This is a genomic window from Nonomuraea lactucae, assembly GCF_003313395.1.
Classification (GTDB): domain Bacteria; phylum Actinomycetota; class Actinomycetes; order Streptosporangiales; family Streptosporangiaceae; genus Nonomuraea; species Nonomuraea lactucae.
This window is the reverse complement of record NZ_QNFZ01000286.1, coordinates 1-42,079: the sequence shown is the minus strand read 5'-3', so window position 1 is coordinate 42,079 and position 42,079 is coordinate 1. Positions and strand designations below refer to the sequence as shown.

Annotated in this window: 50 protein-coding genes and 2 pseudogenes; 24 read left to right on the top strand and 28 right to left on the bottom strand. The window is 67.5% G+C overall.

The window, feature by feature from the left end:
• Positions 1–259: 259 nt before the first annotated feature.
• The 3 genes and pseudogenes from DQW85_RS47670 to DQW85_RS46945 all read left to right on the top strand — a co-directional run.
• Positions 260–406: pseudogene (locus DQW85_RS47670) on the top strand (recombinase family protein); the annotation flags it as partial.
• 58 nt (positions 407–464) lie between these two features.
• Positions 465–704 (top strand): recombinase family protein, encoded by a 240-nt coding sequence (locus tag DQW85_RS47665; RefSeq protein ID WP_275888214.1) that lies wholly within the window; start codon positions 465–467, stop codon positions 702–704.
• A pseudogene (locus DQW85_RS46945) lies at positions 620–817 on the top strand (helix-turn-helix domain-containing protein); the annotation flags it as partial. The gene DQW85_RS47665 and the pseudogene DQW85_RS46945, both read left to right, overlap by 85 nt.
• A gap of 77 nt (positions 818–894) precedes the next feature.
• Here DQW85_RS46945 and DQW85_RS19680 read toward each other — a convergent pair.
• From DQW85_RS19680 to DQW85_RS44625, 3 genes are all read right to left on the bottom strand, one after another.
• Positions 895–1,152, bottom strand: coding sequence for a VOC family protein (locus DQW85_RS19680; RefSeq protein ID WP_338043399.1), 258 nt, complete (start codon positions 1,150–1,152; stop codon positions 895–897).
• Between the two features lie 104 nt (positions 1,153–1,256).
• On the bottom strand, positions 1,257–1,406 hold the full coding sequence (locus tag DQW85_RS44630; RefSeq protein WP_162795137.1) for a hypothetical protein: 150 nt from the start codon (positions 1,404–1,406) through the stop codon (positions 1,257–1,259).
• A 120-nt stretch (positions 1,407–1,526) separates the two neighbouring features.
• The gene (locus tag DQW85_RS44625; protein WP_162795136.1) at positions 1,527–1,703 is read right to left on the bottom strand and encodes a hypothetical protein; all 177 of its coding nucleotides are present in this window, start codon (positions 1,701–1,703) and stop codon (positions 1,527–1,529) included.
• On the opposite strand from DQW85_RS44625, the gene DQW85_RS19675 reads away from it, so the two are divergent.
• A complete protein-coding gene (locus DQW85_RS19675; RefSeq protein ID WP_162795122.1) occupies positions 1,693–1,992 on the top strand; it encodes a hypothetical protein in 300 nt (99 codons plus the stop codon). The two genes, DQW85_RS44625 and DQW85_RS19675, sit on opposite strands and share 11 nt — an antisense overlap.
• Positions 1,993–2,220: 228 nt before the next feature.
• Positions 2,221–4,578, top strand: a complete 2,358-nt coding sequence (locus DQW85_RS19670; RefSeq protein ID WP_205315244.1) for an ATP-binding protein — start codon at positions 2,221–2,223, stop codon at positions 4,576–4,578.
• Between the two features lie 109 nt (positions 4,579–4,687).
• Here DQW85_RS19670 and DQW85_RS19665 read toward each other — a convergent pair whose 3' ends face one another.
• Entirely contained in the window at positions 4,688–4,969 is a 282-nt protein-coding gene (locus DQW85_RS19665; protein ID WP_162795135.1) for a putative quinol monooxygenase, read from the bottom strand.
• 5 nt (positions 4,970–4,974) lie between these two features.
• A complete protein-coding gene (locus tag DQW85_RS19660; protein ID WP_113701754.1) occupies positions 4,975–5,910 on the bottom strand; it encodes an HpcH/HpaI aldolase family protein in 936 nt (311 codons plus the stop codon).
• Between the two features lie 179 nt (positions 5,911–6,089).
• Here DQW85_RS19660 and DQW85_RS19655 point away from each other — a divergent pair, with 179 nt between their 5' ends.
• A complete protein-coding gene (locus DQW85_RS19655; protein WP_162795134.1) occupies positions 6,090–7,247 on the top strand; it encodes a PucR family transcriptional regulator in 1,158 nt (385 codons plus the stop codon).
• 147 nt (positions 7,248–7,394) lie between these two features.
• Here DQW85_RS19655 and DQW85_RS19650 read toward each other — a convergent pair whose 3' ends face one another.
• Positions 7,395–8,138, bottom strand: a complete 744-nt coding sequence (locus DQW85_RS19650; protein ID WP_205315243.1) for a helix-turn-helix transcriptional regulator — start codon at positions 8,136–8,138, stop codon at positions 7,395–7,397.
• A 119-nt stretch (positions 8,139–8,257) separates the two neighbouring features.
• On the opposite strand from DQW85_RS19650, the gene DQW85_RS19645 reads away from it, so the two are divergent.
• Positions 8,258–8,791, top strand: a complete 534-nt coding sequence (locus DQW85_RS19645) for a DUF2231 domain-containing protein (protein ID WP_113701752.1) — start codon at positions 8,258–8,260, stop codon at positions 8,789–8,791.
• A gap of 119 nt (positions 8,792–8,910) precedes the next feature.
• The gene (locus DQW85_RS19640; RefSeq protein ID WP_113701751.1) at positions 8,911–9,267 is read left to right on the top strand and encodes an arsenate reductase family protein; all 357 of its coding nucleotides are present in this window, start codon (positions 8,911–8,913) and stop codon (positions 9,265–9,267) included.
• 81 nt (positions 9,268–9,348) lie between these two features.
• On the opposite strand, the gene DQW85_RS19635 is transcribed toward DQW85_RS19640, so the two are convergent.
• The gene (locus DQW85_RS19635) at positions 9,349–9,699 is read right to left on the bottom strand and encodes a Tn3 family transposase (protein WP_162795133.1); all 351 of its coding nucleotides are present in this window, start codon (positions 9,697–9,699) and stop codon (positions 9,349–9,351) included.
• 519 nt (positions 9,700–10,218) lie between these two features.
• Here DQW85_RS19635 and DQW85_RS19630 point away from each other — a divergent pair.
• A complete protein-coding gene (locus DQW85_RS19630; protein ID WP_113701749.1) occupies positions 10,219–11,604 on the top strand; it encodes an MFS transporter in 1,386 nt (461 codons plus the stop codon).
• Between the two features lie 156 nt (positions 11,605–11,760).
• Entirely contained in the window at positions 11,761–12,642 is an 882-nt protein-coding gene (locus DQW85_RS19625; protein WP_162795132.1) for a beta-keto acid cleavage family enzyme, read from the top strand.
• 416 nt (positions 12,643–13,058) lie between these two features.
• On the opposite strand, the gene DQW85_RS44620 is transcribed toward DQW85_RS19625, so the two are convergent.
• Positions 13,059–13,289, bottom strand: coding sequence for a hypothetical protein (locus DQW85_RS44620; RefSeq protein WP_162795121.1), 231 nt, complete (start codon positions 13,287–13,289; stop codon positions 13,059–13,061).
• A gap of 190 nt (positions 13,290–13,479) precedes the next feature.
• Here DQW85_RS44620 and DQW85_RS19615 point away from each other — a divergent pair, with 190 nt between their 5' ends.
• Positions 13,480–13,962 carry a VOC family protein gene (locus DQW85_RS19615; RefSeq protein ID WP_113701746.1) on the top strand — a complete coding sequence of 161 codons (483 nt, stop codon included), beginning with the start codon at positions 13,480–13,482 and terminating at the stop codon, positions 13,960–13,962.
• Between the two features lie 224 nt (positions 13,963–14,186).
• Here DQW85_RS19615 and DQW85_RS19610 read toward each other — a convergent pair whose 3' ends face one another.
• Positions 14,187–16,433, bottom strand: a complete 2,247-nt coding sequence (locus DQW85_RS19610) for an ATP-binding protein (RefSeq protein WP_113701745.1) — start codon at positions 16,431–16,433, stop codon at positions 14,187–14,189.
• A gap of 172 nt (positions 16,434–16,605) precedes the next feature.
• Between DQW85_RS19610 and DQW85_RS19605 the strand changes: the two genes are divergently transcribed.
• Positions 16,606–17,283, top strand: a complete 678-nt coding sequence (locus DQW85_RS19605; protein ID WP_113701744.1) for a TetR/AcrR family transcriptional regulator — start codon at positions 16,606–16,608, stop codon at positions 17,281–17,283.
• A 92-nt stretch (positions 17,284–17,375) separates the two neighbouring features.
• Here DQW85_RS19605 and DQW85_RS19600 read toward each other — a convergent pair whose 3' ends face one another.
• Together DQW85_RS19600 and DQW85_RS19595 are read right to left on the bottom strand one after the other, a co-directional pair.
• A complete protein-coding gene (locus DQW85_RS19600) occupies positions 17,376–17,600 on the bottom strand; it encodes a hypothetical protein (protein WP_113701743.1) in 225 nt (74 codons plus the stop codon).
• 1 nt (position 17,601) lies between these two features.
• Positions 17,602–17,922: a hypothetical protein gene (locus DQW85_RS19595; protein WP_113701742.1), complete on the bottom strand. Its 321-nt coding sequence runs from the start codon at positions 17,920–17,922 to the stop codon at positions 17,602–17,604.
• Between the two features lie 59 nt (positions 17,923–17,981).
• On the opposite strand from DQW85_RS19595, the gene DQW85_RS44615 reads away from it, so the two are divergent.
• On the top strand, positions 17,982–18,266 hold the full coding sequence (locus DQW85_RS44615) for a hypothetical protein (RefSeq protein WP_162795131.1): 285 nt from the start codon (positions 17,982–17,984) through the stop codon (positions 18,264–18,266).
• 35 nt (positions 18,267–18,301) lie between these two features.
• Here DQW85_RS44615 and DQW85_RS19590 read toward each other — a convergent pair whose 3' ends face one another.
• From DQW85_RS19590 to DQW85_RS19570, 5 genes are all read right to left on the bottom strand, one after another.
• Positions 18,302–18,667, bottom strand: a complete 366-nt coding sequence (locus DQW85_RS19590; RefSeq protein ID WP_113701741.1) for an AtuA-related protein — start codon at positions 18,665–18,667, stop codon at positions 18,302–18,304.
• 2 nt (positions 18,668–18,669) lie between these two features.
• Complete coding sequence (locus tag DQW85_RS19585; protein WP_113701740.1) at positions 18,670–19,356, bottom strand: acyclic terpene utilization AtuA family protein; 687 nt, start codon at positions 19,354–19,356, stop codon at positions 18,670–18,672.
• A gap of 487 nt (positions 19,357–19,843) precedes the next feature.
• Positions 19,844–20,170 carry a protease inhibitor I9 family protein gene (locus DQW85_RS44610; protein ID WP_162795129.1) on the bottom strand — a complete coding sequence of 109 codons (327 nt, stop codon included), beginning with the start codon at positions 20,168–20,170 and terminating at the stop codon, positions 19,844–19,846.
• Positions 20,171–20,605: 435 nt separating this feature from the next.
• A complete protein-coding gene (locus DQW85_RS19575; RefSeq protein WP_205315242.1) occupies positions 20,606–22,201 on the bottom strand; it encodes an FAD-binding oxidoreductase in 1,596 nt (531 codons plus the stop codon).
• 303 nt (positions 22,202–22,504) lie between these two features.
• Entirely contained in the window at positions 22,505–24,142 is a 1,638-nt protein-coding gene (locus tag DQW85_RS19570) for an AMP-binding protein (protein ID WP_113701738.1), read from the bottom strand.
• Positions 24,143–24,370: 228 nt separating this feature from the next.
• On the opposite strand from DQW85_RS19570, the gene DQW85_RS19565 reads away from it, so the two are divergent.
• Together DQW85_RS19565 and DQW85_RS48225 are read left to right on the top strand one after the other, a co-directional pair.
• Entirely contained in the window at positions 24,371–24,601 is a 231-nt protein-coding gene (locus DQW85_RS19565; protein ID WP_113701737.1) for a transposase, read from the top strand.
• Complete coding sequence (locus DQW85_RS48225; RefSeq protein WP_113701760.1) at positions 24,598–24,831, top strand: IS3 family transposase; 234 nt, start codon at positions 24,598–24,600, stop codon at positions 24,829–24,831. Before DQW85_RS19565 ends, DQW85_RS48225 begins: the two co-directional genes overlap by 4 nt.
• 507 nt (positions 24,832–25,338) lie before the next feature.
• Here the strand turns inward: DQW85_RS48225 and DQW85_RS44605 are convergent.
• The 6 genes from DQW85_RS44605 to DQW85_RS19530 all read right to left on the bottom strand — a co-directional run bounded on the left by DQW85_RS44605 (position 25,339) and on the right by DQW85_RS19530 (position 29,681).
• Positions 25,339–25,974, bottom strand: a complete 636-nt coding sequence (locus DQW85_RS44605) for a hypothetical protein (RefSeq protein ID WP_162795128.1) — start codon at positions 25,972–25,974, stop codon at positions 25,339–25,341.
• 24 nt (positions 25,975–25,998) lie between these two features.
• Complete coding sequence (locus tag DQW85_RS45940) at positions 25,999–26,508, bottom strand: hypothetical protein (RefSeq protein WP_205315241.1); 510 nt, start codon at positions 26,506–26,508, stop codon at positions 25,999–26,001.
• Positions 26,509–26,676: 168 nt separating this feature from the next.
• Entirely contained in the window at positions 26,677–27,612 is a 936-nt protein-coding gene (locus tag DQW85_RS19545) for an NADP-dependent oxidoreductase (RefSeq protein WP_113701736.1), read from the bottom strand.
• Positions 27,613–27,709: 97 nt separating this feature from the next.
• Positions 27,710–28,309, bottom strand: coding sequence for a TetR/AcrR family transcriptional regulator (locus DQW85_RS19540; RefSeq protein ID WP_113701735.1), 600 nt, complete (start codon positions 28,307–28,309; stop codon positions 27,710–27,712).
• Positions 28,309–29,319 (bottom strand): aldo/keto reductase, encoded by a 1,011-nt coding sequence (locus DQW85_RS19535; RefSeq protein WP_113701734.1) that lies wholly within the window; start codon positions 29,317–29,319, stop codon positions 28,309–28,311. The genes DQW85_RS19540 and DQW85_RS19535 overlap by 1 nt, the downstream gene beginning before the upstream one ends.
• Before the next feature lie 140 nt (positions 29,320–29,459).
• Entirely contained in the window at positions 29,460–29,681 is a 222-nt protein-coding gene (locus DQW85_RS19530) for a phage integrase family protein (RefSeq protein WP_162795127.1), read from the bottom strand.
• Positions 29,682–30,429: 748 nt separating this feature from the next.
• Here DQW85_RS19530 and DQW85_RS19515 point away from each other — a divergent pair.
• The 4 genes from DQW85_RS19515 (at position 30,430) to DQW85_RS19500 (ending at position 33,914) form a co-directional block, all read left to right on the top strand.
• Complete coding sequence (locus tag DQW85_RS19515; RefSeq protein ID WP_113701731.1) at positions 30,430–30,849, top strand: hypothetical protein; 420 nt, start codon at positions 30,430–30,432, stop codon at positions 30,847–30,849.
• A complete protein-coding gene (locus DQW85_RS19510) occupies positions 30,846–31,040 on the top strand; it encodes a helix-turn-helix transcriptional regulator (protein WP_103961967.1) in 195 nt (64 codons plus the stop codon). The genes DQW85_RS19515 and DQW85_RS19510 overlap by 4 nt, the downstream gene beginning before the upstream one ends.
• A 273-nt stretch (positions 31,041–31,313) precedes the next feature.
• Complete coding sequence (locus DQW85_RS19505; protein ID WP_162795126.1) at positions 31,314–32,972, top strand: alpha/beta hydrolase; 1,659 nt, start codon at positions 31,314–31,316, stop codon at positions 32,970–32,972.
• 522 nt (positions 32,973–33,494) lie between these two features.
• Entirely contained in the window at positions 33,495–33,914 is a 420-nt protein-coding gene (locus tag DQW85_RS19500) for a hypothetical protein (protein WP_162795125.1), read from the top strand.
• Here DQW85_RS19500 and DQW85_RS46940 read toward each other — a convergent pair.
• Positions 33,883–34,122 carry a recombinase family protein gene (locus DQW85_RS46940; RefSeq protein ID WP_240197294.1) on the bottom strand — a complete coding sequence of 80 codons (240 nt, stop codon included), beginning with the start codon at positions 34,120–34,122 and terminating at the stop codon, positions 33,883–33,885. The genes DQW85_RS19500 and DQW85_RS46940 overlap by 32 nt on opposite strands.
• 370 nt (positions 34,123–34,492) lie before the next feature.
• A complete protein-coding gene (locus DQW85_RS19490; protein ID WP_205315239.1) occupies positions 34,493–35,158 on the bottom strand; it encodes a TetR/AcrR family transcriptional regulator in 666 nt (221 codons plus the stop codon).
• Between the two features lie 81 nt (positions 35,159–35,239).
• On the opposite strand from DQW85_RS19490, the gene DQW85_RS19485 reads away from it, so the two are divergent.
• The gene (locus tag DQW85_RS19485) at positions 35,240–36,397 is read left to right on the top strand and encodes an FAD-dependent oxidoreductase (RefSeq protein WP_240197293.1); all 1,158 of its coding nucleotides are present in this window, start codon (positions 35,240–35,242) and stop codon (positions 36,395–36,397) included.
• 26 nt (positions 36,398–36,423) lie between these two features.
• Complete coding sequence (locus DQW85_RS19480; RefSeq protein ID WP_205315238.1) at positions 36,424–37,257, top strand: ISAs1 family transposase; 834 nt, start codon at positions 36,424–36,426, stop codon at positions 37,255–37,257.
• 363 nt (positions 37,258–37,620) lie between these two features.
• Here DQW85_RS19480 and DQW85_RS19470 read toward each other — a convergent pair whose 3' ends face one another.
• Positions 37,621–37,938 carry a putative quinol monooxygenase gene (locus DQW85_RS19470; protein ID WP_113701726.1) on the bottom strand — a complete coding sequence of 106 codons (318 nt, stop codon included), beginning with the start codon at positions 37,936–37,938 and terminating at the stop codon, positions 37,621–37,623.
• 83 nt (positions 37,939–38,021) lie between these two features.
• On the opposite strand from DQW85_RS19470, the gene DQW85_RS19465 reads away from it, so the two are divergent.
• A complete protein-coding gene (locus DQW85_RS19465; RefSeq protein WP_113701757.1) occupies positions 38,022–38,711 on the top strand; it encodes a TetR/AcrR family transcriptional regulator in 690 nt (229 codons plus the stop codon).
• Here DQW85_RS19465 and DQW85_RS47660 read toward each other — a convergent pair.
• From DQW85_RS47660 to DQW85_RS19450, 3 genes are all read right to left on the bottom strand, one after another.
• A complete protein-coding gene (locus tag DQW85_RS47660) occupies positions 38,692–38,934 on the bottom strand; it encodes a transposase (RefSeq protein ID WP_275888213.1) in 243 nt (80 codons plus the stop codon). The genes DQW85_RS19465 and DQW85_RS47660 overlap by 20 nt on opposite strands.
• The gene (locus DQW85_RS19455; RefSeq protein ID WP_113701724.1) at positions 38,888–39,712 is read right to left on the bottom strand and encodes an acyl-CoA thioesterase; all 825 of its coding nucleotides are present in this window, start codon (positions 39,710–39,712) and stop codon (positions 38,888–38,890) included. Before DQW85_RS19455 ends, DQW85_RS47660 begins: the two co-directional genes overlap by 47 nt.
• Before the next feature lie 568 nt (positions 39,713–40,280).
• Complete coding sequence (locus DQW85_RS19450) at positions 40,281–40,889, bottom strand: TetR/AcrR family transcriptional regulator (RefSeq protein ID WP_113701723.1); 609 nt, start codon at positions 40,887–40,889, stop codon at positions 40,281–40,283.
• Between the two features lie 158 nt (positions 40,890–41,047).
• Between DQW85_RS19450 and DQW85_RS19445 the strand changes: the two genes are divergently transcribed.
• Both DQW85_RS19445 and DQW85_RS19440 read left to right on the top strand, forming a co-directional pair.
• The gene (locus DQW85_RS19445) at positions 41,048–41,791 is read left to right on the top strand and encodes an SDR family oxidoreductase (RefSeq protein WP_338043398.1); all 744 of its coding nucleotides are present in this window, start codon (positions 41,048–41,050) and stop codon (positions 41,789–41,791) included.
• Positions 41,778–42,079, top strand: a 302-nt coding sequence (locus DQW85_RS19440) for an ester cyclase (protein ID WP_113701722.1), incomplete at its 3' end; no start/stop codon positions are given. The genes DQW85_RS19445 and DQW85_RS19440, both read left to right, overlap by 14 nt.

Here is a 42,079-nt window from a genome sequence, read left to right as displayed (position 1 = left end):
ATCCACCAGGCAGAATTCGAGGCCTCACCAGGGCTTGCTCAACGTCGAGGTCGCCCTTCGGGCGGCTCAAGATAACGAACGATTCTCAACACCGGGAAACGCATTGAGAAGTCGGAGTATTCATCAACTCTCACAAAGGACGTTTTCTCTACACTCTCGAGGTGTGACGACGCTCCCCGGCGGTTCGCTCCCCAACAGTCCGGCCCCGCCTCGGTGATCCGCCAGACCTCCGACGACATCCTTCGCGCTCGAAGCCGCCGGCTGCATCCGGATCTTCGCCGACAAGCTGAGCGGCAAGAACACCGACCGCGAAGAGCTCACCAACGCTCTGGACTACCTGCGCCCCGGCGACACCCTCGTCGTCCCCTCGCTCGACCGGCTCGCCCGCTCCCTGCAGGACCTCATTACGATCGTCGCCTTACGATCGTCGCCAAGTTGCGCGCCGCGGCGTCGGCTTCCGGTCCCTGAAGGAAGCCCTCGACACCACCACCCCCGGCGGCCGCCTCTTCTTCCACATCTTCGCCGCCCTCGCCGAGTTCATTCGGGAGCTGATCGTGGAAGGCACCCAGGAGGGCCTGGCCCCGCCAAGGCTCGCGGCGTTCGTCTCGGGCGTCCGCCTGCGACGACGCCCGAACAGGTCCGGCACGCCCGCGCCCTGCTCGCCCAACCCGACGCCACCGTGTCCTCGATCGCCCGGCTGCTGAACGTCAGCCGCTCCACGATCTACAAGTATGTTCCCCAGCTTGCCACGGGCCGCCCCGTCGCCGTTAGGACCCTTTCCCTAGGTCAGGGGATGATGATCTCTTCTTTCACGTAGGCCAAGTTGACCGAACGCAGCCCGTGACGGCCATGAGCGGGTCGAGCCGAGATCAGCGCTTCCGCCAGTGCTTCCGCTCAGCTCTTCCGCTCACTCAGGACGCAGAACTCGTTGCCCTCCGGGTCGAGGAGGGTCACCCAGTGCTGCTCGTCCTGCACGGTGTCGACGCGCCGGGCACCGAGGGAGAGCAGCCGGGCGACCTCGGCCTCCTGGTCGTCGGGGTGGAAGTCGGGGTGGAGCCGGTTCTTCGACGTCTTGCCCTCGGCGACAGGCACGAAGAGCAGCCCCGGCATCCGGTTGAGCGGCGCCGGCGGGGGCCGCGTCCGGGCGGTCACGGGTGATTACGGGCGATCATCGGTCAGAAGCCCGAGCGTCTCGGGCGCTTCCCAGGCGGTCAGCTGCCGGTCAGAATCGGTCTCCTCCTGCGAGAACCGGTTGATCACATCGCGGACAGATCGTCCAGGATGGCGATCACCGGCTCGATCACCTGCATCGTGCCTTCGGGCGTGATGGCGTTGTTGTCGCTGAGGTCCAGCCTGATGACGACCTCGGTGAGGGCCTTGGCGAGGGTGCGTTCGAGCGGGGTCACGATGGGCTCCTGACTGGTCGTCGGATTGCGAGGCGTGTCCGGGGCGGCTGAGGAGGACACGGGGAGGCGGCCCTGGTCAGCCTGCTGCCGACTCGGTGAGCCGGGCTTCCATCTCGGCGATCATCTGGGCGAGCAGGCCGGTGTTCTCCTTCTTGACCACCTGGGGGCAACCGTGTCGAGACCGGCGAGCTTGGTGATGCACTCGTCGACGGCCATGGCCATCGTGCCGAACTCCGTGCGGGCGATGGACTTGTCGTTGCCAGCCTCGAAGGTGGTGGCGCGGTGCATGTCCTTCATCGCGGTCATCGCGGTCATCGCGGTGCGAGCGGCGGACATCGCGTCGCGGGCGCCGAACTCATCGCCCAGGCCCGACGCCGGCGGCGATGTCGGCGTAGCTGAGCTCGCGGCCGTGGTTGCTGCGCAGCCAGATCATCACTTCTGCGACGTCGGTCTCGGCGCGGGTCCAGCCCGTCTCATCACGGCGTCGGCTCACAGGAACGAGGTGCTGCGCCGGATCAAGTGCGACATTCCGCTGCGCTGTCCGACGAGCGCCGGGTTCACCTTTCACGTGATAGCCGGGGACTAGCGGGCGGCCGGGTGGCCCGGAGGCGGTACTCCCTCGGGCCACCCGGCGGACTAGCGGGGATGTGGCCGCGGCGCGCGCTCCCCTCACGCGTCCGCGCGTAGGAGGGTTTCGTCGCCGGGCAGCGGGGCGTCGGCGTCTGCCCCTAGCAGGAGCTGGGTACGGTGAAGGCACCTACGCGGAGATCGTTCACCGTTTGACCAGGGACATTGCCCGGCCTAACGTAAAAGCGTGGCCGGTACTGCGTTAACGCGGCAGGTCTGCAACCTTCCCGCTGACCTGACCAGCTTCGTGGGCCGAAAGCGGGAGCTGGCTGAGATCAAGCGTCTGCTGTCAGTCTCACGCCTGGTGACCTTGACCGGGGTGGGCGGCGTTGGCAAGACCCGGCTGGCGCTGCGAGCCGCCACCGACCAGCGCCGCGCCTTCGACGCGGTCTGGCTCATCGACTTCACCAGCCTCACCGACCCCGCGCTCGTGGTCCAGACGGTGGCCGCGACCATGGGCCTGCGCGACGACCCCTCCGCATCGCCGCTGGAGGTGCTGTCGAAGGTGGTGGCCTCCAACCACACCCTGCTCGTGCTGGACAACTGCGAGCACCTGCTCCAAGCCTGCGCGTCACTCGCCGACCATCTCCTGCGGGTCGCTCCAGAGCTGCAGATCCTGGCCACCAGCCGTCAGTCACTCGGGATCATGGCCGAGCACCAGGTGAACGTGGCGCCGCTACCGGTCCCCGAGCCCGATGAGCGGCTGACGCCCGGGGCGCTCAAGCTGTACGACGCGGTCACCCTCCTGGTGGAACGGGCCATCGCGGTGGTGCCCGACTTCTCCGTCACCAGCCGCAACCAGTCCGATGTGGTACGGCTGTGCCGTCACCTGGACGGCATCCCCCTGGCGATCGAGCTGGCCGCCGTCCGGCTGCGGGCCCTGTCGGTTGACCAACTCGCCGAACGCCTCGCCGAGCGCTACCGCTGGCTGACCGGCGGCAACCGAACGGCCGTGCCGCGCCAGCAGACCCTGCGCGCGCTGATCGACTGGAGCTATCGGCTGCTGTCCCCCGCCGAGCAGCGGCTGTGGGCCCGCATATCGATCTTCCCTGGCCACTTCGACCTGGACGCGGCGGAGGCTGTCTGCGCCGGTGAGGGCATCGAGCGGGAGGAGGTGCTGGATCTGCTCGACGCGCTGCTGGACAAGTCGCTGCTGCTGCGCGAGGTGCACGGCGGGCTGGTCCGCTACCGGATGCTGGAGACCATACGCGAGTTCGGCCGGTTGCACCTGAGCGGACCCGAGGAACGGCGCGCACTGCAGCGCCGCCACAGGGACTGGTACCGGGGGCTGGTCGATCGCGCGGCGGCCGAATGGTTCGGGCCGGACCAGGTCGCCTGGTTCACCCGGCTCAGGCTGGAGAATGCCCACCTGCGCGCCGCCATGGACTTCTGCCTGCGCGAGCCCGGGGAAGCCGAGATCGGACTGCGCATGGCCACGGACCTGCTGCGGCCGCACTGGCTGGCCGGCGCGTACTACAGCGAGGCCCAGCACTGGCTCGCCCGCCTGCTGGAGGCCGCCCCCCAACCGACCGCCACCCGCGCTGCGGCGCTGTGCGCCGAGGCCCTGATGGCCTTCGATCAGGCCGACTTCGCGGCCGGCCGGCCGCTGGTCGATGAGGCCAGAGTGCTGGCGGAGAAGCTGGGCGACCGGCCGAACATGGCCATGGCAGCCACGGTGTCCGGCCTGGCGGCCCTCTACATGGGTGACGACCCGCGAGCGGCCGCCCTGCTAGAGGAGGCGGTGGCCGGGCACACCGCCACCGGCGACGGGTTCGGCGTCGCGCTCTCCACGCTCGCGTTGGCGGTGACCATCAGCTACATGGGCGACGCGCCGCGAGCGCACGAGCTGTTCAAACGGAGCCTCACACTCACGGAACGCCACGGGGAGACGCTGTGCCGTGCCTGGACGCTCACCGCCTTCGCCACCCATATGTGGCTGTACGGTGACAACGAGCGTGCCACCGTGCTGGCGCGGGAGAGCCTGGTGGTCGGCCGCCTTCTCCAGGACCCGATGAACATCGTGCTAACCATGGAGACGATGGGTTATGTCCTCACCGACCAGGGACAGTATGAGAGGGCGGCCCGCATGTTCGGCGCGGCGGAAGCGGTCGGCGGCTCCGCCGGCGTCACACCTTTCCTGTTCGAGCGGTTCATCGGGTTCCATGACCGCTACGCCGCCACACTGAAGGACAAGCTGGGCGACAGGGCCTTCGCCCAGGCAATGGAGCAGGGCCGCACATTGACCGTGGAGGGAGCCGTCACCGAGGCGCTCGGCGCCCGGCCAGGCGAACCCGGCGCCCAACCGGACAGAGCGGTACAGGCCACCACGACGGCACACTCGCCGCTGACCGCGCGGGAGCGGGAGGTCGCCGAACTGGTCGCGCAGGGACTGAGCAACAAGCAGATCGCCGCCGCGCTCGTCATCGCCCCGCGCACCGCCGAAGGCCACGTCGAGCACATCATGACCAAGCTCGGGTTCAACTCACGCGCCAAGATCGCCGCCTGGATGACCGCCGAGAAAACCTCCCTGCGGGATGACTCCTAGCCGCGTGGCGTGTCGTCGACTGGGCCGGCGCCCCGGCAGGGGTGATCAGCAAGTGCCCCTTCGGGCGACTTCATGGTGTTCACGGCTTCTTGCCGGTGGGCGAAGGCGGTCAGAGCAGGGTGACGACACGCATGTCCTGGTCCTCCACGAGGTCCTCGAGCGCGCCGAGCAACGCCATCGTGTGCGGCTCGGCCATATGACGCTGGAAGCTCTCCTCGTCGGCCCACTGCTCATAGAAGACGAACACCGTGGGCTCGGCCGGGTCCTGGTGCGCGAAGAACGCGACGTTGCCTTTCTCAAGGCGGCTGGGCTCGACGGCCTGCAGGAAGAGTTCCCGCGCCTTGTTCTCCGTTCCGACTCGGACGGTCGTCCGGGCGACAATGATGTACACGCCGGTTACCTGCTTTCTGTGTGACGCCGCAGACGGGCGGCGAGGTCTTCGTCCCAATGCGGGAGCATCAGGAAGTCGAATCCTTCGTCGATGGCGGCGAAGGGGTCGACCGCAGCGGGGGACCCGACGGCCACGCCTGCCGACTTGCACGCGGCGATGACCTTCTCCCGGTACGGCGTGAGCCGAGGATCACCGATGTCGTAGTTGCGGATGCCGAGGGCCATGGAGCCGTCTCCGGGTCCCCATATGATCGCCCCGAGACCGGGCACGGAGACCAACTCGTCGATGTTCTCCCACGCGGTCACGCTCTCCACGAGCACGGTGAGCATGAGGTCGCCCGAGGGGTTGAGAGGCCACAGGTCGGCGCGGTCAAAGTAGTCGCTGATGTCAGTGACACCCCAGTACCGCATCGCGTGCATCGGCAGCGCTCCCCGTACACCGGCGGGACCGGAGTCGCTTGGTCCGCTCGGATATCGCATCGACGACACCGCGGACTCGATCTGTGCCCGGTGAGTGACGTGCGGCGCGAGGATGCCAAACGGTCCGTAGTCGAGGGTCTGCTTGGCGACCCACTGGTTGAGCTCGGCCCCGTTCGGGGGGATGCGGACGATGGGCGTCGCTACCGCCGGGACCGCCGCCGCGGTCCTGCGGTTGAGCATCCACTGCAGGGTGAGGCCGAGATCGGGGAAGGAGAACCCGTGGTGCTCCATATCAAGGATGGCGAAGTCGGCTGTGGAGTCGCCGATAGCGCGCGCACCTACGTAGTCGCCGACCTGCACCCAGGCGCCGAGGGCCAACTCGCCGCTCTTCAGCTTGTGGACGAGTCCGTTGAGATGGAACCCTTCACCGCCCGAGGCGGTCTGGGCTCCTGCCTGCCCCATCCTTTGCTCGGACGATATTGCGGGGGCGATCTCACTCTCCATTTTCCTCCTCCAGCTCATGCGAGACACCGTCACGTTAGTAATGGGAGGTCGGGCCGACCACCTACAGATGTCGCGCGATGTGTCCGCTTCACCCCTTCAGTTGGAGTGATGAGCCTTGTCCTCTGAGCGCCCCCGTGAGTAGGGTCGGGTCACGCCGCTCGCGGGTTGCCGAGCCTCTTGGCGTCAGGGGGAAACGGATGACCTACCAGTTTCACGAGCTTGTCGCGGACCTCTACCGCACGTTCGGGACTCCGGCGACCATGTTGGACCCTCACAACAGGGTCCTGGCATTTTCCGACCAGCCGGTCGAGCTCACCGACCAGGTACGCCGGACCAACCTCCTCGTCAACGCGGTGGACACCGAACTCGGCAAAGCCGTGGTCCGGCACGTCAACGACTTCGCGCACACCGTTTCGGTGATGACCAGGATCCCCGCCGCGCCCGAACTGGGCCTGCTCGAACGCGTGGTGATCCCGCTCCTGGTCAATGGCGTGGCAACGGCGTACATCTATCTGATCGATCCGGATGGACGGGTGCGGGCAGAGGATTTGGAGCCCTTTCACCCTGCCTTCGCGGCTGTGGCGAAGCAGGTCGAGCTGGAGCGGTTGGCACGCTTCCGGGTGCGCGCCGCCGTGGCGGGGATCGTCAGCGGGGACGAGACGGAGCGCCGCGTCGCCGCAGACACGTTGGACGACATCGGTATGGTCAACCTGCCGTCACCGCTGCGGGCAGCGGTGCTGATGGCCGAGACGCCCGTCGACACGATCTCGGACCACCTGTGGGGACGGGTCCTCGGCCCCTTCAGTGTGTGGAGCGAGATCGCCGGGCGGATCGTGGCGATACTCGGGAACCTAACCGAGTCGAGCTTCGACCGGGTCCGGTCGCATGCGGACTCGGTGTCGAGCCACGGCAAACAGGTCAGGCTGTTCGTGGGGCTGGGGTCCCCGGTCGCGGAGCTCGCACACACTCATCTGTCCTACCGCCAGGCCCTTCGCGCGTTGCGTCTGGCTCAGTCGCCGGGGACCGGAACGCGCATCGCCGTCTGGGAGGAACTGGGCGCCTGGCGCTTGATCCTCACCCTGAGCCAGGACGAGGCGACCGCGTCTGTCGACCCGCGGGTGCAGCGGCTCGTGGGTGGTGAGGACATGACCACCTTGAAAATGGTGCGCCGATACCTCGAGCGTGAGGCGGAGGCGGAGGCGATCGCAGAGGAACACCATCTGCACCGAACGACGCTTTATGCGCGATTTCGGCGGATGCAGGATCGCTACGGCCTGCGATGGGATCTCGCCGAGGATCGGCTCGCCACCATCTTGGGGATCCGGATAACGCTGCTGTACGGCCGACGCACCTGACGGCCCCCACTCGGGCCGGCGCGACCGGCCTCAAAGTAGCTCGCGTAACAATGGCTACTGCTTGTGTTCGCAGAAACGAGTAGTTCTACGACAGATGATCAGCGGTAGGAGTTGACCTTCGTACCGGAGACAGGCGGGCATGGGGTGTCAGCCGGCCGTGGGCGGGGCCTGTGGCTGCGCGTGCTGCAGTTGGACGCAGCATTCACCGGGGCGTGAGGCGAGGACCGCCTGAACGGTCGTGGCTTGCAGTCCTTGCAGGTACCCGGTGAGGAAGGCGTGGTTCATGCCGCAGACGAGGTCGGGGGCCTGGGCGGCGAGGGGGTGAAAGGGGCAGTTGCGCAGCCGTAGCTGATCGAGGGCTTCGCGGGTGGGTTCGAAGCCGTGCTGGTTGAGCATGTGCTCGCACAGGGTCAGGCCGCGTTCGGCGCCGAGCCGGCCGGGGCGCAGGCGTGCGCGGTCCTGGCCGCCGAGTTCGTGGCCGTGCTGCCTGGCGGTGCGTACGGCGGCGTTCGCGGCCGTCTCGTTGTCGCCTTCGGTCAGGACGGCTTGGAGGAGGAGGCCGGCCAGCAGCTCGTGGCGGCGGTCGGGGATGCTGACCTGGATGGGGCTGTCGGTCGGCTCGTAAAGCTTGGGTTGCCGGCCGACTTTGCGCAGTCCGGTGGGGGCCACGTACCGGGCGCGGAGCAGGCCGGCGTCGACCAGCTTGTCCAGGTGGAACGCGGCGAGTTTGCGGGAGATGCCGACGCCGGCGGCTGCCTCCTCGCGTGTGACGGGTCGGTGGGCGCGGCGGATGAAGGCGAAGATCTGCCGCCGGGTGCCTTCGCCGAGCACGCTGAGGGAGTCGAGCGCGGCGTCCGCCGGAGAGGCCGGCTGACTCATGTCGGAGGTCACGCCTTCACGATAACGCCAGCATGCACTGTCAGACGATGGGTAGCGGCCTGTTCGTCAGCCTTACTTGACCACCATCCCTAATAAGACCAAAATCCATTGGCGAAAAGGAGGTGGCCGTGATGAACCAGCCGCATCAGGCCAAGCGGCCGGTCAGCGCCGCGCTCGCCGGCCCGTACGGGCACCCGTTCCACCCCATGCTGGTCACGATCCCGATCGGCGCCTGGGCAGCCGGCCTGGTTTTCGACATCGCCTCACAGCTCGTGGCAGATCCGCACTTCCTGTCCCAGGGGGCGATGTGGCTGATCGCGGTCGGCGTGATCGGCGCCCTGGGCGCGGCCATGGCCGGATTCCTGGACCTGTTCGCCGTCCCCACGGGCACGCGCGCGTTCCGGCTGGCGCTGACCCACATGACGCTGAACCTGTTGGTGACCGCCGCCTACCTCGGTAATTTCCTGTGGCGACACTCCGAGACCGTCACCGGCAGCGTCCCCGCCGGGCCGCTGACCCTCAACGCCGCCGCCTTCCTGACCTTGGCGGTGTCGGGATGGCTGGGCGGCAGGCTCTCCTACCGCTACGGCGTCCGCGTGGCCGACGAGGCGACGCAGGCCGAAGGGTTCGTATCCGCAGGCCGCTCCTCCCAACGTACTCACTGACACACCTGGGTGATCTCGGCGCCCTGAGCACCGACGCCCGCTCACGCAGCGAATTCCTCGCCCTGACCGGCCTGCCCGGATGACCGGCAGGCCCCAGCACAGCTCGAAGGACCACCGTCGTGGAAATCTGGATCAACCCCGCGTGCAGCACATGCGCTTCCGCGCTCTCGCTGCTTGATGACGCCGGCGCCACCTACACCGTGCGGCGCTACCTGGAAGAACCGCCCACCGCCCAAGAGATCGAAGACGTGCTGCAACGCCTCGGCATGCAGCCCTGGGACATCACCCGCCTCACCGAACCCGCAGCGGCCGAGCTGGGCCTCACCGCGTGGCCGCGCGACGAGAGCCACCGCCGGCAGTGGATCGCGGCGCTGGCCGCCCACCCGATCCTGATCCAACGGCCCATCATCACCGCGGACGACGGAACGGCGGTGGTCGGCCGCTCACCCGAATCCGTACGATCCCTTCTGCCGTAACGGCCGGGCATCTGATGCGACTCGGCGGTCCGCAACCGCAGGCCGTGGCGTATTTGATCTTCTGATCGTAGTGGCGGGAGATCAGGTCCCAGTCGATGGTCTTGTTCGACAGCACCTCCTCCAGGCGCGGCCAGGCCTCGTGCTCACCCAGGCCGGGCCGGTACAACCACGCCGAGCCGATGTTCTTCGACCGGGCAGCAGCCGGAAGCCCAGAAGTTCGGAGAAGGCGAATCCGACGACCGAGGCGCCGTGAATGCCGGTGTACTGGCGATCGATCTCCGCGTCGGTCAGGTGCGGCAGCAGCAGCCCCTTGATCATCGAGGCGACCTCGGAGGCGGTGGTGGACGTCACCTGACTGTAGATGCACACGCTGCGGCGCTCCACGTGCCAGTCATCATGATCCCCGGCTTGGTAGCGCTGATGCGTGGTCATGAAGTTGGCCGACCAGGACCCCACATGATCCGGGACTGGCTGAACGCGTGGACTGGCGTGCGGCCGAGGATCGAGTACGACGACTGCCGCAACGGATCTTCGCGGTGACGCGGACGGGGGACCACAAGCGGTCCGCAGCCTGTAGAACTGATGCTCCGAAGCCTGTCGAACACGCTGCTCAGCGTGCGGCAGGTGACCGAGATCCGCAGCAATGCGGCGGTCCTACCCGCGAGTGGGGGACCTGATTCCTGACTCCCGGGCCATTACCCCGTCGCCGGCTCCGTAACCTGGGGGCACTCGACGTCCGTAGGGTCGTGACCGTGTTATCGCCGACATGTGTAGGTGGGCGTCGAGGACCGGCCGCCATAGTGTCGTACCTCACACATGGCGACGGGTTCAAGTGAGCCGAGTGCTCAAACGGCGCTGCAGGGCCGTCCCGCAGTTCTTCTCACCCTCGTACCGACGACGAGACCCGACGCCGGCCTCTGTCCGCACATTGGGCCCCCTTGAGAGGCGAAGATGACAACTCCGCACCCTATCGGCGCTGACGCCGCCGGCTCGGCCGGGCCGCCCAGCACCGCCGGACCGATCGGCCGGTTGGACCGGCTGCCCATCACAAAGATCCAGATTTTCTGGCTCGTGGTGCTCGGGATGGGCTATCTCATCGAGAGCTTCGACAATATCGTATTCGCCTACCTCGCTCCCGCCATCCGGAAAGAGTGGGGACTGAGCATCGGCCAGGTCGGGTTCGTGACCTCGTCCGTCTTCATCGGGATGCTGGTCGGTGCCGTCCTGGGTGGGCGCCTCTCCGACCAGGTCGGCCGGAGGCCCGTGCTCATCTGGAGCTCGGTCTTCTACAGCGTCACCTCGCTCATGTCGGCGCTCGCACCGAACTTCGAGGTGCTCGCCGTCAGTCGCATCCTGACCGGCGTCGGAGTCCAGGCCGCGACGGGCGTGATCATGGTGTACATCAGCGAGATGTTCCCGAAGGTCTCCCGGGGCCGGTCCTTCACCGTGATGATGTTCTTCGGATTCGTGGCTTCGCCGTTGACCGCCTTCGTGGCTCTGGCGATCGCACCCAGCGGCGAGGGCGCCTGGCGGTGGGTCTTCGCTCTTGGGGCGGTCGGCGTGTTCGTCGCTGTCACCGTGGCGGTCGCGTTGCCCGAGACGGTGCGGTGGATGGTCACGCACGGCCAGACCGCCAGGGCCACCACGGTGGTCGAAAGGCTGGAGACGGTCGCCGGTCGGCGCGGCCCGCTCCCACCGGTCGAGCCCGAGGCACCGATCGTGCGGCAGGGGTCGTTCCGGGAACTGTTCAAACGTGAATACGCGCGTCGGCTGGTCGTACTCGCGACCACGTTCTCCATGCTGATCTTCTGCGTCTACGGATTCGTGTCGTGGGTTCCGACGATCCTCGTCGGTCGTGGCATGGAGCAGAGTGAGGCGCTCCAAATCGCGAGCATCATCGCCTTCGGCTCACTCGCCGCGCCGGTCTTCCTGTTCGCCGTCGCGGATCGAATCGAGCGCAAGACGGCCCTGTTGATTTCGGGGTCCGTCGCGGGCGTGGCGCTGATCGCCTTCGGCGCGGTCAGCGGCACCACGCTGACGATCGTGACCGGCCTCGTCGCCCAAACCGCCCTGGCCGCGGCCAGCACGAGCTTCTACACGTACATTCCGGAGATCTTCCCGACGGAGGTGCGGGGTGTGGGCGCAGGCACCGTGAACGGGATCGGCAGGATCGCCGGAATCGCCTCGGGGCTCGCCGTCGCGGCGATGTACGGCAGCCTCGGGGCACCTGGGCTGTACCTCCTTCTCGGTCTCGGCCTGCTCGTCATGGGGGCGTCCGTGGCCCTGTTCGGCCCACACACAACCCGGAGGTCGCTGGAGAAGATCTCAGCGAAGTGACGCGGTCCGCCCGATGCCGCAGCGGCCGGCCCGCCATCTCGGCGGGCCCGATCGACTACACCTGTAGGTTTACCGCCCGACCCGCCACAGTCGTATTTACCTGGGCTGCGCTCACAGTCCATAGATTCGGTATCTGAGTGTAAGAAGAAAGTGATCATGCACAAGAAGCTCATCCTCGAGATCCGCGCCAACGAGTACGCCATGCGTGACGGGAACCCCCATGTCCCGTGGACGCCCGAGGAACTGGGAGCGGAGGCCGACGCCTGCCGGGCGGCCGGAGCCACGATTTTCCACTTCCATCCCCGGACGCCGCAGGGTGCCCCCGGCCTGAGCTACGACACCTACCACGCGGTGATGAACCGGATCCGGGCCGGCTCCGACATCCTCGTGCACGCCACGCTGGGGGCCGAGCAGCAGACCCCCGATTCCTCCGTGCGGCTCGACCCCATCAGGAAGCTGACCGAGGACGGGCTCAGGCCCGACTTCGCGCCGCTGGACATGGGAAGCAGCAACCTGGATCTGCTCACCGAAGACGGGACCGACTTCGCCACCACGGAGACCGTCTACATCAACACCACAAGGACCCTCCGCTTCTTCGCCGAGAGCCTCCGGGACCTCGGAGTCAAGCCCTACCCGACCATCTGGAACGCGTCACAGCTGCGGCTGACCGATGTTTTCCATCGCATGAAGATCCTCGATGGGCCGGTCTGGGCGTCCCTCACCATGAGTGAAGGCCCGGCGTTCTGCAGTCACCCGGGTTCCCTGGCCGGGCTGAACGCGTACCTGAGCCTCATTCCGGATTCCCTGCCCATCGAGTGGTCCGCGCTGGTCTACGGCGGCAGCCTCTTGAAGCTCGCGCCCGAGGTCATCGCGCGCGGTGGTCATCTCGCCATCGGCATCGGGGACTACGCCTACCCGGAAGAAGGCGCACCCACGAACGCCGAGCTCGCCGAGCGGGTGGTAGCCATGGCCAAGGACATCATGGGCAGGGAAGTGGCCACTCCCGACGAGGCCAGGGAGATGCTTGGGATGTCCTAGAACATGTCAGATAAATGATCTAGGTGTGTGAGCCCGATCAGGGAGCGAAGTGGCCGCTGCCCCCGCTGCGGAGATCTGCTTCTTCACGACGATCGAGAACCACAAAGCCCACGCCAGTGGGAGCTTTGGATCGTCGCCGTCGGGGTGTAGAGCGTTACGGACTCGCTGGGCATGTCTCAATCGCCCACCGCATCGTTGCGCCGGGCCAGGCCCGGCGCAACGATGCGGTGCCGCCGGCGGCGAGCCGTGCGGGTGGCCGAAGGAGATCAGTGTCAGCGGCGGTGGCCATGGGTAAACCCGCCGCGTGGTTCGTGCCTCACCCGAAGGCGAAGATGCCGGGCCCGCGGACCACTCCGTCGGGATTGACGCCGTTCACCCTGATGCCGTGCTCGGTGCCGCTGACACCGGCATGGCGGTCATCTCCTACGATGCCAGTCGACTTCGCCCTGCTCCCGGTAGCGGACCAGGAGATCCAAACTGTCGAGCAGCTGACCGTCGACCCCGCCGGGCGTGTCATCATCGCCCTGTCCGCTGGGAACGCCGCCCGCACCGGAGCCATCTGGCACCTGACACTCGACGACATCGACTTTGCCAATCGGCGAATCACTGTCCCCGCTCGTCGCCAGCGACTCGGCGACCTCAGCCACCCGATCGGGAAGCCCAGGGCTCTGGTCGAACGCCCCAGGTTTGCCGAGGCTCTCGCAGGAGTTAGGCCAAGAGTGGCAGACAATGACCTTTTTTCTGAGCACCTGCCGGGCGGACGCTGTTCTTGCTCCTGGTTTGTGGAAGCACGGACCGCCATGAAGACGCGACAGCGATCGACAACAAGGAAGACACGTGACCACTGCGCATCTACCGCAGTCCTACTACCACGTCGGCATGGTTGTGCCCGATCTGGAGGCGGCCATCGACCGCTACAGCGAGGTATTCGGGGTGACCTTCACCGAGCCGGCCTACACCATCAGCCCCTACCTTGAGGACAACGGCAGGGTGTTCACGAACTTCCGGCAGCGGCAGGCCCTGTCGCAGACCCGGGAGCCCTACTTCGAGCTGATCGAGGCGACCGGAGCCGGCATCTTCGGCCCACACAACGTCGGTCGCATCCTCTACTACGCCTGCTGGGAGGATGACATGCCGCGGCGGATGGCCCTACTGAAAGAACAGAACATCGGCATCGAATCCGTGGTGCGCATGGACGCCGACTCAGCGCCGATCGCGATCATCACTGCTCCCGACCTCTTCGGCACGCGGATCGAGTACGCGGACGTTTCCACCCGTGCCTACACGGAGGAGTGGATCCGTACCGGCAAACTGCCCTGATCTGACCAGAGACCGCAAACGAAGGGGAAAGCGCTGATGGCGGCTCGGTCGACGTCGGGAGGGTGCGTCGGTACCGCTCGGTCACGGAGCAGGGCGGCATGCGCGAATGCTATCGTCATTCCCTTTTCGAACTGTGGGTTGGTGGTGCGTGGGCAGCGGCCGTCGACCGCACCGACGTTCCCACGCGCCGCTGATCAGGTTGTGACGACGTCCGCCGAGATCGGTCAAGTGTGCGATCCGCATGCGGTGGTTCCCGCTCCAGATGGGCGAGGCCCGCCGGCAGCAGGATGTGGGTCTGCCTGGACTGCCCCACCCCGGGTCCCGGTCTCGCGTCGCCAGAGTTCGTCCACCACGTGTTCGGTGCCGACGGCGAGGTAGCCGCGATACGTCCCGAACGGCAGCCCGAGCCGGGCCGCGGTTGCGGCGCGGGTAGCCTCGGGGTGGAAGAACGTGGCGGCGAGGACTCGGTGGCTGTTGCTCAGCCGGCGCCGCTGTCCGCGTAGTGAGTCGACCGCATCGATGATCGCCTCACGTAGGGTCTCCACACGCTCATCCACCTCGCCTTGCCCGGCCAGCCTGGTCCTCATCAGGGGATTCCGGGCCAGGGCGTACCAGTTGGGGAAGGTGCGCAGCGCGGCGCGGACAGCGGTGTCGAAGTCCTCCCGTGACAGGGTCCCCTGGTCCTCATCCTCCGCCGCCGGCCGGTACGTGCCCGGGACGTGCAGCAGCCGCTCACTGAGTCTGTTCAGCCGGACGGCAACGGGCGCTCCCCGCCATTCATGCGCGTACAAGGCCTCCGCAGCACCGGCGATTCGGCGATAGCCGATATGGTCGAGCAGCGGTTCCCAAACCTCGGGGTTCTGCACGGTGATGAACGACCATGCCGAATCGCCGTCGAGACATGCCGACGCGAGTAGCCGCAAGTTGATCAGGTCGAGGGCGGGGGAAGGCATCGGCGGCCCGCCTTCCTGGGCGATGAACCGCGCGACGGTGGCGTGTTCCCCCGGCTGCAACGGGGCGACCCGTTCGGTGTGCCCGCAGGCGGCCGCCATCACGCCGTCAGCGATGCTGTCTGGGTGCTGGGCGGTCCACTTGAGCAGCGCCAAGAAAGCTACCGGCTGGTGGGTGTCGGAGCGGCGGTAGACGAAGAACGCTTGCGGCCGGCGGTTCAGCCATTGGTCGATGAGCGCCACGGTTGGCTCGGACATGTGGAACCGCGCCATGCGGTGCAGCGCATCGCGGTCATCGCGGCGATAGGTGTCCTCGTAGATCTCGCCGCGGCCGCGCCAGGTAAGGAACCGGTTCGTCACCTCGCTGTCGCGGTACAGGTAGGTAAGTTCCATCAGGGCCGGCACCACGGCGGCCTCGCGCGCCTGAATGACCTGGTCAGCGAGGAACGTGTGGATGCGGCACCGCATCGCCTGCCAGCGGTTGGGATCACGCCAGCGCAGATCGGTGCTGAGGAGTTCCCGGACCAGGTCCTGGGGATACAGACCATGCGGGCCCGACTCGATGAACGGCTGTTCCCAAAGCCAGGCGAAGCCCGCCTCGGCGTCGTCGTCGAGGAAGGTGCGCAGCACACTCTCCGTGGTGTTTAACGCGTGGGCGCAGACTTCCAGGGCTTGCCGGTGCGCCGGCGACGGTACGTCGCCGACGATTTCGTCGAGTAGCCGCTTGCGTACCGGGTCGTAGGGTCGCCGCCAGGCCATGTTCCGGGCGTTCTGGGTGGCCACCCATGAGGCCAGCGTCAACGCGAATGGATGGCCGCGGGTGAAGGTGAACAGGGAGTCGTGGAGTTCGGTCGGTACACCACGGCTGTCCATCAGGACGGCCGCTTCGTCGCGGGCGAAGTCGCCAAGCTGCACGACTCGGAGCGCGCCGGTCCATGCGGGATCGGTCCGCCACCGTACGTCGGGTTCCCGCAGGCTGGCGATCACGACCACGGTCCCGTCTGGCAACCGGCCGAGGAAGTCCTCCCGCAGCCAGTCCTCCAGGCCCTGGCACTGCTCGAACACGTCGACGAGCAAGACCTGCCGCTCTCCGAAAGCCTGGAGAGCGGCGGCCTCGAACCCGGCCGGCGACGGATCGACCGCGCGTCCGTCGATCTGGACGACGCCGTAGCCGGCGTGGGCAGCCTCCTCCGCCAGCCGGCGCAGCAGCGTCGTCTTGCCGACACCGCAGTGCCCGTACAGGTAGAGCGTGCAGAAGGTGCGGGTGGCGGGGTCCAGCGCGGTGCGGAACAGATCGATCTCGGCGGCTCGGCCGACGAATCCCCGGTCCCGTGCCCGTTGCAGGCGATCGCCCAGCAGACGTTGCCCGTTCGTGGCCGCCAGAGGAAGGTGTGGCGAGTGTGGGGAGGGCCCATGCGGAGCCGCGACAGGGTGTCCAGCCAGAGTTTTGCCGGCACGGACGCGAACAGGAACGCCACCTACGCCCGCTTCGGGGAGCGGCATCCATTGGTTTTCCGACATCACTCTCCTGACTTGCGTCCACGCGTCACTGGCTCGCTGTGAGCGGAATCGGCGCAGTTGGTCTGTAGGGAAAGTCCTATGCGTGCCGGCCTGCTGGGCTGAGCTGACAGCTCGTTTGGCATCATGCACGTATGAATCTGAGAGGCAATGTTCACAGTGTTAACATATACCTATGGTGAAGTTGCCGAGCGAGACTTCCGGCTACCACCACGGCAACCTGCGGCAGGCGATGGTGGACGCGGCAACAGAGCTGGCCCGCACCGGCGGCCCTTCGGCGATCGTCCTGCGGGGGGTGGCCCGTAGCGTGGGCGTCACGGCGACCGCGGCCTACCGGCACTTCGCGGCGCGGTCCGATCTGGTCGACGCCGTCGCCGAACGTGGCTACGAGCGCATGGCGAAGTCGATGCTGGCCGAGCTCGCCCGGGTCAGGGCGACCGGCGATCCGCGGCGCGACGCGATCGAGCGGCTGCAAGCGGAGGGCCGCGGTTACGTGCGTTTCGCGCTCGACGAGCCCGGGTTGTTCGCGACCGCGTTCGAACATGACCGGTTCGGCACCGAGATACCCGCCCAGTACGACTGGGGGCCGTCGCCGTGGGGCCTGCTCTGCGAAGCGCTCGCTGATCTGCGCGACGTGGACCTGCTGGCCGACCACGACGTCGAGGGCGGCGCACTGTACGCCTGGGCCGCGGTGCACGGGTTGGCTGTCCTGCTGCTGAGCAGCCTGTCCAACCTGTCGCCAGAGCACGGCACCGCGCTGATCGACGCCCAGCTTGAGTACATCGTCCGCGGCCTGTGCTCGGACCTACCCGGCTCGGCCGTCCCCGGCGTCGATGGGAGTGATCGTCCATAGTGACCGGCCCCGGCCGCGTAGGCCCGGTGAGGACGAGGTCCGCCACGGCCACGAGGCGGTACGGCGCGACGGGTTCACAGCACGGGAATCGATCACGGTCGTTTTCGGTTCGGTACGTCCTCCCGCAACGGCATACCGCGGCTTGGGTTCGCCTCATGGTCGGCCTGGACAGTCGATACCTGGAGGAGGTCGGTCTGGGTGCCGTAGGCGACACTGTTGATGGCGAACACCGGAGCGGGCGCGACCACGCCGGGCGCGACCACGCCGGTCGCGAGGGCGTCGGCCGCGACCGCGACATGATGTTTCCGTACCTTCATTTCAATCCACCGCGTTCTGTTGCGGTCTTGTCGGGCAGGCCGAAGAATTCGCTGATGGCGTCTGCCGCGACGAGATGGCGGGTGGCCCGACCCATGATGCGGCCGCCCTTCGTGGGGCCGGGATGGTGTAGAGCGTCACGGGCGGCCGGCCCACGTGCCGGTAGTCGGCCCGTTCGATGTCGGTCTTGTCGTCGGCGGCGGTGGCCGGGAGCCGGTGAACTGTCGGTGGGGTGGTGATGCCGTTGCGGGCGGCGTAGTAGGCGGCGGTCTCCAGGGCGGACAGGCCCAGACCTCGGGGCCGGAATCCGAAGAGGCTGGCCATACCTCCGTGTATCCGACGACGTAGACGCGTGACTTGTCGACCCGGTACCGGGCGGCCAAGTGGTCGGCGACGGCAAGGGTGAAGGCGACGTCGTCGACGCCGTCGCGTCGGGCCGCGAAGGGAGACGACAGCCGGGCGTCGTTCCAGCCCTTCTCGTATCCGTCGAGGTACGCGACGACCGCACCCGAGCGCTCGGCGAACCGGTCGAGGGAGTTGAAGGCGAACCGCCGGATCCTGTTCCCGTCCTGGTTCGAACCGTGGAAGACGAGTACGGCCGGTGCGCCCGGACAAAGATCGCGCCGGCGTACGAGTGTCATCGTGCGCGGTCGTCCCGCCGCGTGTAGGTCGACGTGTTCTACGTCGATCGCTTCGTCGCCGGTCAGCTGTGCCACTGCGCTCTGCTCTCGCTCGGTTGACTGCTGCGATGGTGGACAACGGCCAGGTCTGGCAGATCTAGCTCCAGTAAGCAGGAGCCGAGCGCTTTGCCGTGGGCGTCCAGGTTGACGGTGCGGGTCACGCCGCCATCCAGCGCGCCGTGCAGCACGAACTTCAGCGCGAACAGCTGTGGAAGTACGTAGCGCTCCACCCGCCCGGGGACGACATCGGCGAAGTGGGCTCGGACCCGTTCGGCGGTGACGTACTCGCGCAGGATCGGGTAGTCGGCGGCGCGGTAGGCGACCAGCGAGATGTCGGAGATGTTGCCCTTGTCGCCAGCCCGCGCGTAGGCGATGTCGTGCAGCCGCATGGTCAGGACTCCATCATCGTGATCTGGGTGGTGATCCGGTCCCGCGGCAGCAGCACCGACGCGACGGCGATCACCTCGTGGACGTGGGTGGTGGCTCCGGCCCCGCCGGCGGGCCCGTTGAGCCACAGCGCGGCCACCTCGTGCCCGATCCACTCCGCCTGGTCGCGGTCGGCGGTTCTGCCGGCGACGCGGGCTCGGACCTCGGCCGGTTCGCCCCTCGCAGGGGCGGCGCCACGGTGCACGGCGCCGACCCCAATCAGCTCGAAGCGGATGTCGGTGGCGGCGATGCCGCGTCGCCGCAACCTTTCGGCGACCACGTCGAGCGCGAGTTGACCGCGAGTGGCGGCTTGGGCCCCGGCGTACGAGATTTGCCCTTCGCCGAGGTAACCGGCGCGGTAGGCCACGGAGACCTTCAGGGTGGCCGGTCGTGGCCGGCCGGTGATATCGGAAACCGCGACGGCGTCGTGGCCGAGTTCGTCGAGCCGAGCCCTCGAGAAGTCCGCGATCGCGTCCGGCGTGACGTAGCCGGCCGGGTCGTGCACCTCGTAGAGCAGTTGCTGCGCGCAGGTTCGCACGGTGACCGCACCCCGGCGGTCGAGGCGTCGACCAGCGGTGCCGACGGAACGTCGGCACCGATTCCCGTGCCCTCGTACGTGGAGCCGTTGCCGAGCGACACCTTCTTGGCGTATTGCACGTCGTGGGTGCCGGCGCCGACGGTGTCATCCACGGCATGGCGTTGTCCACGGTTCCCGCACCCGGACCCGAGTTACCGGCGATCGCCGCGACGAACACACCCGCGGCGGCGGCGTGGTAGAACGCCACGTCGGTGGCGGCGACCTGGTCGTCCCGGTCCTGGACCGAAAGTTGATGACGTCGACACCGTCGGCGACAGCGGCGTCGATGGCCGCGACGAGATCAACCTCGGAGCCGACCGCGTTGTTGTTGGCCGAGTTGTGCCACAACGCCTGTACACCGCGATGCGGGCACCCGGAGCCACCCCGGTCATCGTACCGAAGGCTTCGCCGTCCACTACCGCATCGGTTAACACCCCGGCGGCGACGCTTGCCGTGGAGGTGCCATGTCCGCTGCGGTCCCGTGGTTACCGGTGTTCCCCCGGCGGCACCGACCCCAATCCGGCCTGAAAGTATCGCGCGCCAATCACCTTGTTGTCGCACGTCACCGGAGCGGTCTCGCCGCATACGCCACGCCACGCCACTTCGCCGCGATCGCGGCGGCGTCCGGCCGGGGCTCCGGCATCGCCGCGAAGCTCGGATGCTCGGGCCAGAACCCCAAGTCGATCAAGCCGATGATCATTCCTGCGCCCGCATCGGCCTCTCCGCCGAAGTGCTTCTGCCACACCCCGTTCACGCCCGAAAGGCCGGGAAAGGCCGACGTTCCCGCTGTATGGATCCGGTCCTCGAACACGTTGACAACATCCGGCGCGGCCTTGAGCCGGGCCGCCTCGGCAACGGTCAGGTCCGCGGCGAATCCGTTGAACGCCACTGAACGCCACGTCATACCGCGCCACAGGCCTGTGGCCACCCAGCCCGCCTCGACGGAGCGCGTCCACGCGCTTGCTTTGAAGGTGCTTGCGGTAGGCATCGTAGTTCCACGCCCTCGGGTCCAGCTTCGCCCCGCGCCGCGGCCTCGTCGCGGGAACCCCAGCGACTCCACCGGCATAGCTGGCCACCGGACTTCCCGCCAACTGCACCAGATACCGGGCAGGCGCCACCGGTTCGGCCACCGTCGCCGACGAACTGGTCGCATTCGCCACCGTGACCACGGCGAGGACCGCCCCCGCGACCGCCAGCGCGCCACGGTACATGAGACGCCCGTTCGCTGCGAACACTTCGCATCTACCTCCACATCACACGGCACCCGCACACGGTGCCGCCGCTATCGACACCGTGATCGCCAAGCGGTGAACCGAGCGGCGGCTCAGGGCAGTGCAATCGACAGGGGATGGCGGAAGATGTCGTGCGGATCCCACGTCGCCTTGATTTCCCGGAGCCGGGCGTAGTTGCTCGTGTGGAAGAGTTCCTGGGCCGACATTGCGCTCCGGTTCCACTCGGGACTGAGCAGGTCGAGATTTGGCCAATTGACATGACATCCGTCATGGGCGTCGTTTGGTACGGGTACGCCGCCGGTCTCGGTGAAGAGATCTCGATAGCACTCTCGAGCCCACGCCAGGTGTTGAGCGTCATCGGCTGGTACATCCCAGGTGGCCGCCACCGCGAGCATCATGACGCTGTGCCGGTGCGGTGTCGCCGTAGCCGTCGTGGACAGCGCGTTTATCTGGCCGCCGTAGGCATGAAGAGTGATGCCGGACGCCGGGTTGTGGTAGTCCGTCCTGGTCAGATGGTCGTACGCCCGGGCGACCTGTGCGTCCGTGAGCCGCATCTTGAGGTGCGCGACGTTGGCCTTCAAGCGAGGTGGCCCGACGACTCCCGCCGCCACGGCGGAGTCCGGGACGTTGACCGTCGAGGTCAACCAGGGCAACCGTCCCGATTTGATGATCTGGGGTTGCGGCGTGAGGTCGCGAGTCATCGCGGCGAGGTAGCTGTCCAGCAGTTGCTCGTTGCCGGCTACGGTGGGATCCACCTGGCCGGCGACGAGGACTTGGCCGTGTTCGCGACGCGGCGCGCTGAGTGCGCCGTACAGGGCGGTACCGGGTGCGTTCGGGGCGCTGTTCTGCTCCATCCACGTGCCGAAGTTCCGGGCAAGTCGTACGAAAGAGTCCTCCGTCAGATCGGCCCAGCTCCATACCGCCCGGCCGATCATGAGTGCACCAGGGACCTTGGGCAGCAGATCCGACGGGTTGGTGGACGCGGTATTCGGCGACCGGAGCCAGAACCTGGTGACAATCCCGAAGTTTCCGCCTCCGGACCCGGTGTGTGCCCACCAGAGGTCCCGATTCGGATCCGACGGCTCCCGGGTGGCCACCACCGCCCTCGCCTGGCCGTCGGAACCCACGACCACGACCTCGACCGCGTACAAGTGGTCGGCCACAAGACCGTGCTGCCGGGACAGCGCGCCGAAACCGTTGCCGATCAGATGCCCACCCGCCCCGACCGCCGGGCAGATGCCGCCCGGCAGCGTGACACCCCAGCCGAGGCACAGCGTTCGGTAGACCTCCCCCATCGTCGCACCAGGTTCGATGGCGAAAGCGTTGCGTGCCGGGTCGAACGTGATGGCCCGCATCTCGACGAAGTCGATGATGACCTCCGCGTCCGCGTTGTCGACGAGCCCGTCCAGACAGTGGCCGCCGCTGCGTACGGCTACGCGCTTTCCGTTCCTCACCGCATCATTGACCGCCTGCACGACGTGTGCCGTGGCGCCGACGACCCGCACGCTGTCCGGCTGAGACACCAACCTCTTGTTGTAGGTCCGGAAGAGGAGGTCGCGGTACCGGAAGTCCGTCGGCGTTGTCGTGACCGGCCCCGGCGGAATTCCGGTGCGGTCGGCGGGTGCGAGCATCGCCGAGCCGGCCTCACCGATGACCGGGCCCGCCTCTGCCAGACCAGCTCCGGCCAAGAACCCTCTTCGGTGTACGTCCGACAATGTCGGCCTCCATATCGTGTCCTGAGAGCAGGAATGTCGATCACACTGCCCTATCGGGGCTGAACAACGGCCGTCGCGACAGCACGGACGATCATCGTCGAGGTCCACTTTCGCCGGTGGAGTTGTTCGCTTCTGCTACACCGCTTGCTGTTCACCACTGCCGAGGCGATCCTCTGTCGGTTCGGCGCGTCGGTGCTCGACGCAGGGCGAAAGCCGTGACGCACCGCACCCCACGGTCGAACCCGCGCACGAGCGGCTGCTCACCACTGCGAACCGTCAACTATGAGCGACCGTTGCGTCGAAGTCGGTGAGATGCTGGTCGCGCAGTGCGAATTTCTGGATCTTCCCGGAAGTCGTCATGGGGAAGCTTTCAACGAACTCCCATACCGTGGGCACCTTGTAACCGGAGAGACGCTCTCGACAATAAGCTGCCAGGGCCACGGCGTCCGGCTGCGTTTCCGGCTGCGTCTCGACGAAGGCGGCAACGACCTCGCCCCACTCGGGGTCGGGAAGACCCAGCACGGCGACGTTAACGATCGCCGGGTGTTCGAAGAGAACATCCTCGATCTCACGGGGGTAGACGTTTTCGCCGCCGCGTATGATCATGTCCTTGAGTCGGCCATGGACACGGAGATAGCCGAGGTCGTCCATCGAGCCCAGGTCTCCGGTGTGCAGCCAACCCTCGTCATCCAGGGCTTCGGCGGTCGCCTGCGGGTTGTTGTAGTAGCCCGTCATCACGCAGATGCCGCGTGTACAGATCTCGCCGACCTCGCCGATCGGCTGAAGGTTGCCCGTTTCCGGATCGGTGACTTTCACTGCCACGTGCGGCAACGGCCGGCCGACCGTTTCGATCCATGCCGGGTGAGCGTCATCGGGCTGAGTATGCGTGATGTACGGCGACGCTTCGGTCTGGCCGAAACCGATCGCCACCGTCACCCGCGCCTCGCTCTCGGCGCGTCGAACCAGCTCCGGCGGGACGGGTGCGCCGCCCAGGGTGGTCAGGCGCCACGTTGACAGGTCACGGGGAGCGGCCTGTTGTACGTCGAGCATGCGGATCAGCATCGTCGGCACGTTCCCCGTCACCGTGCCGCGCTGGCTCTCCAGCAGATCCAGCATCACGGCCGCGTCGAAGCCGGGCGGGAGCACGTGGTGCCCGCCGGTCTGCAGGGCGCCCAGTGTCGCAAGCCCGCATCCGGCCGTGTGGAACAGTGGCATAGGGTTGATCCACACATCGTTTGGATTCGCTCCGATGGTCTCCGCGTAGAGGCGTGCGTTGTTGACGACACCCCGGTGGGTCAGCATCGCGCCCTTGGCGAAGCCCGTGGTGCCGGATGTGTACTGGATCTGCGCGATGTCCGTGGGCCGGACCTCCGGCAACGGCGAGGAAGAGGCGGTACCGGCGAAATCGTTCACCATCGTCAGCGGCAGGAGGTGTCGCACACCGGGAACGTCGACGACCACGTTCCGTGCGATGGCGAGCAGGTCCCGTGACCGATGTGCCGGCTGAACCAGCAGTCCGCTGACCTCAGACTGCTCGACAACGTAGCGCAGCTCGGAAGACCCGTACGCCGGATTGACCGTCACGAGTGTAAGACCGGCCAATGCACTGCCGAACTCGAGCAGAATCCATTCGGGCACGTTGCCCGCCCACACAGCGACACGATCACCTGGTGCGAACAAGTTCAGCAGTGCCCGGCCGACCCGCTCCGAGTCGGCAAGGAGGTCCTGAAAACTCCAGCGTCGAAAGGGTTTTCCGGGCAAGCCGGCGGTCAGGGCGGTACGACCGCCCCAGCGATCCGCGGCGACCCGCAGAGCGTCGCCCACCGTGATTTCGGCGGCTGCCTGCGACTCCTCCGCCGGCCAGTAGGACAATCCCGATGCTGGCAGCTGTGAGGGTTCGTTCACCACGTTCATCCCATCGTCTACACGCGACATGCTTCACCCAAGCGACAATGCTTTCCCACTGACAACGCACCAATGATCGCAGCGGCTCAAAATCCACACCAGGTCATTTCCTGCTCAACTCTGCTTAACTGTGCTCAATCTCTGCTGGGCCGCGATCCACGGTGTGTAACGAGCCACATCCTCTCTGTCTCGTGCCGGGTTTGATGGAGACCATCAAGCCTGGGAGGACGAAGTCGTATGGCCGCACCGAGGAAGTACCCGGACGAGCTGCGTGAACGCGCGCCCCGCTTAGCGGTGGAGGCGCGGCGGGATCCGGCCACGGCGACGGGGGCGCTCAAGCGGATCGCCGATCAGCTGGGCGTTCATCCGGAGGCGCTGCGAGGGTGGGTGAAGCAGGCTGAGATCGACGGTGGTGTCCGACCGGGCGCCCTCGCCGAGGCGTTCAACTCGCTGGTCAAACCGAACTGATCCGCAACAAGGGCCCGTGGCGCGGTATCGACGACGTCAAGGTCGCCGTCGTCGAGTACATCGACTGGTACAACCACCGGCGCCTACACGCGCGAACTCGGCCACGTCCCACCCGTCGAGTACGAAACCAACCATCAACCCACCACCACCGCCCGACGCACCACCGAGCGGGCAGACGAACCCTCCATCAAAGCCGGTACTTGACAACGTGCGTCTACCTGGCGATATGAGCCAGGACCCCACCGGGCACGGCCGCCGCCGCTGGACCATACGCGAAACCAGCACTGAACGCCTTCGAGACGACCTTCGAAGGACGCCTCACAGCAGACCGCAAGTAGAAACCCCACCCCGCGTTACACCGTTCGGAAGCGCCACGTAGAGAATCGCACCCGCATGATCTCCGCGGTGATCAGCGACGGCTACAGTCAGCGGTGGAACCCCGGGCTGAGAAGGGCGACAGCGACGCCCTGGACAGCTTTCTGGTGACGCGCGGCATCCATTGGCTCGCCGAACACAAGATTGTCGTGGCCGATCGCGGATCGATGGGAGCGCAGGCTCAGGACGGCGCAGAGGGCGAGAAGAACGCGCCACGGATCCGGCGCGGGGGCGTCAACGTCCGTGCTGCCCCTGGTCCGCAGGATGCGGGCAGAGCACCCGTGGTCGAACGACCCGGCGGCGGATTCGCCACGAGGAGCAGAGCTGGCCGGGAACGTGATGGAACACGCGGTGGTGGAGTTCTACAACCCCGCACAGCTACAAGTCCTGCAACGCCTGAACGCCCTTCTCGAACAGGCGACGGACCCGAACGACGACACGCTCTGACACGGCGCCGTCCACGACTCGCGCACCCAACTCGCCCGGCCGGTCCCGATGCCGCCGAGGCGTTCGCGCCGACCTTCCTCGTCGGGCTTGAAGCCGTCCGCGAGGAACACGGACCGGGCCTGGCCGCGCTTGGTGGCCGGCGTCTGACTGGGTTCGCGCTGGTGCGATTTGTCGAGAACGGGGACTGGTATGCCGAGTGCCCCGTCGTCTTGAACTTCGACGGTGTCCAGGTGGAGATGAGTCACTGGAAGTTCGATGAGCTGTCGATCAGCTGGAACGCCATCGACACCACGGCTGCGATCAGCGGCTGGGAGGAGTATGACGAACTCACCCCGGCGTGGTCCGGCGCCGACGAACGGCTTGAGCCGTTCATCGGCCAGGAACTCCGCGAGATCGCGCTGCTCGAGTGGCATCCATCGTCGCGTCATGACATAGCGGGCGGCACCGTCGCTGTGGAGTTCGTCTTCGACATAGGCCGCTTCCACATCGCCAACGCCCTCGATGAGAACAGCATCGATCTCGGCGATGCCGATCCGGAATTCGTGCGGCATCCACTGAGCTGTGGCGCGGCCTGGCTAGGTCGGCCTCCGGTTGATCTCGATGACCGGCAGCAGGGTCGCCTGGGCCGGTGTGCTGATTTGCCGAGGTGTGGGCCCGGCGGGAGTAGGGACGTCGGCGAGCTGGCCGAGCAGCCGGTCCAGGGCAACCTGACCGTCGTCAATCGCGGCGCGTTCAACGTCGGTGAGCGGAACCGCGGCGAGCATACGCCGCAGGTTGTCCTTGGCCTCCAGCAGCAGCGCCTTGGAAGAATCCTTCCGCGCGTAGAAGACGCACTTGGCGGCGTCCCGCACCGATTCGGTTTCAGAGAGCTGCAGATCAGAGGCTTTGGGAACGGAACGGCCCCATAGTTCGGAGAATCCCGCATTCGGTGCCCACTCTTGCACATCGACCCTCCAGCAGCGTCGGCTCCAGGAGGTCCGCGACAACTCGCTCGCCCGCATCACCGAAGCGAACGCGAGGGCTGGACCGGCGAAGCCGAAGAGCTCCACGTCAGCCTCGCCGCCGCCGAAGCCGTAATCGCCCAAGTCGGCGGGCTCCTCGCCCGCCGCGACGCCGCCGTCGATCTGGGCATGCTCACCTATCGCGACCTGGCCCAGAACGTCTTCAACGCCATGGGCGAGATCCGCATGGCCGCCCCACGGACGCTGTCACTGCTGCACAGGGAGTCATGTGCAGCGCTCCGCGAGGATCGGTCAGCCGAACCGCAGGACGAACCGCCCGCGAACGCCGCGCCGTTCGAGCGAGCGATGCGCGTCGGCGGCTTGGGAGGCGGCCAGTTCGCCGGCCACGCGGATGGTGAGCCGTCCTTCACCGGCGAGTTCGGCGAGCAGGTCGAGCTCGGCCGCGGCCTCGACGTAGTCGCGGACGAAGATCGGGGCGACGCGGACCCGGTCGGCCCCGTCGCCCTGGTAACCGCGGACGGTGACGACGGTGCCGCCGTCCTTGACGGCAGGGAGCACGGCGGCCTCCAGCACGGCGGGGTCGACGAGCCCGTCGACCCCGCCCGGGTGGCGGCGGCGGACCACTGCGGCGAAGTCGTCCCCCCGCGGCACGACCTCATCGGCTCCACACTCGCGGACGAAGGTCTCGTCCTGCCAGGCGGCGTCGGCGACGACGACCAGCCCGGCCTGCTTGGCGAGCTGGACGACGTACCCGCCGACGGTGCCGGCGGCGCCGGTGACGGCGACCGTCGCGCCGGCCGGGAGGGCCAGCGTGTCGAGTGCGAGCAGGGCGGTGAGCCCGTTCATCGGGATGGTGGCGGCCTGAACGTCCGAGAGCCCGGCCGGGATCTTCGCGACCGAGCGTGCCGACATGACGAGGTCTGCCCGGTAGCCGCCGTGCTCACCTGAGGGCACCACGATGGCCATGACGGCGTCCCCGATCGCGAACGGGCGGTCGACGGCGGGGCCGATCTCGGTGATCTCGCCGGCGACCTCCATGCCCGGCACCCGCACCGCGTCCGTCTCATCCTGCCGCGGACGAGAACGGATCACCGCGTCGGTCGGGTTCACCGTGGCGCTGCTCACCCGGATCCTGACCTGACCGGGACCGATCGGTTCGGCCGCCAGGTCGAACTCGCCGAGAGCGTCCGGTCCGCCTGGCCGCGTCACTCCGATTGCTTGAACCATGGTCGTTCGTCACTCCTTATTCGTTGCCGCCTGGGTGGCGATGGGCAGGGCCGACCGCGCCGCTGACGAGTCGCGGCGTGTGCTCGACCCGGTTCGGCTATGGCGATGTGGGGGCGTGAAGACCCTCGAGCAGCAGGCTGTACACCTCGTCGAGTTCGGCGCCGATGCCGGGGTTCTGCCATTCGGCCGCGTGGGCGAGGTGGTTGAACTTGGCGGTGGCGTTGAAGACCACGCGGGCGGTGGCCTCCGCGTCGTCGGTGCGGAGGCTGCCGTCGGCGGCGCCGTCGGCGATGATGGCCGTCAGCTGGCCCAAGAGGTCGGCGACGTGGTCTGTGGCGACGCTGCTGTGCGCGGCCGCGAGGATCCCATAGGCGGCGAACAGCTCCGGGTCCTCGCGAATCTTGGCCTGCTTCCCGGCCAGGACGGCGTGCAGCCAGGTACGCAGTCGCTGCACTGGCGGGACCGCGCTGTCGGCGGCGATGACGGCGAGGGCGTCGCGGTTGCGGTCGAGCCAGCGCCGGGTCACGGCCTCGCGCAGCGCCTGCTTGGAGGGGAAGTGCTTGTAGACGGCGGCGTGGCTGACCCCGAGTGCCCGGGCGACGTCGACGACGGTTGCCTTGTCCGGTCCGTGGCGGCGCAGGATCTCCTCGGTGGCCGCCAGGATGGCGTTCGCGTCCAGCGGGGTTCGGGCAGGCATCAGCGCCTGCCGCCCGTTCGCTCGCTGTCCAGTAGCGCGAGCAGGGCGGGGGCGTAGCGTTCTCCCGCGACCGCCGCTCGGGGGACGGCCTGCTCGATCGCGTCCAGGTCGTCCTCGGTCAGCCGCAGGCCGGCGGCGTCCACCGCCTCGGTGATGCTGTGCGGTCGGCTGGCCCCGACCAGCGCGACGATGTCCCGGTGCACGCGACCCTGCGCGAGCACCCACGCGATCGCGAGCTGTGCGACCGTGGCGCCGCGGGAGGTGGCGATCTCCCGCAGCCGCTCGACCAACGCGAGGTTGGTCTCGATGTTGCCGGCGGCGAAGCGGGGCAGGTGCCCGCGATGCCGTGCGTCGCCGGCCGACGGTCGCCACGTCCCGGTCAGCATTCCTTGGGCGAGCACCCCGTAGGCGGTGACGCCGATGCCCAGCTCGCGGCAGGTGGGCAGGATCTCGTCTTCGACGCCGCGGCTGAACAGTGAGTACTCGATCTGGACGTCGGTGATCGGGTGCACGGCGTGGGCGCGGCGGATCGTCTCGGCGCCGACCTCGGACAGCCCGATGCCGCGCACATAGCCCTTCTGCACCATCTCGGCGACGGCGGCGACGGTCTCCTCGATCGGGACAGCGGGGTCCAGCCTGGCGGGGCGATAGATGTCCACGTAGTCGGTGCCCAGCCGCTGAAGCGAGTAGCCCAGGAAGTTCGGGATCGCGTCGGGTCGGCCGTTGATGCCGCGCACGCTGCCGTCCACACCGAACAGCGCGCCGAACTTCACGCTCACCACGGCGCGGTCGCGATCGGCGGGTCGCAGCGCCTGCCCGATGAGCGTCTCGTTGTGCCCCATCCCGTAGTGGTCGGCCGTGTCGATGAACGTGATCCCGGCGTCGAGCGCGTCGCGGAGCGTCGCGATGCTCTGCTCGTCGGCGCTGTGTCCGTACGCGCCGGACATGCCTGCACAACCGAGCCCCACCGCCCCCACACAGACGCCGGCGCCGAGTGTTCTCTGCTCCATGCGAGAAACGCTAAGCGGGTTGGTAACAGATGTCAAAACTTGTAACTTGCTACCTCCGTCGTTACGGGGCCAGAGGTGCAGCCGCCAGTCGCGCGGGAAGCCTCATTCCGGCTCGTGGACGAGCAGGGGAGGGAGGTCTCTCACCGCGTGCGTGCGGCGGGGTCGCGCCCAGCCCGCCAGCATGCGAGCGCTTCACCCGAGACCCGGGCGTAGCGGGCCAGCGAGGCGACCGAGGTGGGCCCGGAGTAGGCCAGCAGGGTGGAGGTGTTGGCGCCGCCCTCGGCCGCGTGGGTCAGCGCCGAGTGCCGCAGCTGATGCAGCGTCCAGCCGCCGGTGGCGGCCTCGAACAGCTCGTACACCACTTCCGTGGACGCAACCCCCGCTGCCGGCGTCGATGTCGGCTGGCGGCAGTTCCACCCGGGTCCGCCGGTCGGTGTGAACACCGCCCCCGCCCGGCGCCCTTCCAAAGGACATCTTCTACGGTAAGGCCGGTGATCTGACCGGCGACGACCGCGAACACGTCGAGGTCTCCGCGCTGGCGCTGCACCTGGTCCAGGCCGCGATCGTCTACCTGACACCAGGTTGGTACAGATCGTCCTCGCCGAGCCGAAGTGGCGAAAGAAGCTCGCCGACGCCGACCGGCGCGCCCTGTCGGCTCTCTTCTGGTCCCGTCTGAACCCATACGGCAGGTTCGAGCTCGACATGAGCAAACAGCTCGACCTCGGGCCGGGACCGGCCGCTGAGGGTCAACAGTCAGCTGGTCCGCTCTGAGCGGCGAACGATCTCGAGGGTGGCCTGCGCGGGCGCAGGCCACCCGCTTGTGCTTACGCCTAGTTCTGGGTGAGCGCGACGATGACTTGGAGCATGCCGCAGGCGGCCGTCATGCTGCCCGGCCGCGGGGCTGCGCAGATCGATTACGTCGGCTTCTGGTTGACAGCGATGACCGGAAAGCAGCGTCGCCCGGGCCGCACGTTGTCGGACGGAACTACTGACCGTCCCATGGTGCCCTGACCAGGGGTCGACCCGGCCGACGTAAAGTACACTTGACATCACGGCGGCCTCCTCCTACCGTGTCAAGTGTCCTTGACTTCTCGCCGAGGAGGGCGACCCGTGCAAGCACACACCACAACCGGGGACTACCGGGAGTCGACCAAGGCAACCGTCCGGCTCGTACTCTGGACACTCGCCTGGACGGCGACCCTCGCCTTGGCCAAGTTCGGTCCCGGCCTCTTGTGGGACCCTCAGCTACCGGTGGCAAGCTGGGCCGCGGTCGCCGTCAACCTGGCCGTCGGCATCGGATGGATCGTCGCCTTCACTCGCTTTCTTCAGAGAGTCGATGAGTTGCAGCGCAAGGTCATGCAGGAGGCCCTGGCCATCTCCCTCGGAGCAGGGTGGGTCGGCGGATTCGCCTATGTCGTCGCGGACACCGCCGGCCTCATCACCTACGACGTCAACACTGCAGTCCTGCCCGCGCTCCTGGGAGTCGTCTTCTTGATCGCCTTCGCCGCTGGCATGATCAGATACCGATGAAGAACCGCATCACGGAACTCCGGGCCGAACGCGACTGGACACAGGCTGATCTGGCTCAGCGGATCAGCGTGTCGAGGCAGACGATCATCGCGATCGAAAAAGGCAAGTTCGACCCGAGCCTTCCCGTCGCCTTCCGCCTCGCCAAGGTGTTCGACCTGACGATCGAAGAAGTTTTTCTCGACGAGCAGTAGAACATCATCCGAAGTAGCTGAACTCCAATCGGACGGCCGCGGAAGCACCCGCGCCGGTAGATCGCCCATGCGATCCCGTACGTGCGTGCTCGGAAAGAGCATCTGTCATCGCCGGCATGGCTTACGCGAATGGGCCCGGCCCGACGGCCGGTCGCGCTACATCTTCGACTGAAGTGCCCCGCGAAACCATTCTGAGCAAAGGGCTCGCGTACCCGGCAGTGCCGATTTGCTTGTCATCAAGAAAGCATCTGTTCCTAAGAACAAGGGGTGTCAGTGCGATTAAGTCTGCGATCAACGCTGCCGATGTTCATCGCCGCGGCGATGGTGACCACCACGACGGCAGGCGCGGCCACGTCGGCCGAGGCCCGGGTCGGCACGCCGGAGGCGGTGGCCGAAGCCGCCGGGCCGGCCAAGGGAGCGGCGGCCCCGGTCTGGGGCGAGTGCCCGCCGGTGGAATCCGGCGTCCCGCGCGATCCTCGCCAGCAGTGCGCGACTCTGCGGGTGCCGCTGGACTACCGCGCCCCGCGCGGGCGGACCATCGAGATCACGATCTCCCGCATCGCGACCGCGCAGCCCGGGACGCGCCGCGGGATCCTGCTGTCCAACCCCGGCGGTCCCGGCGATCAAGGCCTCGACCTGCCCAGCGCGCTGGCGACCGTGCTGCCGCCGGAGGTCCTGGATCAGTACGACCTGATCGGGTTCGATCCGCGAGGAATCGGCCACAGCACCCCGGTCACCTGCGGGATCGACCCCGCGACCCCCCGGTCGCATGTGCTGCCCTACCCGGCGCCGGACGGCGGCATCCAGCGCAATGTCACCTTCGCGCGAAACATCGCCGCCGCGTGCGCAGAGCACTCCGGCGATGTGCTTCGGTTCATCACCACGGCCAACACCGCCCGGGACATGGACCGCATCCGAGCCGCGCTCGGCGAGCCGAAACTCTCCTACTACGGCACCTCTTACGGCACTTACCTGGGAGCCGTCTACCTCTCGCTGTTCCCCGGCCGCAGCAGCCGGATCGTGCTGGACAGCGCCGTCGATCCGGGCCTGGTGTGGCGGGACATGTTTCGGACCTGGAACGAGGCGGTCGCGCTGCGCCTGCCCGACTTCCTCGCCTTCGCAGCCGAGCGGGACGCCGTCTACCACCTCGGCGCGACACCGGATGAGGCGCGGCGTACCTACGACCGGCTGACCGCGGCCCTCGGCGAGCGGCCCCTGCCGAACCCGGGCGGCCCGGAGCTCGACGGCAACGCGCTGCGCGAGATCACCCGATGGTTGCTCTACTTCGACTTCGCCCTGCCGAGCCTGGCCGAATTCTGGCAGGAAGTGGCGGAGGCCGTCTCCACGGGATCAGCCGTGGACGCCGCCGCCGTGGCGCGCCTGGCCCGGCCGGGCTCCGCCGGGGGTGTCACGGCCGGCGACCGAGCCGGGACGGCGGACGTACCGGCGGACAACCGCATCGCCGCTCTCTACGCCGTGGTCTGCGATGACGTCGCCTGGCCGCGCGACGTGGCGTTGCACGCCCGGCAGGTCGCGGCTGACCGGCAGGCGTGGCCCGTGACGGCGGGCATGCCGTCGAACCTCTGGCCGTGCGCGGCGTGGCCGACCCGGCCGGTGGAGCCGCCGGTGACGGTCACCGGCAACGGGCCGCGCAATGTGCTGATCCTGCAGAACACCCGCGATCCGGCCACGTCCCTGCGCAGCGCACGTGGCCTGCGCGCCGCCCTCGGACGGCGGGCCGCCATGATCACCGTCGACCAGGGCGGCCACGGCGTGTTCGGACTGGGCAGCTGCGCCGACGAGGCGACGAACACCTTCCTTGCCACCGGGGCACTGCCGGCGCGGGACCGCTTCTGCCCGGCTCCGTCACCGGCCGACACCGCCGCCCGCTCCGCGCCCTCGCCGTACATACCTCCCGCGTGGCCGCTGTAGGGCCGTCGTCTGTGGAGTGCCATGTGCCGGTTCACCAGGTATTGACGAGGCGTCGCTCTGCCCGAACGCTCAAAGCCCCCGCCGTAGTAAGTCTTCGAAGGTCTTGAACACCGAGACGTCCACGATTCGCGGGTCCTGGTCCGGCGTCGGGTCCGGTACCGGGCCTTGGAGCTGGGCCCGATGCTGGAGCGGGCGGCCGGGCGGGCGCGGACGGCCGGGTTCGCCGGTGTCACGGTGGCGTGCGAGCCGACCGGGCACCGCTGGCGGGTGCTGGACCAGCTCGCCAACGAGCGGGGTACGCCCCTGGTGTGTGTGCAGTGGTGTGTGTGCAGCCGCTGCTGGTCGGGCGAGCCCGCGAGAGCGAGGATCACACCCGCGACAGAACCGACGACAAGGACGCGGTGCTGATCGGCCCGGCTGGCCGCCGAACTGCGGTCCTATCAGCCCGAGCGCACCGATGAAGTGTGGGCCAGGCTGCGGCATCTGGGCGCCCGGCGTGCCCGGCTGGTCACCGAGGCTACCGTGTGTGTGCAGCAACTGGCCGACCTGCTGGAATGCGTGTGGCCGGCGGTCTTGCAGGCTGCGGCCCAGCCGTTCAGGTCCGCGACTTGGCGGGCCTGCCTGGCCGTGGTGCTGCGGCGCTGCAACGGTGACCCGGCGCGGTTGCGCCGTCTGGGCCGCGACAGGTTCGTCGCCGCGGTGCGCCGCGAACTGCCCCGCTGGGGCGGCACCAGCCGGATCTACACGCCCATAGCCGAGCGCGTCTACGCCGTCCTGGCCGACCCCACTGGAGTGCGCATCCTCCGCCCGGGCGCTCTCGAACGCGCCCACCTGGTGCTGGAGGACTACCGCGCGGTGCGCGCCCGGCTGGCCGATACCGCGCACCGCATGACCGGCTGCGCGCCGGTCGTCAGCTCTGCCCGGCCGGCGGCCCGTGGATGATGCGATGGATGGTGGAGCGGCCGAGGCTGTACTCGGTCGCCAGATCCGCCAGCGACACCTCTCCCTCGGCGTAGCGGCGGCGGATGGAGCGCCGCGCCGGCTCGGGCAGCTTGGGCTGCTTGCCCTTGAGCTTGCCGTTCTTCTTGGCCAGCGCCATGCCCTCGCGGGTGCGCATGTGGCCCAGGTTTGCCTCGAATTCGGCGACCATCGCCAGGGTTTGCAGGAACAGCTGGCCGAACGGGTCGTTCCAGTCGTAGACCGACTCGCCAGCCCGAACAGCACGCCCCGGCCGGACAGGTCGGTGAGGATCTGGTTGGCCTCGGCCATGTTGTGGGCGAACCGGTCGAACTTGGTCACGGTGAACACGCTGTCGGGCCACACCGCGGCCAGGGCCTGGTCCAGGCCGCTGCGGTCTTACGGGAAACCCCGACCTGCGGCGCCGTCCCGGCTGGCCGGTGTTCCGGAAGAGGATCCCCAAACGGAACACCAGAGTGGTCACGGTCGCGGTGGTTCCGCTGGTTTCCTCCGAAGGCCCGATGGTCGCCGGGCGGGGGTGCGGGGTGGTCCTCGGACGCTGTTTAGAGGACGGTTGTGATGCCGGCCAGGATGAGGTCGATGCCGACCAGGAACTGCGTGCGGTCGTCGTGCTCGGGCAGTTGTGCCGCCACCTGGCGCATGATCGGGTACTTGTCGGGGTCGAGTTGCGCCCACCGTGCGGCGATGTCTTCGAGTACGGCCGACCGGTCGTGCGGGTGGAGGCGGGCGCGGGCGGCGTTCTGTCCGGCGACGCCGAGGATGTAGTTCCCGAGCGCGGATCCGCAGTCGAACTGTGCTCGCTGGGGGACACCAAGCGCCTGGAGGTGCCTGCCGAGGCTTTCGGCGATCTGCAGGAACGCGGGCTGCCACGGCTCGCGCGAGAGCTGGGAGCCCGCCCAGGGGTGGGAGTCAGTCGCGTCGAACACTGCCAGGGCGATGGCCCGGATCGCCTTCCGCGGGTCGGCGACGCTGACCACGTCGGTCATGGCATTGGCGATGACGTCGTCGGTGGCCGCCGCGAGCAGTTCGTTCATGTTGGCGACGTGGTGATAGATCGCCCCGGTCCCTGTCGCCAGGCGGGCCGTGAGCGCGCGGATGGTCAGGGCGCTCTCACCGCCGGCGTCGAGGATCTCGATGGCCGCCTCGACGATCCGCTCCCTCGACAGCGCGTCCGCGCGCCGTTCCCCTCGTTTCGTCCTGGTCGCCATGAGTTCCATCATGCCACCGTTTGGAGCGCTGCTCCAAAATGGATATATTGGAGCAGCGCTCCAATCGAGTTTGAGAGGAACATGATGACGACACCAGTCACGATCATCGGTGCGGGCCTTGGTGGCCTCACCCTCGCCCGCGTTCTGCATGTCAACGGCATCCCCGCGACGGTCTATGAAGCCGATTCCTCTACGGAGGCCCGCACGCAGGGCGGCCGGCTCGACATCCACGATTACAACGGGCAGCTCGCGCTCGAGGCGGCCGGCCTGATGGAGGAGTTCCGCGCGATCATCCATGAGGGCGGCGCGGCTTCACGCGTGCTCGACTCCCGCGGAACGGTGCTGGCCGAAATGCCCGACGACGGCACGCACGGGCGTCCAGAGGTGCTCCGCGGCGACCTGCGCCGGATTCTGCTCGACTCCTTGCCTGCCGAGAGTATCCAGTGGGGACGCAAGGCCACCGGTGCCCGGCCCCTGGGCGACGGCCTGCATGAGGTGACCTTCGCCAAGGGACCAGCCGTGACCACCGGCCTCCTGGTCGGCGCCGACGGCGCCTGGTCGAGGATCAGGCCGCTGCTGTCCGATGCCAAGCCCCGCTACACCGGCACCTCCTCCATCGAGACCTTCCTGCACGACGCCGACGAGCGGCACCCCGCGGCGGCCAAGGCGGTCGGCTGCGGCGCGATGTACGCCCTGTCTCCCGGAAAGGGGATCATCGCGCACCGCGAGGCGGGCGACATCCTGCACACGTACTTCGAGCTGCACTGCCCTGAGGAGTGGGTGGCCGGCATCGACTTCACCGACACCGCCGCCGCGACCGCCCAGGTCGCGGCCGAGCTCCAGGGATGGGCGCCGGAGCTCACCGCTCTGATCACCGACAGCGACACCGCGCCGGTCCCGCGCCCGATCTACACCCTCCCCGACGGGCACCGATGGGACCGCACCCCCGGCGTGACACTCCTCGGCGACGCCGCACACCTGATGCCGCCGTCCGGTGAGGGCGCGAACCTGGCGATGCTCGACGGCGCCGAACTCGCCAAGGCGATCGCCGCCAACCCCGGCGACATCGAAGCGGCACTCACCACCTACGAACAGGGTCTCTTCCCGCGCAGCGACGCCGCATACGCCGATGCGAACGAGACCGTCGACCTCTTCCTCGGCGACCAGACACCGTTCAAACTCGCCGACCTCTTCACCACCGCCCTCAACGCGCCACACCAGGAACCCGCGCAATCCTGACGCTCAACGATCTGCACGGCGTCGTGGTGACCGCCGACGCGTTGCCCTGCCAGCGGGACCACGTCGCCTACCTCGCCCGGCGCGGCGCGCACTGGATCCTCACCGTCAAAGGCAACCAGCCCAGCCTGCACCAGCAACTGGCCGGCTTGCCCTGGCGGCTGGTACCCGACGCCGACCGCCACACCACGGGCGGTCACGGCCGCCGCGAGATCCGCACCCTGAAGATCCTGTCCGTCTCTACCGGCATCGACTTCCCCCACGCCGCCCAGGCCATCCAGATCCGCCGTCGCCGCCGCCGTCTCGACGAGCCCGAACGCTGCACCACCGAGACCCTCTACGCGATCACGGATCTCCTTACCCACCAAGCGAAACCGATCCAGCCGGCCGACTGGATCCGCGGACACTGGACCATCGAGAACAAGGTCCACTGGGTCCGTGACGTCACCTACGACGAAGACCGATCCCAAATCCACACCGGCACCGACCCCCAAGTCATGGCCACCCTCCGCAACGCCGCCATCGGCGCCCTCGCCTCGCCGGCGCCACCAACATCGCCGCCGCCAACCGCCACCACGCCCGCAACGCCAACCGACTACTGGCCCTACTCGGCGTCACCTAACGACTTTGCCGGGGCCCTGGGGCCGGCACCAACCTTCGCGCCGCCGATGGACAGGATGAGCATGAGGATCGAGCCGATGAAGAATCCGAAGAAATGCCATTCGAGGGTTTCGGAGAGCTCCCACGTTTCCTTGAGCGCGATGAGAGACGCGCCTCCGGCAACGGCGAACCATCCGGTGGCCTTTCGGGTGAGGCCGATGAACTCGGTTCGTTGCGCTGGTGTGAACAAAGCAACAACCTGACGCCAGTAGGTGCTTGTCCTCCGCCGGCGCAGGGCGAGCATCACCGGCGGAAGAGTCCACCACCACTTTGACGGTAGCGCGGGGAACGGAACTTTCTGGGCGGCTGCTTCAAAGCCTGCCCGGTCGACCTGCCGCTCCCTCAACTCGATTGATCCTTGATAGAGAGGGCCGGCTACCAACAGCCACGCTCCCAAGAACCCGAGGAAATTGACATAGACTGCTGAGTGCACGAATCTGGCCCGTTTCTTGAGTCATTTTGGCTATTGTCCGACGTGGCGGCTCGTCGACGAGCCGCGCCGTCATTCTCATCTGCACTCGGGGCGGTCGGGTTCAGACCCGGCCGCCCCATCGGAACCGTATGAGTCAGTTCGCGGATACGATGTGCACGTCGACGCGCATCGACGAATCAAGACCCTCCTCGTCCGCGAGTAGGTCGAACACGCGCTGATGCAGCCCGTCGAGCACGGGGTTGGAGTAATGGCGGTCGAAGGAGTCCTGATCGCGGTAGAACTCGAACGCCCACATCACGTCCGAGTTGCTGGCGTCGCGGCTGAGAACCCAGTCGACAGGGCCATCGGGGTCGCCCGTGTGGTGCAGATCGGTGACGAGCTGGAAGAGTTCATCGCCCTTGTCCTTCTTGGCCTGGAAACGGAGCACAACTCCGGGCTGGTGCCTGTCCATATGCCTCTCCTTGCCACGTCGACTTTGGAACGCCATTCCAACCAAGTTTGGAACACCGTTCCACGAATGTCAAGATGGGACGCATGGACGAGAACCCCAAGCGCCAACAGGGCCGGCAGCGCCGCTTGGACGCGCTCACAGCGTCGAAGATCGTCGACGCGGCGATCACGATCTTGGACTCCGAGGGCGAGGAGGCGCTGACCGCCCGTACCCTCGCGCAAGCTCTGGCCACCGGTCCCGGCGCTATCTATCACCACCTGAAAAGCAAACAAGCAATCCTCGCCGCCGCCGCCGCCGAGCTTGTCACGCGAGCCATCTCGCGCAAGCCCCGGAACAGCGATCCCGGTGCCGACATCCGGGCTCTGATGCTGACCCTCTTCGACACCATCGACGAGCATCCGTGGGTCGGTGCCCAGCTTACCGATCAACCTGGACAACCAGCACTCCTGGAATTGTTCGAGAGCATCGGTGAGCATCTCGACGCCTTGAGAATCGCCAGACCGAGCCGTTTCATGGCAGCTTCGGCGCTGGTGAACTACGTACTCGGCGTCGCCAGTCAATATGCCGCCGCGGCACGACACGCGCGCCAGGTCGGCAGGACAGATGTCCTGGCAGACATAGCTGATGATTGGCGCGGGGGGCAGCGATCCTCTACGCACCCCTTTGCCTACAGCACAGCGCACGAGCTGGCCGAACACGACGAACGTCAGCAATTCATCACGGGCGTCGAATTCCTCCTCGTCGGGATCACTGTTACCGCGCAGCCCTCATAGCTTGGTTCCAGGTGGACTGAGCGATGAAGTGACCAAGATTCTGCCGGGGCAGGCCTAACCGGCCCGCCATCGGCTCCACCGAATTCCGCTTTCCGTCGAGTAGCGGCCCGCGCAGATACTGGCGGCCATAACTGCGTCGGCCCTGGTAGGCGAGGCTATTGAAGATGTCACAACGGCTACGCGAGGGCCACGGTGGGTAGCTCACCACGTGGCCCCACGGCATCGGCCACGCCCAGGCACTCGTCGCCCTGGAAGACTCCGAGTTCGTAGCACACGGCATCAGCGTCGAAGGAGCGGACGAGCACGCCGATCTCGTAATCGCCGGGATAGGCCACTTCGCCGAGGTAGTGAATGCGATATGACCAGGGGAGCAGGTCCGGCACTGGCCCTTCCCGACCGATCTCCATCGCCTTCCGCGTAAGCGTCGCGATGGCCTCGTCGTACCAAGTTGCCAGGGCCATGAAGTTGACGTGCTCGTTGTAGTCGACGTCGCCGATCCGGGCCCGCAGCGAGACGGAACCCGGGTAGTAGCCCCGCTCTCTGCGGTCGGCCCCTGGTCGGGGAGGCATCTGCTGTTCGGATGCCGCCAACTGAAGGTCGGCGAGATCGGCGATCAGCTCGTCCGGCAAGGTGAGCGGCCCCGTAGCCCCGGCCAGCACGATGGTGGCTCCTCCGCCGCCGACGCGTCTGCCGTCGGCCAGGACCGCTTGTTCGTATGTGAACGACGATCGTCCGATGTGGCGAATGCCGGTGTGGACCTGCACATTCGCATCCGTCCGGCCGACGGGCGCGAGCCGTTCGACGCTTTGACTGACGAGGATGATGCTGAACCTGTCAAACGCACCGACACCGACGAGTCGTTCGAACCGGCGCAGCCGCACCCGTAACCGGGCGTCCTCCAGCCAGCGTGCCAGCCCGATCGTGCTTACCGAGCCGTCCCGGCCGAGATCGCCCTGACGCGCGTGGACATCGATCCGGGACGGAAACCTGTTTTCACCCATGTCAATCCCCTCAAAATCAAACCGTGGAGACGGTCCTATGCCACAGCGGCCCTCAGCAGGGCCGTTGATGCTTGCATCTTCTCGATCATCTGGTCCTCGAATGTGACAGGCGGCAGCCCGTCGTTGGCACTGTGCCTGCGCCTGACGTTGTAGAAGTCGGCGATCCAGGTCGCGATCTTCAGCCGAGCCTCCGCCCGGGGTACGGAAGTGATGCCGGTGCACGAACTCGACCTTCAGCGTGCTGTTGAGCGACTCGGCGGCTCCGTTGTCGAGCGCGCACCCGACTCGGCCCATCGACCGCACTACCCCGTGCTTATGGATGCTCGTTGAACGCCTCGGCAGGAGTACGCCAGCCGAGTGTCTTAACAGGCGACTCCGCCCGTGTCGGCTCGCTGACGCCACTGGCCGTTCCGTTGTCGATAAGCCCCTGGTCCGGGTCAGGACCGACGAGCAGAACATCCAGCGGCAAGCTCAGGAGCTCTATTGATCTTGCTCGGGCGAAGGGTCGTTGGTAAGAAACGGCCGCTACAGCGAGCAGCTTCTCGCGAAGACCAGCGCTGGGCGGTTCTCATGAGAGCGGCCAGTTGCGCAGGGCGGCGTCGGCCAACTCCTGGAGTTCATCGCGGCCGACACCGCTCGCGGCTTGCACGGCGATACCGAACGCCAGAGTGGTGACGTAGCGGGCCAGGAGCCCCGGATCGGTTTCCGGAGGAAGGTCGCCGTCGTCGACGGCTCGCTGGAACCGCTCTCGGACGCAGGAGTAGGAATTGTTACGCCAGGCGACGAGAAGGTCGCGGACTCCACGCCCGGAGTCGCTGGCGGCCAGGGCGCCCTGGACCCCCAGGCACCCGTGGGGATGGGCCGGGCGGGTAGTTGTTCGAACGGTGCCGGCCAGGATCGCGGTGGCGACGCCGAGGGCGGTCGGCTCCTCCAGGGCCTGTGTCAGGTATGCGCTCGGGCCTTCGGTGTAGCGCTCCAGGGCCTTGCAGAACAGTTCCTCCTTGTTGCCGAAGGCTGCGTACATGCTAGTGGTGGAGATGCCCATCGCGTCCGCCAGCTGGGCCGTGCTGGCCCCCTCGTAGCCATGCTCCCAGAAGGTCAGCACGGCGCGCTCGAGAGCTTCGTCGGCGTCGAATTTTCGCGGCCGGCCGATGGGGCCGCCCTGTTTCCTCCCCACTCCTTCAGCCTACCTCTTTTTGCAGCGATCGCTACAGAAGTGCTACCGTCCGACTTATGTAGGGATCGCTGCAGAAATGGAAGGGGGCATCAACGTGGGACTACTTGACGGTAAGACCGCTCTCGTCACCGGGGGTAGCGCCGGAATCGGCCTGGCCAGTGTCGGCGACTGGCGGCCGAGGGCGCGCACGTGTTCATCGCCGGCGCCGGCGCAAGACCGAACTCGACGCGGCCGTCGAAGTGATCGGTTCAGCGGCTACCGCGGTGACCGGCGACATCTCGAACCTGGCCGACCTGGACCGGCTCTACGAGACGATCCGCAGCCGGGGACGGGGCCTGGACGTCCTGTTCGCGAATGCCTCCGTCGCCGCGCTCGTGCCACTCGAGCAGGTCACCGAGGAGCACTTCGACACCCTGTTCCGCATCAACGTCCGGGGAATGCTGTTCACCGTTCAGAAGGCGCTGCCGCTGCTCAACGACGGCTCCTCGGTGATCTTGAACGCGGGCGATGAGGGGCTCGGCGTGTACGCGGCGACCAAGGCCGCCACCCGGCAGTTCTCCCGCACCAGGGCCAACGAACTCAAGGGTCGCGGTATCCGGGTCAACACTGCCCCCGCCCCGGAGCAGTTCAAGCAGCACAGGGCTATGCGTGTGCCGCTGGGCCGGCTTGGGCGCCCGGGGGAGATCGCCGTCGCCGTGACCTTCCTCGCTAGCGGGCAGTGCAGTTTCGTCTCCGGTTTCTGCCTGTACGTCGACGGCGGCCTGAACCGGATCTGGCGGGCGAGACGTCGGGGGTCGTGTAGGGCGTCGCGTCCTGACAAAGTGTCGCGTCCTGACAATGTGCGGTCGGAGCCCCGACTTGGGGTTGTCATACAGAAGGGGTCATCTCATGTCCGACACTGATCTACGTGCGTTCTACCTGCGCTACATCCAGGAGCTCAATGCCCACAGGTTCGATGGCATGGACGAGTTCATCAACGATCGGACCACGTTGAACGGTGAGCCGGCCAGCCGGGACGACCTGATCGCGGTTCAGAAAGCCGATGTGGACGCGGTTCCGGACCTGCATTGGGAGCTCAAGGAACTGCTCTTTGACGGTGATCGTCTGGCTGCGCGTCTAATCAACACGGGTACTCCGGTGAAGGAGTGGCTCGGTGTGGCTGCCACCGGCGCCTCGTTCGAAATCGTCGA

What these genes read in the sequence shown, in the direction of transcription:
- DQW85_RS19510 (WP_103961967.1), top strand. Translation starts at nt 30,846, where the DNA reads ATGAAGAACCGCATCACGGAACTCCGGGCCGAACGCGACTGGACACAG.
- DQW85_RS19485 (WP_240197293.1), top strand. Translation starts at nt 35,240, where the DNA reads ATGATGACGACACCAGTCACGATCATCGGTGCGGGCCTTGGTGGCCTC.
- DQW85_RS19600 (WP_113701743.1), bottom strand. Translation starts at nt 17,600, where the DNA reads ATGAAGGTACGGAAACATCATGTCGCGGTCGCGGCCGACGCCCTCGCG.
- DQW85_RS19610 (WP_113701745.1), bottom strand. Translation starts at nt 16,433, where the DNA reads ATGTCGGAAAACCAATGGATGCCGCTCCCCGAAGCGGGCGTAGGTGGC.
- DQW85_RS44605 (WP_162795128.1), bottom strand. Translation starts at nt 25,974, where the DNA reads ATGCCGCACGAATTCCGGATCGGCATCGCCGAGATCGATGCTGTTCTC.
- DQW85_RS19455 (WP_113701724.1), bottom strand. Translation starts at nt 39,712, where the DNA reads ATGGGTGAAAACAGGTTTCCGTCCCGGATCGATGTCCACGCGCGTCAG.
- DQW85_RS47660 (WP_275888213.1), bottom strand. Translation starts at nt 38,934, where the DNA reads ATGCCGTGGGGCCACGTGGTGAGCTACCCACCGTGGCCCTCGCGTAGC.
- DQW85_RS19655 (WP_162795134.1), top strand. Translation starts at nt 6,090, where the DNA reads ATGACCTACCAGTTTCACGAGCTTGTCGCGGACCTCTACCGCACGTTC.
- DQW85_RS19570 (WP_113701738.1), bottom strand. Translation starts at nt 24,142, where the DNA reads ATGAACGTGGTGAACGAACCCTCACAGCTGCCAGCATCGGGATTGTCC.
- DQW85_RS19465 (WP_113701757.1), top strand. Translation starts at nt 38,022, where the DNA reads ATGGACGAGAACCCCAAGCGCCAACAGGGCCGGCAGCGCCGCTTGGAC.
- DQW85_RS19635 (WP_162795133.1), bottom strand. Translation starts at nt 9,699, where the DNA reads ATGACCACGCATCAGCGCTACCAAGCCGGGGATCATGATGACTGGCAC.
- DQW85_RS19545 (WP_113701736.1), bottom strand. Translation starts at nt 27,612, where the DNA reads ATGGTTCAAGCAATCGGAGTGACGCGGCCAGGCGGACCGGACGCTCTC.
- DQW85_RS19660 (WP_113701754.1), bottom strand. Translation starts at nt 5,910, where the DNA reads ATGAGCTGGAGGAGGAAAATGGAGAGTGAGATCGCCCCCGCAATATCG.
- DQW85_RS19470 (WP_113701726.1), bottom strand. Translation starts at nt 37,938, where the DNA reads ATGGACAGGCACCAGCCCGGAGTTGTGCTCCGTTTCCAGGCCAAGAAG.
- DQW85_RS19565 (WP_113701737.1), top strand. Translation starts at nt 24,371, where the DNA reads ATGGCCGCACCGAGGAAGTACCCGGACGAGCTGCGTGAACGCGCGCCC.
- DQW85_RS19645 (WP_113701752.1), top strand. Translation starts at nt 8,258, where the DNA reads ATGAACCAGCCGCATCAGGCCAAGCGGCCGGTCAGCGCCGCGCTCGCC.
- DQW85_RS19605 (WP_113701744.1), top strand. Translation starts at nt 16,606, where the DNA reads ATGGTGAAGTTGCCGAGCGAGACTTCCGGCTACCACCACGGCAACCTG.
- DQW85_RS19590 (WP_113701741.1), bottom strand. Translation starts at nt 18,667, where the DNA reads ATGCGGCTGCACGACATCGCCTACGCGCGGGCTGGCGACAAGGGCAAC.
- DQW85_RS19595 (WP_113701742.1), bottom strand. Translation starts at nt 17,922, where the DNA reads ATGGCCAGCCTCTTCGGATTCCGGCCCCGAGGTCTGGGCCTGTCCGCC.
- DQW85_RS46940 (WP_240197294.1), bottom strand. Translation starts at nt 34,122, where the DNA reads ATGGTCGCCGAATTCGAGGCAAACCTGGGCCACATGCGCACCCGCGAG.
- DQW85_RS19535 (WP_113701734.1), bottom strand. Translation starts at nt 29,319, where the DNA reads ATGGAGCAGAGAACACTCGGCGCCGGCGTCTGTGTGGGGGCGGTGGGG.
- DQW85_RS19675 (WP_162795122.1), top strand. Translation starts at nt 1,693, where the DNA reads ATGTCCTTCATCGCGGTCATCGCGGTCATCGCGGTGCGAGCGGCGGAC.
- DQW85_RS19630 (WP_113701749.1), top strand. Translation starts at nt 10,219, where the DNA reads ATGACAACTCCGCACCCTATCGGCGCTGACGCCGCCGGCTCGGCCGGG.
- DQW85_RS19540 (WP_113701735.1), bottom strand. Translation starts at nt 28,309, where the DNA reads ATGCCTGCCCGAACCCCGCTGGACGCGAACGCCATCCTGGCGGCCACC.
- DQW85_RS19625 (WP_162795132.1), top strand. Translation starts at nt 11,761, where the DNA reads ATGCACAAGAAGCTCATCCTCGAGATCCGCGCCAACGAGTACGCCATG.
- DQW85_RS19490 (WP_205315239.1), bottom strand. Translation starts at nt 35,158, where the DNA reads ATGGCGACCAGGACGAAACGAGGGGAACGGCGCGCGGACGCGCTGTCG.
- DQW85_RS44625 (WP_162795136.1), bottom strand. Translation starts at nt 1,703, where the DNA reads ATGAAGGACATGCACCGCGCCACCACCTTCGAGGCTGGCAACGACAAG.